We start from the raw sequence: 57,671 nt of genomic DNA on the forward strand, positions 1-57,671 counted from the left end.
CGGTGCCCGGCGCCACCCTCGTCATCGCCCCCACCACGGTTTACGGCGGCGCGGAACTGACCGAGCTGCTCCGACGCGAGCGGGTCAGCCACGTGGTCATGACGCCGTCCGCGTTGGCGTCGGTGGACCCGGCCGAGCTTCCCGAGGTGCGGATGGTCGGCGTCGGTGGTGAGGCGTGCCCGCCGGAGCTGATGGCCCGCTGGGCAGACCAGCGCACGTTCATCAACGGATACGGGCCCACCGAGGCGACGATTCTCGCGACCAGCAGTCGGCCGCTGGTGCCGGGCCGTCCGATCACCGCGGGCCCGCCGGTGCGCGGGATGCGGGTGGTGGTGTTGGACAGCACGCTGCGACTTGTGCCGGACGGGGTGGTCGGCGAGCTCTACCTCGCCGGGCCGGGTCTGGCTCGCGGCTACCGCGGCCGCCCCGACCTGACCGCGGACCGGTTCGTTGCCGATCCGTACGGTGCCGCCGGCGAGCGGATGTACCGCACCGGTGACCTGGTCCGTTGGGTCGGTGGCGAGATCGAGTATGTGGGCCGTGCCGATTTCCAGGTGAAGGTCCGGGGGTTCCGGATCGAGCTCGGCGAGATCGACGCGGTGCTCGGCTCCCATCCGAGTGTCGAGTTCGTGACGACGCAGGGGCATGCGGGTCCGGCCGGGGCGACCGTGCTGGTGGCGTATGTGCTGCCGGTCGACGGGGTTGCCGTCGACAATGAGGTGCTCAGGGAGTATGCCGCGCTGTCGCTTCCGGCGCACATGGTGCCGTCGGCGATCATGGTGTTGGACGAGATTCCGCGGACGCCGGTCGGCAAGCTGGATCGGAAGGCGTTGCCGGCGCCGGTGTTCGAGGCTCGGGTGTACCGGGCGCCGTCGACGCCGGTGGAGGAGATCGTGGCGTCGGTGTTCGGTGAGGTGCTCGGGGCCCCGCGGGTCGGTGCCGATGACGACTTCTTCGAGTTGGGTGGCAACTCGCTGCTCGCGACGCAGGTTGCCGCGCGTCTCGGTGCGGCGCTCGACACCCGGGTGGCTGTGCGGGACCTGTTTGACGCGGCGACCGTCGAATCGCTGGCTGGCCGCGTCGCGTCGGTGGCGGGCAGCGGTGCGCGCCCGGAACTGACCGCGCAGGCTCGGCCCGAGCGGCTGCCGCTGTCGTTGGCGCAGCAGCGGATGTGGTTCCTCAACCGGTTCGACCCGGAGTCCGCTGCCTACAACATTCCGGTCGCGATCCGGCTGTCCGGGCACCTCGACGTCGGGTCGCTGCGGGCGGCCGTCGCGGACGTCCTGTCCCGGCACGAGGTCCTGCGGACCGTCTACCCGGAGACCGCGGACGGGCCCGTCCAGGTGATCCTCCCCGCCGACGGCGCGGTGCCGGACCTCACGGTGGTGCCGACCACCGAGGCCCAGGTGACCCGGGTGGTCACCGACTTCGTGCAGGCCGGTTTCGACGTGACCGCGCAGGTCCCGGTGCGAACCCTGCTGCTTCGCATCGACCGTGACGGCCTCGACGAGACCGCCAGCGACGAGCACGTCCTCGCCATGGTCGTTCACCACATTTCCGCGGACGGCTTTTCGATGGCGCCGTTCACCCGCGACGTGATGATCGCGTACGCGGCACGCACCGCGGGACAGCTGCCGGGCTGGGCATCCCTGCCGGTGCAGTACGCCGACTACGCGCTGTGGCAGCGGGAGGTCCTCGGTTCGGAGAACGATCCGGACTCCCTGATCGCCGGGCAGATCGGCTACTGGATCACCGCGCTGGGTGGGCTGCCGGACCAGCTTGAGCTCCCGACGGACCGGCCGCGACCTGCGGTGCAGTCGTACCACGGCGGAAGGATCGAGTTCGCGGTCAGCGAGGACCTGCATCGCGGTCTCGTCGATGTCGCGCGCGGCAACAACGCGACGCTGTTCATGGCGGTGCACGCCGCGTTCGCGGCGCTGCTTGCCCGGTCGTCCGGGACCGAGGACATCGCGGTCGGCACCCCGTTCGCCGGCCGCGGCGAGGCCGCCCTCGACGACCTGGTCGGCATGTTCGTCAACACCCTCGTCTTCCGCACCCAGGTCGCCGCGGACGCCACCTTCACCGAACTGCTCGCGGCGGTCCGCGAGACCGACCTGGGAGCATTCGGCAACGCGGACGTGCCGTTCGAGCGACTGGTGGAGGTGCTGAATCCGACCCGATCGACGGCGCGGCATCCGCTGTGCCAGGTGGGATTCTCGTTCCAGAACCTGTCCGGCGGACAGTTCGAGCTGCCCGGGTTGTCCGTCGCGGCGGTCGATTTCGAGTCCGAGATCACCCAGTACGACCTGCACCTGATCGTCGCCGACCGCTACGACGGCGACGGGGACCCGGCCGGCATGTCGGCTGCGATCACCTACTCGACGGCACTGTTCGACGCGGGCACCGTGCAGGCGTTCGCGGACCGGTTCGTCCGGATCCTCGAGGCCGTCGTCGCGGACCCGGCCGCGATCGTCGGCGACGTCGACCTGCTCGGAACTGCCGAGCGGGACCGCATCCTCGACGGCTGGAACGCGACCGACCGGCCCGTCCGCGAGGCGACGCTCGTCGACCTCGTCGACCGCCAGGTGGCACGCACCCCGGACTCGACCGCGCTGGTCTTCGAGGGCGAGACGCTGAGCTACGGGCAGTTCGATGTCCGGGTGAACCGACTCGCGCGCAGGCTGATCGCCGAGGGCGTCGGCCCGGAAACGCTGGTCGGACTGGCGATCCGGCGGTCAATCGACCTGCTCGTCGGCATGTACGCGATCGTCAAGGCGGGCGGCGCGTACGTGCCGCTCGACCCCGACCATCCCATCGAACGCATTGCGCTGGTGCTCGAGTCCGCGGCTCCGGCCCTGGTCCTCACCCGCACCCAGGACGGCCTGGATCTCGGAGCCGGGGTGCGGACCCTGACGGTTGACGCCGCGGACCTGGAGTCGCTCGACGGATCGCCGATCGCGGACGCGGAGCGGGTCGCCCCGCTGCGCCCGTCCCACCCGGCGTACGTGATCTTCACGTCGGGATCGACGGGACGACCGAAGGGTGTGGCGGTCTCGCACGCCGCGGTCGTGAACCAGATGGCGTGGAAGCAATCCGAGTACCCGCTCGATGCGCGAGATGCGGTGCTGCTCAAGACCGCGGCGACGTTCGACCTGTCCGTGTGGGAGTTCTGGTGGGCGCTGCAAACCGGTGCCCAGCTGGTGATCGCCCGGCCGGACGGTCATCAGGATCCGGGCTACCTGCTCGACCTAATGGACCGGGAGGCGGTGACCACCCTGCACGTGGTGCCGTCGATGCTGTCGATGCTGCTGACCGAGGCCGATTCCGGGTTCCCTGGCACGGTGACCCGAGTGCTGGCGATCGGTGAGGCACTGCCCGCCGCCACCGCGGCGCGGCTGCGCCGCGTCAGCTCCGCGCGGCTGGACAACCTCTACGGCCCGACCGAGGCCGCGGTCTCGGTGACCTCGTACCGGACGTCCGAGGCGGACACCGTCACGGTGCCGATCGGCTCACCCGAGTGGAACACCCAGGTCTACGTGCTCGATTCACGGCTGCACCCGGTGCCCGCCGGAGTCGCGGGTGAGCTCTACCTGGCAGGTGCCCAACTGGCCCGCGGCTACTACCGCCGCGCCGACCTCACCGCGGACCGCTTCGTCGCGAACCCGTTCGACACCGCAGGCGCGCGGATGTACCGCACCGGCGACGTGGTGCGCTGGCGTGCGGACCTCGCACCGGAGCACGGGACGCTCGAGTACCTTGAGCGCGCAGACTTCCAGGTGAAGGTGCGGGGCTTCCGGATCGAACTCGGTGAGATCGAATCCGCCCTCCGGGCGCGGCCCGGGGTGATCGAGGCCATCGTCGTGGCTCGTGAGGACACGCACCTCGGCATCCAGCTGGTCGGCTACGTCGTCGGCGGCGATGGCGACCGGCCGCTCGATGGCTCGACCGTGCGGGAAGGTCTTGAGGGATCGGTACCGTCGTACATGGTCCCCGCCGTCGTGATGGTCCTCGACCGGTTGCCGCTCAACGTGAACGGCAAGGTGGATCGGAAGTTGTTGCCGGAGCCGGTGTTCGAGGCGCGGGTGTTCCGGGCCCCGTCGACGCCGGTCGAGGAGATCATCGCGGCGACCTTTGCGGATCTGCTGGGTGTGGAGCGGGTCGGGTTGGATGATGACTTCTTCGAGTTGGGTGGCAACTCGCTGATCGCGACGCAGGTGGTGGCGCGGTTGGGTGCGGCGCTGGAGGTGCCGGTGCCTGTGCGGGTGCTGTTCGAGGCGTCGACCGTGTCGGATTTGGCGGCGCGGGTGGAGTCGCAGGCGGGTGTTGGTGGCCGGATCGCGTTGGTTGCGGGCCCGCGCCCGGAACGGGTTCCGCTGTCGCTGGCGCAGCAGCGGTTGTGGTTCCTGAATCGCTTCGATCCGGAGTCGGCTGCTTACAACATTCCGATGGCCATTCGGCTGACCGGGCGACTGGACATCGATGCGTTGCAGGCGGCTGTGGTCGACGTGCTGGAGCGGCACGAGTCGCTGCGCACCATCTATCCGGAGTCGGATGGTTCTGCGTATCAGCTGATTGTCCCTGTTGCACAGTCTGTTCCAGATCTGGCACCGATCGAGGTGACATCCGAGACCATCGCGGCCACCGTCGCGGGGGTGATGGCCAGGAGCTTCGACCTCACCTCCGAGGTGCCGGTGCGGGGCGGGATCTATCGCCTCGGCGACGCCGAGCATGTCCTGGTGTTGGTGGTTCACCACATCAGCGCGGACGGCTGGTCGATGGGCCCGTTGACCCGGGACGTGATGCTCGCGTACGCGGCGCGGACCGCGGGCACGGAGCCGACCTGGGCTGCGTTGCCGGTGCAGTACGCCGACTTCTCGTTGTGGCAGCGGGAGGTGCTCGGCTCGGAGGACGATCCGGAGTCGGTGATCTCGCGGCAGCTCGGGTACTGGACGGAGGCGTTGGCGGGTCTTCCCAGCGTGTTGGAGCTTCCGACCGATCGGCCGCGTCCGGCGGTGATGTCCGGGCGTGGGGTCACGCACGAGTTCGAGATCGATGCCGAGCTGTACGGCGCGTTGGAGGCCGTGGCCCGCGAGCATCGTGTGACGGTGTTCATGGTTGTGCATGCGGCGCTGGCGGTGTTGCTTGCCCGGCTCAGTGGCTCGTCCGACGTTGCGATCGGGACGCCGGTCGCTGGCCGTGGCGACGAGGCGCTCGACGACCTGGTCGGCATGTTCGTTAACACGCTGGTGTTGCGGACCGCGGTCGAGGGTGGCGAGTCGTTCGCGGATCTTCTCGGGCGGGTGCGGGAGACGGATCTGGCGGCGTTCGCGCACGCCGATCTTCCGTTCGAGCGGCTGGTGGATGCCGTGAATCCGGTTCGTTCCCAGTCGTACACGCCGCTGTTCCAGGTCTCGCTTGCCTTCCAGAACCACGCATCGACGGCTCTGGAGCTTGATGGACTGCACGTCTCGGCGGTCGACAGCGACGTGGTTGTCGCGCGGTTCGACCTTGAGGTCATCGTCGTCGACCGACTCGTCGACGGTGCCCCGGTCGGCGCAGCCGTGGCGTTGACCTATGCGACGGATCTGTTCGATGGGGCCACCGCGGCCCGGTTCGGTGCGGCGTTCCTGCATATTCTTCGTCGGGTCGGTGCCGGCACCGTCGGGGAACTCGGCGACCTCGAGCTGATCTCCGCGCCGGACCGCGAGGTGATGCTTGGGGAGTGGAACGCGACCGCGGTGGAGGTTCCGGCCGGAACCCTGGTCGATCTGATCGACCGGTCCGCCCGCGAGAATGGCACCGCACCCGCCGTGACCTTCGAGGGCGAGACGCTCTCCTTCGCCGAGTTCGATTCCCGGGTCAACCGGCTTGCCCGTCACCTCATCGGGATCGGTGTTGGACCGGAGGATCGGGTTGTGGTTGCCGCCCGCCGGTCGGTGGAGATGCTCGTCGGCATGTACGCGGTGATGAAGGCCGGTGGCGCGTATGTGCCGGTCGATCCGGATCAGCCCGTCGAGCGGTTGGCGGCGGTCCTCGCGATCGCCGAGCCGGTGTGTGTGCTGACGACCGAACGCGATCGGGTCGAGGTGCCGGCCGGTGTGGTGGTCGTCGAACTGGACCGTGTCGATCTGGTGGGTCTCAGTGATGGTCCGGTTTCGGACGGCGATCGGATGCGCCCGCTGCGTCCCGGCAACCCCGCGTATGTCATCTTCACGTCCGGTTCGACCGGGGTGCCGAAGGGTGTCGCGGTCACGCACGAGGCGATCGTGAACCAGCTCAGTTGGTTCATTGGCGAGTACGCGGTGACGCCGTCGGATGTGGTGTTGCAGAAGACACCGATTGTGTTCGATCCGTCGGTGTGGGAGTTGTTCGTGCCGTTCCTCGCTGGCGCACACCTGGTCATTGCCCGCCCGGACGGGCACCGCGATCCGGACTACCTGGTGTCGATGTCTCGGGAGTGGGGGGTGACCCTCCTTGGCTTCGTGCCGTCGATGCTGGCCACCCTGGCGTCGGGCGCGGTGTCGGCGTTGCCGCCGTCGGTGCGGGCTCTGCAGTTGGCGGGTGAGGCGCTCAGTCCCGAGCTCGCGGCGCGGGTCATGGGCGCATCGCCGGTGCGCATCAACAATGCGTACGGTCCTGCCGAGACGACGCTGACGTCGGTGCACTACTGGTGCGACGGGACCGAGTCGGATTCGATGCCGATCGGTCGGCCGGTGTGGAACACGCAGGCATACGTGTTGGATTCGCGGTTGCATCCGGTGTTGCCGGGTGTCGCGGGAGAGGTGTATCTCGCGGGCAGGCAGGTCTCGCGCGGTTACCACGGTCATCCGGGCCGGACGGCGGAACGGTTTGTTCCGAACCCGTTCGGGGGACCGGGCTCTGTCATGTATCGCACGGGCGACCTCGCCCGCTGGCGTGCGGATGGCCAGTTGGAGTACCTGGGGCGCACCGACTTCCAGGTGAAGCTGCGCGGCCAGCGCATCGAGCTGGGGGAGATCGAGTCGGCTCTCGAGCGTGTCGGTGGTGTGTCGCAGGCGGTGGTGGTGCTGCGCTCGGATCCGGCGGTTGGTGATCGACTGGTCGGGTATGCGGTGCCGGATCCGGGCGTGGCGCTGACCTCGAGCGCGCTGCGGGAGCGGGTGGCGGAGTCGTTGCCGGGGTACATGGTGCCGTCCACGGTGATGGTGCTCGAGGCGTTCCCGCTCAACACCAGCGGCAAGCTGGATCGGAAGTTGCTGCCGGAGCCGGTGTTCGAGGTGCGGGTGTTCCGTGCGCCGTCCACGCCCGTCGAGCGGGTCGTTTCAGCGGTGTTCGGTGAGGTGCTCGCGGTCGAGGAGGTCGGACTCGATGACGACTTCTTCGCGTTGGGCGGCAACTCGCTGATCGCGACGCAGGTGGTGGCGCGGTTGGGTGCCGCGTTGGACACGCAGGTGCCGGTGCGGATGCTGTTCGAGGCGTCGACGGTGGGGGAACTGGCGGGCCTGGTCGAGGCCCATGCCGGCGCTGGCGGCCGGGTCGCGTTGCGCGCCGGCGAGCGCCCGGACCGGATTCCGTTGTCGCTCGCACAGGCTCGGCTGTGGTTCCTGAACCGGTTCGCCCCGGAGTCGACCGCGTACAACATTCCACTGGCGGTTCGGTTGACGGGCGTGCTCGAGGTGGCCGCGTTGCAGGCGGCGGTCGGTGATGTGCTTGAGCGGCACGAATCGCTGCGCACGAGGTACCCGGAGTCGGACGAGGGTCCGCGGCAGGTGATCGTTCCGTCCGCTGAGGTGACCCTCGACCTTGAGCCGAGGAGCATCGCCGACGTCGACATGCTCGCCGCGGCTGCGGAGTTCCTGTCCGAGGGGTTCGACGTGCGGGTTGCACCGCCGGTGCGTGCGCGACTGTTCGAGGTGTCCGATACCGATCGGGTCCTGGTGATGGTGGTGCACCACATCAGTGCGGACGGTCTGTCGATGGCGCCGCTGGCCCGTGACGTGATGGTGGCCTACGCTGCCCGTGCGGAAGGGGCGGCGCCGGCGTGGTCGCCGCTGCCGGTGCAGTACGCGGACTACACGGTGTGGCAGCACCGGATGCTCGGTTCGCTCGATGACGAGAACAGTCTGGCTGCACAGCAACTCAAGTTCTGGAGGGGCGAGCTCGCGGCGTTGCCCGACGCCCTGGATCTCCCCGTCGACCGGCCGCGCCCGGCCGAGCAGTCGATGCGGGGTGCGCGGTACGACTTTGCCCTCGACGAGGGCACCACAGCGGCGATCCGCGAGTGCGCCGCCGCGCACGGCGCAACTCCGTTCATGGTGCTGCATACCGCGCTGGCCGTGCTGCTGGCCAGGCTCTCCGGGACGTCGGACATTGTTATCGGCACCCCGGTCGCCGGACGTGGCGAGGCCGCGTTGGATGACCTGGTCGGCATGTTCGTCAACACCTTGGTGTTGCGCACCGAGGTGGACGCGTCGGCGTCGTTCGCGGACCTGTTGGGCATTGTTCGTTCGACGGACGTCCGGGCCTTCGGGCACATGGACGTGCCGTTTGAGCAACTTGTCGACGCACTGAACCCGGCGCGGTCGAAGGCGCACAATCCACTGTTCCAGGTATCGCTGTCGTTGCAGAACCAGGAGCAGGCGGTTCTGGAACTGCCCGGCCTGACGGTCGGCGCGCTCGACACCGATGTCGAGGTCACCCAGTTCGACCTGTCACTCACCCTCGGTGACCAGGTGGACGCGCACGGCGCAGCCGATGGCATGTACGCGTGCTTCGTGTATGCGACGGATCTGTTCGACGAGTCGACGATCGCGGCGTTCGCGTCGCAGTTCGTCCGCATCGTTGAGGCCGTGGTCGCGGATGCGGCCGCGGTCGTCGGCGACATCCGCATGGTCAACCGGCAGGAGGCGCAGACGTGGCTCGCCCGCGCAACGGGCGAGACCGTCCCCGGCAATGGTGGCCTTCTACTCGACGACTTCGAGGCGCAGGTCGCACGCACGCCGGACGCGATCGCACTCGCCGACGACACCCGCCGGATGACGTATCGGGAGTTCGACGCTCGGGCCAACCGCATCGCGCGTGTTCTCATTGCGCGTGGGGTCCGACCCGAAGCAACGGTTGCGATCGCGATGCGCCGGTCGCTCGACCTGTTCGTCGCGATCTACGCGGTCCTCAAGGCGGGCGGGGCCTATCTCCCGGTGGACCCGGATCAGTCGGGGACCCGCAACGAGTTCGTTCTGGAGGCGGCCACTCCGCTACTGGTCCTGACCAGCGCGGCGGACCGCGCGGACCTTCCTCCGACCGAGGCGGAGGTCGTCGAGATCGATTGCCTCGATACCGCCGGCGTTCGCGGCGAGCAGATCGATCCGTCGGAGCGGATCGGGGTGCTGCGTCCGGGCAATGCCGCGTACGTGTTTTTCACCTCGGGGTCGACCGGACGGCCGAAGGGTGTCGTGGTGTCCCACGACGCGATCACCGGTCATCTGCGGTGGATGCGGGACCGGGCGAGTATGACGAATGCGGACGTCGTGCTGCACAAGGCGGTCGAGACGTTCGACATCGCGGTCTGGGAATGCTTCGGTGGCCTGCAGTCCGGCGGTCGGGTCGTGGTGGCCCGCGCCGATGGGCATCGCGATGCGCGGTACCTTGCGGATCTGATGGCGCGTGAGCGGGTGACGGTTGCGCACTTCGTGCCGTCGATGCTCGATCTCTTCCTCGGGTCGGACGGTGTCGCCCTACCGGACTCGCTTCGTTTCGTCTTTGTCGGTGGCGAGGCGATCTCGATCGACCTGGCGCGGTCGGCCGCCACGCGCGGGCTGTCGGTCCACAACAGTTACGGACCGACCGAGGTGACGGTCACTGCCACCTGGTTCGACCACGCTGGTCGTGCGCGGGGCGCCGTGGTGCCGATGGGTGGTCCGGCGTGGAATACCCGGGCGTATGTGCTCGATTCGCGGTTGCACCCGGTTCCGATCGGGGTCGCCGGTGAGTTGTATCTGGCCGGCGAGCAGGTTGCGCGGGGCTATCTCGGCAGGCCGGACTTGACGGCTGATCGGTTCGTTGCCGATCCGTTCGGGACCGTTGGTGATCGCATGTATCGGACCGGTGACCGCGTGCGGTGGAACGGCGAGGGCGACCTCGAGTTCCTCGGCCGCACGGACTTCCAGATCAAGCTGCGGGGCCAGCGGATCGAGCCGGGAGAGATCGAAGCGGTTCTCCGTCGACATCCGGCGGTGGCGCAGGCGGTCGTCGTCGCGCACGCCGACGAGCGGACAGGCATGCAACTCGTCGGGTATGCCGTTGCGTCCGATGGGATGGAGGTCGGGTCGGCGGAGCTGAGGGCGTACCTCGATACCCGTCTTCCCCGGTTCATGGTGCCCTCGGCGATCGTGGGCATCGATCAGATGCCGCTCAATGCTGCCGGGAAGTTGGACCGCAGAGCACTACCTGCGCCACGATTCGAGACGTCCACGGACGCCTACGTCGCTCCCCGCACCCCGGTCGAGGCGTTCGTTGCCGATGCCTTCGCCGCCGTCGTCGGCATTGAGCAGGTCGGTGCCACCGACAGCTTCTTCGAGCTCGGCGGCCACTCGCTGCTCGCGGTCCGGGTCGTGGCTCGGCTGAACGCCCGATTCGGGGTCGATCTCGGGGTCCGGGTGATCTTCGACGCCCCGACCGTTGCGGCACTGGCGGAGGTTGTCGAACGGTCCGGCTTGGCGTCGGACCGTCCCGCGCTGACCGCACGCCCGCGTCCCGACCTGATTCCGCTGTCCCTTGCACAGCAACGCATGTGGTTCCTCAACCAGTTCGACACCGAATCGGCGCTGTACAACATTCCGGCAGCGGTGCGACTGTCCGGCCAGCTGGATGTCGGGGCACTGCGGGCAGCAGTCGGCGACGTGCTGGCCCGGCACGAGGTGCTGCGCACGCGGTACCCGTCCGTCGACGGAACGGGCAGCCAGCAGGTCCTGCCGGTCGGCGCGTTCACCCTCGACCTGACGCCGGAGACGATCCCGGCAGCGGACACGATCACCCGGGTCACCGAGGTGGTCACCGCCGGCTTCGACGTGACCACCCAGGTCCCGGTGCGGGCCCGGCTGTTCGCCGTCGCCGACACCGACGACCACGTCCTCGTGCTGGTGGTGCATCACATCGCGGGCGACGGGGTCTCGATGGGGCCGCTGACCCGCGACGTGATGCTCGCCTACGCCGCCCGCGGCGCGGGCAGCGCGCCGGACTGGGCGCCGCTCACCGTCCAGTACGCGGACTACAGCCTGTGGCAGCACGAGGTTCTCGGCTCCGAGCACGACCCGGCTTCGCTGATCTCCCGGCAGCTGTCGCACTGGACGACGGCCCTAGACGGGCTGCCGGACCAGCTGGAGCTGCCGACGGACCGACCGCGTCCCGCCGTGGCGACCAACAGCGGAGCGGTGGTGTCGTTCACGCTGGACGCGAGCCTCCATCGAGGCCTCGGCGACCTTGCCCGGACCCACAATTCGACGATGTTCATGGTGCTGCACACGGCGCTGGCCGTGCTGCTCGCCAGGCTCTCCGGGACCTCGGACATCGCGATCGGCACTCCGATCGCGGGACGTGGCGACGCGGCACTCGACGAGCTGGTCGGCATGTTCGTCAACACGCTGGTCCTGCGGACGCCCGCCGAGCCGTCCACCACCTTCGCGGATCTGCTTGAGCAGGCTCGGGAGACGGACCTGTCGGCGTTCGCGAACGCGGACGTGCCGTTCGAACGGCTGGTGGAGGTGCTGAGCCCGACCCGCTCGCAGTCGCGGAACCCGCTGTTCCAGGTGGCCATCGCCATGCAGAACACCGGGCCGGTCGAGTTCGAACTGCCCGGGCTGAGCCTGAGCGGCGTCGACTTCGACGGGCACGTCGCCAAGTTCGACCTGCAGCTGGCGATCATGGAGTCGTTCACCGAGGACGGCGTCGCCGACGGCATTGCGGCCGAATTCCTGTACGCGACAGATCTGTTCAACGAGCAGACCGTCGTCCGCTTCGCGGAGCGACTGGTGTCCATCGCCCACGCGGCGGTTGCGGCCCCCTCGACCGCGATCGGCGACATCGACCTCCTCACCCCTGCGGAACTGGTCGAGCTGAGCAGTCGGCGCGGCGCGGACGCCGGCCCGGTGCGCACGCTGCCGGAGGTGCTCGCCGCCGCGGCGAGGATGCACCCGTCGGCGCCCGCCGTCACACTCGAGGGTCGCACCCTGACCTACCGGGAGATCGACGAGTGGTCGTCCCGGGTGGCGCGGGTGTTGATCGCGGAGGGGGTGGGCCCGGAGTCGTTCATTGCGCTGGGGATCACCCGGTCGATCGAGTCGGTGCTGGCGGTGTGGTCGGTGGCAAAGACCGGCGCCGCGTTCGTTCCGGTCGACCCGAACTACCCCGCCGACCGGGTCGCGCACATGGCGTCGGACTCGGGTGCCCGGATCGGCCTGACCGTGTCCGCGTCCGTGGACCGGCTCCCGGGCAGCGTCCGCTGGCTGGTCCTCGACGACCTCGACTTCGCCGCCCGCTGCCGGGTGCAGCCCGCGGGCGAGGTCGACGCGTCCGAACGCCGCGGTGCCCTCCGGGTCGAGAACACCGCCTACGTCATCTACACGTCGGGGTCGACGGGCAAACCGAAGGGCGTCGCCGTCACCCACGGCGGACTGTCCAACCTGGCGGACGAACAGCGGGACCGGTTCGGGATCGATGCCGACTCGCGGACACTGCATTTCGCGTCCCCGAGCTTCGATGCCTCGATGCTGGAATTGCTGCTCGCGGTCGGAGCTGGCGCGACGATGGTGATCGTGCCGACCACGATCTACGGCGGTGCGGAACTGGGTGAGCTGATCCGGGACGAGCGGGTGAGCCACGTCTTCATCACCCCGGCCGCGCTGGCCTCGATCGACCCTGCCCAGGTCCCGGAGCTGCGGTCGGTGATGGTCGGCGGCGAGGCATACTCGCCGGACCTGGTCGCCCGCTGGGCGGCCGACCGCGCCTTCTTCAACGTCTACGGGCCCACCGAGACGACGATCCTCGCCACCAGCAGTGATCCGCTCACCCCGGGCGGGCCGATGCCGATCGGCGAGGGTCTGCGCGGGGTGCGCACCCTCGTCCTCGACGGCAGGCTGCACCCGGTCCCCGTCGGTGTTGCCGGGGAGCTGTACCTGTCTGGCCCCGGTGTCGCGCGCGGCTACCTCGATCGGCCGGGGCTGACCGCCGACCGCTTCGTCGCGAATCCCTTCGCCGCGGACGGTGCCCTCGCGGGCGACCGGATGTACCGGACCGGTGACGTGGTGCGGTGGACGGATGCGGGTGAGCTCGACTACGTCAGCCGCGCCGACTTCCAGGTGAAGGTCCGCGGCTTCCGGATCGAACTCGGCGAGATCGACCTGGCGTTGACCGCTCACGACGACGTCGACTTCGCGACGACGATCGGCCACACCGCCGGGGGCTCGACCTCGCTGGTGTCCTACGTGGTGGCCGTACCGGGTCGGGTGCTCGACCCGAGCGCGCTCAAGGAGTTCGTCGGTCGATCACTGGCCGCCCACATGGTGCCCGCCTCGATCATGGTGCTCGACGAGATCCCGCTGAACCCGGTCGGCAAGCTCGACCGGAAGGCGCTGCCGGAGCCCGTCTTCGAGGCCCGCGAATTCCGCGCCCCGTCGACCCCGGTCGAGCAGATCGTCGCGAACGCCTACGCGGAGGTGCTCGGCGCCACTCGCGTCGGGCTCGATGACGACTTCTTCGAGCTCGGTGGCAACTCGCTGATCGCGACGCAGGTCACCGCCCGTCTCGGCGCCGCGCTCGACGCAACCGTCCCGGTCCGGCTCATGTTCGAGGCCAGCACGGTCGCGGAGCTCGCGGTGCGGGTCGGCCAACTCGCGGGACACGGTGGGCGTCCGGCGCTGCGTCCGGGCGACCGGCCGGAGCAGCTGCCGCTGTCGCTGGCGCAGCAGCGGATGTGGTTCCTCAACCGGTTCGACCCGGAGTCGGTGGCCTACAACATTCCGTCGGCGATCCGGCTGACCGGTCACCTCGATGTGGCGGCCCTGCAGGCCGCGGTCGGGGACGTGATGGCGCGGCACGAGGTGCTGCGCACCGTGTACCCGCAGGCCGAGGACGGCACCGCGACGCAGGTGATCCTGCCGATCGGGGACGTCGTGGTGGACCTCGACCCGGTCGTCGTGCCTGCCGACCGGGTGGTCGCCGAGGTGACGGCGTTCGTGTCCGCCGGATTCGATGTCACCGCGCACGTCCCGATCCGGGCGCTGCTGGTGCGGGTCGACGGCACCGACGCGAACCCCGAACACGTGCTCGCCCTCGTCGTCCACCACATCGCGGCCGACGGGTCCTCGATCGGGCCGTTCACCCGGGACCTGATGGTGGCGTACGCGTCTCGTGCCGCCGACACCGTCCCGCCGCAGCAGCCGCTGCCGGTGCAGTACGCGGACTACGCGTTGTGGCAGCGGGAGGTCCTCGGCAGCGAGGACGATCCGGCGTCCCTGATCTCCGCGCAGCTCGACTACTGGAGGACCGCGCTCGCAGGCCTTCCCGACCAGCTCGATCTGCCGACCAACCGGCCGCGCCCGGCGGTGCAGTCGTATCACGGCGGAACGATCGAGTTCGCGGTCAGCGCCGAGCTGCACCGGGGTCTGGCCGCCATCGCGCGCGGCAACAACGCCACCCTGTTCATGGTCGTGCACGCCGCGTTCGCGACGCTGCTCGCGCGGCTGTCGGGGACACGGGACATCGCGGTCGGCACCCCGTTCGCCGGCCGCGGCGACGCCGCGCTCGACGACCTGATCGGGATGTTCGTCAACACCCTGGTCTTCCGGACCGATGTCGCGCCGGACGCGAGCTTCACCGAGCTGCTTGCGCTGGTCCGGGAGGCGGACCTCGGGGCGTTCGGGAACGCGGACGTGCCGTTCGAGCGGCTCGTCGAGGTGCTCAACCCGACCCGCTCGACCGCGCGGCACCCGCTGTGCCAGGTCGGCTTCTCGTTCCAGAACCTCGCCGAGGCCACCTTCGAACTCGACGGCCTGGAGATCGCGCCCGCCGAGCTGGCGTCCGAGGTCTCCCAGTTCGACCTGCACCTGATCATCGGTGACCGCTACGACGAACAGGGGACGCCGATCGGGTTGGGCGCCAACCTGACCTACGCGACGGCCCTCTTCGATCGGGGCACCGCGCAGGCGTTCGCGGATCGCTTCCTCGGGATCCTGGAACGGGTCGTCGCCGACCCGGACGGGACCGTGGGGGACCTGCCGATGGTCACCGCGGCCGAGTCCGAGCAGATCCTCGGCGACTGGAACGCCACCGACGAGTCGGTGCCCGACGCGACCCTCGTCGACCTCTTCGCGGCGCAGGCCACCCGGACCCCGGACGAGGTTGCGCTGGTGTTCGAGGAGCAGACGCTGACCTACCGAGAGTTCGCGTCCCGGGTGAACCGGTTGGCGCGCAGGCTGATCGAGGAGGGGGTCGGCCCCGAGGCCCCGGTGGGTCTGGCGATGCGGCGGTCCGTCGAGCTGATGGTCGGCATGTACGCGATCGTCACGGCGGGCGGCGCCTACGTGCCGATCGACCCGGACCATCCGGGGGATCGGATCGCCCTGATCCTGGAGTCGGCGGCCCCGGCGCTGGTGCTGACCCGGACCGCCGACGCGGTCGCGCTGCCCGACGACGTCCGGTCGCTGGCGGTGGACACCCTCGACCTGTCCGGCATCCCGGACGCACCGGTCGACGACCGGGACCGGCTGGCGCCGCTGCGCACCGGGAACCCGGCGTACGTGATCTTCACGTCGGGTTCGACCGGCAGGCCGAAGGGCGTCGCCGTCTCCCACGCGGCCGTCGTCAACCAGATGGTGTGGAAGCAGGAGGAATACGGGCTCGGCGGCACCGACGCGGTGCTGCTCAAGACCGCGGCCACCTTCGACCTGTCGGTGTGGGAATTCTGGTGGGCGCTGCAGACCGGTGCGCGGCTGGTCATCGCCCGCTCCGACGGGCATCGGGATCCGGCGTACCTCCTTGACCTGATGACGCGCGAGTCGGTGACGACCCTGCACGTGGTGCCGTCGATGCTGTCGATGCTGCTGGCGGACCAGCAGCACCGCTTCCCGGAGTCGGTGACCAGAGTCCTGGCCATCGGCGAGGCACTGCCCGCGGACACCGCGGCGCGGTTGCGGGCCGTCAGCGGTGCCCGGCTCGACAACCTGTACGGACCGACCGAGGCGGCGGTCTCGGTGACCTCATACCGGACGTCGGAGGCGGACGCGGCGACGGTGCCGATCGGCAGGCCCGAGTGGAACACCCAGGTGTTCGTCCTCGACGGACGCCTGCACCCGGTGCCGGTCGGGGTGCCCGGCGAGCTGTACCTCGCAGGCACCCAGCTGGCCCGCGGCTACCACGGGCGGGCCGACCTGACCGCGGATCGGTTCGTAGCCAACCCCTTCGGTGACGGCACCCGCCTCTACCGCACCGGCGACGTGGTGCGGTGGCGCGCCGACGGCAACCTCGACTACCTCGAGCGCGCCGACTTCCAGGTCAAGGTCCGCGGTTACCGGATCGAACTCGGCGAGATCGAATCCGCGCTGCGGTCCCTGACCGGGGTGAACGACGCGGTCGTGGTCGCACGGGGCGACGCGCTGGGCGGCACCCGGCTCGTCGGCTACGTCGTCGGGTCCGGCCTCGACGGGGCGCACGTTCGTGGCGCGCTGTCCGGCGCGGTGCCGTCGTACATGGTGCCCGCGGCCGTGCTGGTCCTCGATGCGCTGCCGCTGAACGTGAACGGCAAGGTGGACCGGGCGGCACTGCCCGATCCGGAGTTCGCGCCGCGCGAGTTCCGGGCACCGGCGACCGACACCCAGCGCGCGGTGGCTGCGGTCTTCGCCGAGGTGCTCGGGCTCGAGCGGGTCGGGTTGGACGACGACTTCTTCGAACTGGGCGGCAACTCGCTGGTGGCCACCCGGCTCACCGCGCTCCTCGGCGCCGAGCTCGGTGTCGAGGTTCCGGTGCTGTGGGTGTTCTCGGGTCCCACGGTGGAGTCGATCGCGTCCCGTGCGGATGCCGTCCTCGCGGGTGTCGAGGACGTCGACGCGGACGCCGCGTTCGGCATCCTGCTTCCGCTGCGGGAGCAGGGGACCAAGCCGCCGCTGTTCTGCATCCACCCGGTCATCGGCCTGTCGTGGGCGTTCGGCGGGCTGTCCGCCCACGTCGACCGCGAGCGCGCCATCTACGGTCTGCAGTCGCCCGCGATCTCCGGTGCGGAACCGTTGCCCGCGACCATCGAGGACTGGGCGGCGCGCTACCTGCGGGAGATTCGGACCGTGCAGCCCGAGGGGCCGTACCACCTGATCGGCTGGTCGCTTGGCGGCGTCATCGCCCACGCGATGGCGGCGCAGCTGCAGGCGGACGGCGAGGAGGTGGCCCTGCTCGCGATGATGGACAGCTACGCGGACAACGACATCGAACGCCCGGCGGCCGCGCGCGGCATGACCGCCCGGGACCTGGTCGGCGGTCTGCTCCCGTCGCTCGCGTCGGGGGGCGAACGGGTCGACGAGGATCTCACCATCGACCTCGTGCACGAGCTCGTCGCGGATCTTCCCGCGCCGTTCGGATCGTTCGGGGCCGACCGGATCGCTGCCGCGCTCGCTGCCGCGGGCGCGTCGATCGAGATGATCGGGGAGTACGACCCGCGGCCCTACAAGGGTGACCTGCTGTACTTCGCGGCGTGCGGCGACGACCCGACCGGCGAGATCGGCGCGTCGACGTGGCGCGCCGCCGTCGACGGCCGGATCGCCACCCACCGCATCGAGGCCACGCACTGGGAGATGGCGTCCCCGGAGTCGCTCGCCCGGATTGGTGCGGCGCTCGAGGAATGGTGGTCCGCCGACGGCGAACGCTGACCGACCGAACATGCCTGCAGGACAAGAATCTTCACGGAAAGGAAAGAGATGAGCAATCCGTTCGACGACGAGGAGGGCACGTTCTTCGTGCTGGTGAACGACGAGGGGCAGCATTCGCTGTGGCCGACGTTCGCCGACGTCCCGGCCGGCTGGACGACCGTGCACGGTGCGGCGTCGCGCCAGTCGTGCGTCGAGTACGTCGAGACCAACTGGACCGACATGCGCCCGAACAGCCTGATCGCCGCGATGGCGGCGGAGGCGGAGAAGGCCACGCTCGGCGGCTGACCGCGCGGAAACGGGGAGGGGCTCCGAGCCGAATGGCTCGGTGCCCCTCCCCGTTCTCGCTGATGCGGTCGGCTAGCCGGCGAGGGCCCGGTCGTGCACCCCGCGGACGGCGCGGCCGGACGGGTCCGCCATCGCCGCGAACTCCGGATCCCATTCCAGCGCCGCGGGTGTCGAGCAGGCGATCGACTTGCCGCCGGGTACCGTCGCCGCGCACGCCTCGCCGGGGAAGTGCTGCTCGAAGATCCGCCGGTAGAGGAACGACTCCTTGGTGGCGGGGGTGTTGTGGGGGAAACGCTCGGCGGCGATGGCGAACTCGACATCGGTGACGACGATCTCGGCGTGATCCTTGAGTCCGTCGATCCAGCCGTAGCCCACCCCGTCGCTGAACTGTTCCTTCTGGCGCCACAGGATCTGCTCGGGCAGCGCGCCGTCGAAGGCCTCGCGGATCACCGCCTTCTCGATCCGTCCCCCGCCCGCCATCTTGTACCGGGCATCGATACCCATTGCGGTGTCAAGGAACTCGAGGTCGAGGAACGGGACGCGGGCCTCGACTCCCCACGCCATCATCGACTTGTTCGCCCGGAGGCAGTCGTAGTTGTGCAGCGCGTCGATCTTGCGGACCGTCTCGTCGTGGAACGCCGCCGCGGACGGCGCCTTGTGGAAGTACAGGTAGCCGCCGAAGATCTCGTCCGCCCCCTCGCCGGACAGCACCATCTTCACGCCCATCGCCTTGATCCGGCGGGCGAGCAGGAACATCGGTGTGGACGCGCGGATCGTGGTGACGTCGTAGGTCTCGATGTGCCGGATCACCTCCGGCAGCGCGTCGAGGCCCTCCTCGACGGTGTACACGAATCCGTGGTGCTCGGTGCCGAGCATGTCGGCGGCCAGCTGCGCGGCGGCCAGGTCGGGGGAGCCGTCGAGGCCGATCGCGAACGAGTGCAGGTGCGGCCACCACGCCTCGCTGCGGTCGTCGTCCTCGACGCGGTCGCGGGCGAACTTGGCGGCACACGCCGCAACGAGGGAGGAGTCGAGGCCGCCGGACAGCAGCACCCCGTAGGGAACGTCGGTCATCAGCTGCCGCCGCACGGCCTGTTCGAAGGCCGCACGCAGGGCCGCCGGCGCGACCTCGGTGCCCGCGGTGGCCGCGTACTCGCGCCATGGCCTCAGGTAGTAGCGCCGCAGTTCTCCGGTGACGCTGTCGAAGATGTGTCCGGGGGGGAACTGGGCCACGTCGTCGCAGAGGTCGGCGAGGGACTTCATCTCCGACGAGATCAGCAGGTGACCGTCGCTGTCGTGCCCCCAGTACAGCGGGCAGACGCCGATCGGGTCGCGCGCGATCAGGTACCGACGTCGGTCGGCGTCCCAGAGCGCGAACGCGAAGATCCCGTTGATCCGGCTGACGAAGTCGTCGTCGCCGGTGCGGTAGAGCGCGTTGATGACCTCACTGTCCGAGGCTGTCGTGAAGTCGTAGTCGAGGCCGGCGCGCAGGTCGCGATGGTTGTAGATCTCGCCGTTCACGGCCAGCGCCAGGTAGCCGTCCCGCGAGCGCAGCGGTTGCGCGCCGCTGGCCGGATCGACGATCGCCAGCCGCTCGTGGACGAGGATCACGCCGTCGTCGACGAACACGCCACTCCAGTCGGGCCCGCGGTGGCGTTGCCGCCGGGACGCCTCGACCGCCCTGGCGCGCAACGCCGCCCGGTCGTCGTTGGGGCGCAGGCCGAACATGCCGAGAATTGAACACACAGCGATTGGCTCCTTCGTCACGGGTCTGCCGTCGCGGTGGCTGTGCGACGGTCCGACGGGTGCGCGTGTGGGCCGTCACGCGCTGCTCGGTCGGTGACAGTACTACCGAGTACGGACCCGTCGGCCCGGTTTCGGGAACATCGACTGGACGTGTGTCCAGTCGCGGTGGCGTCCGCGGACAGGTGAAGGTAAACCTTGCTTTACAGGGCTCTATCGGCCCTGGTCGAATACAGGCATGACCGCAGCCATCGACATCTTCCTGATCCTGCACTTCATCGGACTCGCCGCCATCATCGGCAGCTACATGACCGTGCTCAAGGCACCGCGCGTGATCCCGGGCATGCTGCACGGCGCGATCCTGCAGGTCGTCTCCGGGCTGGCACTGGTCGGCCTGAACGAGGCGAACGACGCGGACATGAACCACATGAAGGTGGGCATCAAGCTCGTCGTCGCGATCGTGATCCTCGTCCTCGCCGTCCTCGGACTGCGCGCGGCGAAGGCGGAGCCCGCGGCCCCGACCGGTGGGGCGGCCGTCGCCACCGCGAACTCCACCGCGACCCTCGCGCACGCGATCGGGATCCTCGCCGTCGTCAACGTGATCATCGCGGTCGTCTGGTAGTCACGTCTTCACGCAGGGCACGCAGGGGCCGCATCCGGAAATCCGGGTGCGGCCCCTGTCGTTGGGCGGCAGCGGGTTTCAGTCCCAGATGCCCGCCTGCTCCAGGTGCGTCAGCAGGCGTTGCGCTCCATCGGCGAAATGCGCGCGGGTCACCGCGCCCGCCTCCTCCGCATCGCCCGCCGCCAGTGCGGCGATCAACCGGCCGTGGCTGGCGACCGCGGCCGCGCCCCACTGCGGGTCCGCGGAATACAGGTGCGCGGGGGTGTAGCGCAGCGCGTTCAGCAGGAACCACGACAGCTTGTGCGCCCCGGCCAGCCGGTTGAGGATCCGGTGGAAGGAGAACTCCAGGTCCTCGATCCGGTCGGTGTCCCCGGCAGCGACGGCCCGGGCCAACAGGTCCCTCGCCTCCCGCATCTCGGCCAGGACCGCGGGCGTCACCTGGGGTGCCGCGCGGATCGTGAGCCGTTCCGCGACCTGACCCTGTAGCCAGAACAGGTCGTGCACGTCGGCCCGGGTCAGCGGGGCCACCACGTACCCGCGGTGCGGCACCAGCTCGACGAGCCCCTCCCCGCGCAGCGTCAGCAGCGCCTCCCGCACCGGCGTGACGCTAACGCCGAGTTCGGCCGCGGTCTCGTCGAGCCGGATGAAGTCCCCGGGCCGCACCCCGCCCGACATGATGACGCCGCGCACGTGCGCCGCGACGTCGTCGGACAGTTGGGGCCTGCGGCGCAGCGCGCGGCCGTCGGCCTTGCGGGTGGTGGTCATGTGCTGCTCCTCGTCACGGCAGTTCAGCATAGGGGCAGCGGTGCGCGCCGCCTCCGAACGCTCAGAGCCCGTATGTCTTGCCGATGATGTCGCGCTGAATCTCGCTGGTGCCGCCGAAGATCGTCGAGACGAGGGTCGCGCGGACGTGCTTCTCCATGTCGAACTCGGTGGCGTAGCCGTAGCCGCCCATCATCTGCATGCCCTCGAGCGCGACCCGCTTCGCGGTCTCGGTGGCCTTCAGTTTGGCCATCGACGCCTCCCGCGCCAGCATCTTGTCCGGATGGGCGTCGGCGGCGCGGGCGACGCTGTAGACGAGCAGCTTGGTGCACTCGATCTCGGTGGCCAGGTCCGCGATCCGGTGCCGCAACGCCTGGAAGGTGCCGATCGGCCGACCGAACTGGGTGCGCTGCGTGACGAATGCGAGGGTGTCCTCGAAGGCGCGCTCCGCGGTGCCGAGGATCATCGCGGACAGGATCAGCCGCTCGAAGTTCAACCCGGTCATCAGCTGCCGCCAGCCGTTGCCGACCTCGCCGACGACGGCGTCCTCCGGGAGCACGCAGTCGGTGAAGTAGAGGTCGTTGGTCTCCTTGTGGCCGCCCATCAGTTCGATGCCGCTGATCTTCAGGCCGGGGGTCGTCACCGGCACGTGGAACATCGTCATCCCCTCGTGCTTGCTCTCGCCACGGGAGGTGCGGGCAACGAGCAGGATGTTCTCGGAGATGTGCGCGTTCGAACACCACGTCTTCTGGCCGTTGATCACCCACCCGTCGGAGGTCTTCTCCGCCTTGGTGCTCAGGTTGCCGACATCGGATCCGGCCTCCGGCTCGGACATCGAGATCGACTGCGACACACCGCGAACGATGCCGCGCAGCACGGTCTCCTTCTGCTCGGGGGTGCCGAACTTCGCGTAGGCGCCGCCGGTGATGAGGGTCGGTCCGATCGCACCGATCGGGGCCATTCCGCGCGCGGTCTCCTCCAGCAGGATGCACATGTCGACCATCGTCGCGTCGGATCCGCCGTACTCCTCCGGGACGGTGAGGCCCAGCCAGCCGAGGTCGGCCATCTTCCCGTAGATCTCGGGGCTGTGACTCGCCCTGCCGTGGTCGGTGAGGCGGTCCCGCTTCTCCCTGGTGCCCGCCTCCCGCTTGCAGAAGTCGGCGACGGTCTGGGCGAACGCCCGCTGCTCGGTGCTGAAATCGACGCTCATCGGTGATGCTCCGATCGGAAGTGGCGGATCGCGGCGGGAGCATTGCCCGCCGCGGGGGTACGGCCTACTGTGATGCCGACAACAGTACGACAAATCAAATATATGTGATGTGATCTTGGTTCGGAAGGGTCCGGGTAGGCAAGGATCGAATCAGGACCCACCCCGAACGACGCCATGCGACCGATCTGCCGCGCCAACCGACGGAGGAACGCCCCATGTCCCAGCGCACCGACCACACGCCGAGCGACGCGCAGGCGCCCACCACGTCCGGCACCTTCGCCTCGCTCGACCCGCGCACCGGCGCCGTGCTGGCCGAATACCCGGTGCACGACGCCGAGCACGTCGCCGCCGCGGTCGCCCGCGCCCGCGATGCCGCGATCTGGTGGGCCGACCTCGGCTTCGACGGGCGCAAAAAGTGGCTGCAGAAGTGGAAGTCCGCGATCGCCTCGGACGCCCGCTCGCTGGCCGCGGTGATCTCCGCCGAGACCGGCAAGCCGATCGACGACGCGATCCTCGAGATCATGCTGGCCGTCGAGCATCTGGACTGGGCATCGAAGAACGCGGGGAAGGTCCTCAAGCGTCGCAAGGTGCCGTCCGGGATGGTCAGCGCCAACCAGGAATCCACCCTGGGGTACGAACCGTACGGCGTGGTCGGCGTGATCGGCCCGTGGAACTACCCGATCTACACGCCCATGGGGTCGATCTCCTACGCACTCGCGGCGGGCAACGCGATCGTGTTCAAGCCGAGCGAACTCACCCCCGGCGTCGCCGTGTGGCTGGCCGACAAGTGGAACTCGCTCGTACCGAATCAGCCGGTGCTGCAGGTGGTCACCGGCCTCGGCGCGACCGGGGGCGCGCTCGTCGCGGCCGGCGTCGACAAGGTGGCGTTCACCGGCTCCGGCCCCACCGCGCGCAAGGTGATGGAGGCGTGCGCGAAGACGCTCACCCCGCTCGTCGCGGAGTGCGGCGGCAAGGACGCGATGCTCGTCGCGGCGGACGCCGACCTCGACGCCGCCGTGGACTTCGCGGTCTTCGGCGGGATGGGCAACGCGGGCCAGACCTGCGCCGGGGTGGAACGGATCTTCGTTGCCGACGAGGTGTACGACCCGTTCGTTCGGAAGCTGACCGAGCAGGCATCGCGGCTGCGCACGGGTGGTGGTTCCGGCGACTCCTACGGGCCGATGACCCTGGACCGGCAGAACGAGGTGGTGCGCGGGCAGGTCGAGGACGCACTCGACAGGGGAGCGCGGGCCGTGCTCGGCGGCCGGGAGTCGGTGCGCCACCCCTACATCGAGCCGGTGATCCTCGGCGACGTCCCCGAGGACAGCACCGCGATGACCGAGGAGACGTTCGGGCCGATCGTCGCGGTGAACCGGATGCGCGACCTTGAGGACGGCGTCGACAAGGCGAACCGGTCGAGCTATGGGCTGGGGGCGTCGATCTTCAGTAAGGACCGGGCGAAGGCCCTCGCCGCCGCGGAGCGGTTGCGGACCGGGATGGTGTCGATCAACTCGGTGCTCGGGTTCGCGGGCGTCCCGTCACTGCCATTCGGCGGTGTCGGCGAGTCCGGGTTCGGGCGGATCCACGGCGCGGACGGGCTGCGCGAGTTCTCCCGCCCCAAGGCGGTGACCCGGCAGAAGTTCCGGGCCCCGCTCAACCTGCTGACGATGGAGCGTAAGGGCCGCGACATGAAGATCGCGGAGTGGCTGCTGCGCACCATGCACGGACGGGGCTGACGCCATGCTCCTCATCGACGGAGGCAAGGCGCCGCGCGGTCGCCACGGCTGGCTGCGCCGCATCGAGACCCTCGACCCGGTCCGCGACCATCAGCAAATCCACCGGATCACCGCGGGCTTCGAGTTCCCCTGGGACTACACCCGGGCGCTCGAGTTCGCGCTGTTCCGCACCTACTGCGTGCCGTCCATCTCCGAACTGCTCAAGCGCACAGGCGAGTTCGAGACCCGGCCGCAGAAGCGGTACGACGACACCTCGCTGCTGATGGCGGAGCTGCTCGAGCACGGCTACGACTCGCCGCGCGGCAAGGAGTCGTTGCGGGTGGTCAACCGGATGCACGGCAAGTACGAGATCTCGAACGACGACATGCGGTATGTGCTGTCCACCTTCGTCTACGAGCCGCTGGACTGGATCGAACGGTACGGCTGGCGGCCGCTGCATCCGCACGAACGGCTCGCCGCGTTCCACTTCTACCGGGAGGTGGGGGTGAGGATGGGGATTCGGGACATCCCCGACGACTTCCAGGAATTCCACCGGTTCAAGGCGGCGTACGAGCGGCTGCACTTCCGGAACACGCCCGAGGTTCACGCCGTCGGGGTGTACACCCGGGACCTGTTCTGCTCGTGGTTCCCGGCCGCGGTGCGGCCCGCGGTCGCCGTCGGGGTCACCGCGATGCTCGACCCGATGATGCTCTCGGCGTTCGGTTTCCGGGCCGCGCCGTCGTGGATGCGGCCGGTGGCAGATCGGGCGCTCGGCGTCCGCGCCCACGCCTTGCGGTACTTCCCGCGCCGCGCTGAGTCGGCGAGCGCGCGGGACCCCCGCAACCGCACCTACCCCGGCTATCCGGAGGGGTACCGGCCGAGCGAACTCGGCGCGGAGCCGCTGACCCGCCCGTGAGTCCTTTTGGCCCCGTTGCGGACCAAAAGGACTCACGGGCGGCGGAGCCGCGTGGTCAGCTGTACAGCACCGCCAGCATCAGCGCCTGCATTCGGCCGCGGGCGAGCGGGCCGGTGTCGAACCGCATCAGCCTGCCGATGTCGAGGGTCTGGCCGAGCGCGGCATGGACGAGGAACCGCGCCTCGGCCGCAGGCAGGTCGGGGCGGGCCGCGGCGAGCAGGGTCACCCACTCCTCGATGTGCAGGCGCTGGACGTTGCGGAGGTCGGTGCGCTCGGCGGCGGGCAGGTTCCCGATCTCCGCGAAGTACACGGTCAGCACCTCGGGGCGGGCGAACGCGAGGTCGATGTACGCCGCGACCAGGCGCCGCACCGCAGCGGCCGGCTCGGCGGATTCGGCCAGCGCGGCCCGGGTGGCCGTCGCGAGGCGGTCCGCGGCCCGGTAGAACGCGGCGGCGAGCAGGTCGGCCTTGCTGGGGAAGTGCCGGTACACGCTGGACGCGGTGATCCCGGCCGCGGCGCCGATTTCCTCGATGCTCGACTCCGGATAGCCGCGGAGGTTGAAGATCCGCATCGCCTCGGTCAGCAGCAGTTCGCGGGTCGAGGTGACGGGCAATCCGCGGGCGGACGGGTCGTCGAGCGTCGTCGCGGCCGGGGTCGCGCGCGTCAGGTCGGCGCGCAGCACGGCCCACGCGGCGGCGCGCAGCAGCTTCTCGATCCGGCGGGTGGCCAGCGCCGCCCGGTGCGCGGTGATGCTGCCGATCACGCTGAGCGCGGACGCCGCGAGGACCGCGGCGTCCGTCGGGGCGAGCTCGGGGCGCAGGTCCCGCAGCGGCCGGTTGACCTGCTCGTTGAGGGCCGCGAAGTCGTCGCGCATCGCGGCGCGGTCGTCGGGTTGCAGGTAGCGGCCCTCCCAGCGGTACAGGCCGCCGGTGCGCCGGTTCCGGGTGGTGGTGGTCACCAGCGCCCGCACGATCGCATCGAGTCGGTGCTCGGCGTCCGCGTCCGCGGTGGCGGTCACCGCCTCCTCCGCCGCCGCGCGCAGTGACCCGACGGTGCTCTGCGCGGCCTGCACGAGCAGGGCGTACTTGTTGGGGAAGTGACGGTACAGCGCCGGTCCGGAGATGCCGAGCGCCGCGGCGATGTCGTCGACCCCGACGGCGTGATAGCCCCGGTCGCTGAAGGCTTCCGCGGCGACAAGGGCGATCTGGGCCTTGCGGTTCTTCGGTCGCTTGCGGGGTGCCGGCGGCTCCGGAACCGACCGACGGCGGGTCGACTGGGTCATCGGGCCTCCTGAACTGTTCGACGGAAATGGTATCCGAGCGCTGGCCCCGAACCGGAACCCGCGAGGTGGTCCGGTGCCCGGGGTGGCGGCAGCGAGGGGGCGGGCGAAAATTCTGCTCCGATAGTGGATTTGGTCTTGACAGTACGCGAACCGTGCATGAAAGTTAACGCAAATTCGCCACCGCGCCGGTCCGGAGGGGTGGCGAGGATTCGGGTCTTGTCGAAGGCGGGGAGCCGATGACGCACATGATCAGTCGTGCCAACACAATCACGGAACAGGCTGTCGCCTTGCTGGATTCGCAGATCTCGGCGGTCCGGCGATGACCGACGTCGAAGCGGAGCGGGTCGAGGGACTGCTGGTCGACCTCGCGGACGGGATCCTGCGCGTCACGATCGCGCGTCCCGACCGGATGAACGCCCTCGACATCGACTCGATGCGCGCCCTCGGCGACCTGCTGGAGGGCCGCGCGCGCGAGCGTGACGTGCGGGTGGTGGTGCTGGCGGGCGAGGGCGGCGCGTTCTGCACCGGCGCCGACCTGATCGCCGCCTCGTCCGGGCCCGGCACCGACCCGCGGGTGGTGATGGACACCGCGAACCGGGTGATCCGGGCGATCCTCACGCTGCCGTCGCCGGTGCTCGCGCGGGTCGACGGCGCGGCGGCCGGGGTCGGGGCCTCCCTCGCGTTGGCCGCCGACCTGACCTACGCCGCGCCGTCCGCCTACTTTCTGCTCGCGTTCGTCAACGTCGGCCTGATGCCGGACGGTGGATCCAGCCTGCTGGTGCCCGCCGCGGTCGGACGCGCACGGGCGGCGGAGATGGCGCTGCTCGGCGAGCGACTCGGCGCGGTCGACGCGCACGCCGCCGGGCTGATCACCCGGGTGCTGCCGCCCGACGACCTTGCCGCGCACGTCGATGCGGTCGCGGCGACGCTGGCCGCCGGTCCCCGCAGGGCGATCGAGCTGACCAAGCGGTCGCTGACCGCGGCCACCCTCGACCGAGTCGAGGAGGCCCTCGAGCGCGAGACCGAGGGGCAGGTCGAGCTGCTCGGATCCGCGGACTTCCGGGAGGGGGCCGCCGCGATGCTGGCCCGCCGACGCCCCCGGTTCGGTTCGTGAGTCGCGCGGCGTGTCGCGGTGGACACCCTGTCCGATTCTGCGAATAGTAGTTAACAAAATGGCCCACATGGGGCCGCTGGCTTGCCATAATCAACCGCAACCGGAGAGGCGCGTACACCGTGCCACACAGTCTCCGTGACAGGGAAGGGCTTGTCGAACGATGTCACCCGATCTCCTCACTCAGCCCCTGCGGTCCCGCAGGAACCACTGGAACAACCAGGTCGCCACGCACGCGATGATGCGGCCCGACGCGGTGGCGCTGCGCTTTCAGGGCGCCGACACCACCTGGGCGGGTCTGCACCGCCGATCCGAGTCGTTCGCGGATGCGCTGGCCCGCCGCGGCGTCGGGTTCGGCGACCGGGTGCTGATCGTCATGCTCAACCGCCCCGAATTTCTTGAGGTGGTGCTCGCGGTCAACGCGCTCGGTGCGATCGCGGTTCCGGTCAACTTTCGGCTCACCCCGCCGGAGATGGCGTACCTCGTCACCGACAGCGGCGCCACCGTCGTCGTCACCGACACCCCGCTCGCCCCACTGGTTTCCGCGGTCCGGCAACAGGTTCCGGAGCTGGCCACCTGCGTCGTCGTCGGGGAGGAGGCACCCGACGCGGCGGAGGGATACGAGCGGCTCGTCGCCGAGGACGGCGCCCCGCACCCGGCGGTCGACCTGCCGGAGGACATTCCGGCGCTGATCATGTACACCTCCGGCACGACCGGCAGCCCAAAGGGTGCGGTCCTGTCCCACACCAACATGCAGGCCCAGGCGCAGACCTGCATCCGCGCGCTGCGCATGCACGGCGCGGGCGACGTCGGGTTCTGTGCGTCGCCGATGTTCCACATCGCCGCGCTCGGCAGCATGGCGCCGAGCCTGCAGCTCGGCATCCCGACCGTCATCCATCCGCTCGGCGCCTTCAACCCGACCGAGCTGCTCGACGTGTGGGAGGCGGAGCGGGTCACCACCGCGTTCCTGGTTCCGGTGCAGTGGCAGGCGGTGTGCGCGGAACCGACCGTGCGGCAACGTGATCTGGCGCTACGAGTGATCAGCTGGGGTGCCGCGCCGGCGTCGGACGTGGTGCTGCGGGCGATGTCCGAGACCTTCCCGGACGCGCTCAACGTCGCGGTGTTCGGGCAGACCGAGATGTCCCCGATCACCTGCGTCCTCGACGGCGAGGATGCGCTGCGCAAGCTCGGCTCGGTGGGCACCGTGATCCCGACCATTCAGGCCAGGATCGTCGACGACGAGATGAACGACGTGCCCGTCGGTGCGGTCGGCGAGATCGTCTACCGCGGACCGACGATGATGAGCGGCTACTGGAACAAGCAGGCGGAGACCGCCGACGCCTTCGCGGGCGGGTGGTTCCACTCCGGGGACCTGGTGCGCCAGGACGAGGAGGGATTCGTCTACGTCGTCGACCGCAAGAAGGACATGATCATTTCCGGCGGCGAGAACATCTACTGCGCCGAGGTGGAGAACGCCCTCTTCGGACACCCGAAGGTATTGGAGGCGGCGGTGATCGGTCGCTCCGATGCCCGGTGGGGGGAGGTGCCGGTCGCGGTGGTCGCGCTCAAGGATCCCGCGGCGGCCGAGCTCACCCTCGACGAACTCGCCGGCTACCTCGACGACGTGCTCGCCAGGTACAAGCATCCCAAGGAACTCGTGATCGTGGAGGCGTTGCCGCGCAATGCGAGCGGGAAGGTCGTCAAGGGCGAGCTCCGCAAGGAACACGGCTCGCTGACCGTGCGCGCCGGCTGAGCCGGGCGCACGGATCGGTGCCGCGGTGATCAGGGGCCGCGGCACCGACGGGGGTCTCGATCAGGCGGGTGACGGGAGAACAGGCATGGGGGGAGTGCTCGGGTGACATACGAGTTGCCGACGGCCAAGGGCCCGGTGCGCGACGTCGCCAGCCAGGGCGGCTACCTGATCGGATTCGCGGTCCTCTCGATCGTCGCGCTGTTCCGGGCGATCCTGGCCCGCAGGCTGTCCCTGCAGGAGACGGTCACCCAGACGCTGTTCATCGGCCGGGTCAGCACCGGGCCGTCGCTGCTGCTGATGATCCCGATCGGGGTGTTCATCGCGGTGTCCGTCGGGGAACTGGCGGGCCGGATTGGCGCGGGCGGCTACTCCGGCGCGGTCGTCGCGTTCATCATCGTCGGGCAGGCCGCCGCCCTCGTGTGCGCGCTGATGATGGCGGGCGTCGCCGGGTCCGCGATCTGCACCGACCTCGGGTCGCGGAAGATCCGGGAGGAAATCGACGCGCTGGAGGTCATGGGCATCGACGCGGTCGAGCGACTCGTCGCCCCGCGTCTGGTCGCCGCGGTCGTCGTCTCGCTTGCCCTGTGCGCGATGGTCACCTTCGGCGGCGTCCTCGCCTGCTACCTGTATCACATTTACGTGCAACACCTTCCGGCCGGAACGTTCATGTCGACGTTCAGCCAGTACGGCCGGATGTCGGACTTCGTGATGGCCCTCGTCAAGGCCGCCGTCTTCGGTCTCACCTCCACCCTGGTCGCCACCTTCAAAGGCCTGCACACCAAGGGCGGACCGCGGGGCGTCGCGGACGCCGTCAACGAGGCCGTCGTCATCGCGTTCGCCCTGGTGTTCATCGTCAACACCGCGATGTCCGCGCTGTACACCGTGATCGTGCCCGCGGTCGGGGCGTACTGATGGTCGGCATTGACGTCCGGCACCGCATCTCCAGGGCCGGGGCGCCCGCCCGCGCCGTGTACGGCGGCCTCGCCGACGTCGGACGACACGTCACCTTCTACGGCCGGGCGCTCGCGTCGATGCCGTTCGCGCTGATCCGCTACCGCAAACACGTGCTCGCCCAGATCAGCGAGGTCAGCTTCGGCACCAACTCGCTGCTGTCCGGCGGCGGCACCATCGGCATCGTGTTCGCGATGTCGCTGGCCGCGGCGATGATGCTCGGCGTCGAAACCCAGCGCGGCCTCGAACTCGTCGGCATGACCACGATGTCGGGGATGCTGTCGGCGATCGCGAACACCCGCGAACTCGCGCCGGTCGTCGTCGCGATCGCGCTCGCCGCGAAGGTCGGGACCGGCTTCACCGCCCAGATCGGCGCGATGCGGATCTCCGACGAGATCGACGCGCTCGACGCGATGGCGATCCGGTCCATCCCGTTCCTCGCGGGCACCCGGGTGCTCGCCGCGATGGTGTGCGTGCTCCCGATCTTCATGATCGGCCTGCTCGCCAGCTACCTGTCGACCCGGCTGGTGATCGTGTTCTTCGGCGGTGCGTCGGCGGGCACCTACGACTACTTCTTCCACCTCGCGCTGTCCCCGCAGGACCTGCTCTACGCGGCGCTGAAGGCGATCGTGTTCGCTGCGGTGGTCTCCCTGGTGCACTGCGCATACGGCTACTACGCCGCGGGCGGGCCCGCCGGGGTCGGGCAGGCCGCCGGCCGGGCCCTGCGCACCGCGATCCTCGCGATCGGCGTCCTCGACGTGCTGCTCACGTTCGCCCTGTGGGGTCTGGTCCCCGAGATCCCCGGGCTGGGGATCTGAGATGGACCAGTACACCGGACGCTCCCGGGCCAGGCTCGCGCTGCGCGGGCTGATCGCTGTCCTCGTCGGGGTCGCCGTCGCGGTCCTGATGGTGATGCGCGGATCCGGTGGCCTGCAGCGCAACCCGGAGGTGACCGTCGCGATCCCGGCATCCGCCGGGCTGATCACCGGCGAGGCACCGGTCCGCTACAGCGGCGTGAACGTCGGCCGCATCTCCGGCATCGACTCCGGCACCGAGTCGTCGGTGGTGAGCCTGCAGATCGACGCGACCGCGATCGACCAGATTCCGGCCACCGTTGCGGTCCGGGTGGTGCCGCGCACCTTCTTCGGGGACATCTTCATCGACCTCGTCGACCCCCCGGTCGCCGCGGCAGCGCCGCCGCTCGCGGACGGTGCCCGGCTGACCATCGACCAGGGTCCCGACGCGGTCGCGCTGTACGGGGTGTACACCAAGATGGTGGCCGTCCTCGACCACATGCAGCCGCAGAAGCTGCAGACCGCGCTCACCGCGCTCGGCCACGCGCTCGACGGCCGGGGCGAGCAGATCGGCGGGATCGTGGACCGCCTCGCCGCGGTGTCCCCGACCCTCACCCCGGCGGCGCAGCAGTTCCTCGACGCGACACCGGAGTTCCGGACGGTGGTCGGGGCCCTCGATGCGGCGACCCCGGACGTGCTCGCCACGCTGACGGCCGCGACCGCGGTGTCCCGGACCCTGGTCGACCACGCCCCCGCGGTGGGGTCGATGTTCGGTGCGGCAGCGGGCTTCGCCGCCGTCGCCGCGGGCTTCCTCGGCGGGCAGCAGCAGGCGATCACGACGGTGGTGGACTCGGCGGGCACCATCCTCGCGACGACCGCCGCGCGGTCCGACGGCCTGCGCGAGACGCTCGCCCGCGCCAACACCTTCGGTGCGGCCGGTGCCCGGGTGTTCGCGTCCGGCAAATTCGACATCACCGCGGTCCCCACCTTCGTCGGCCCGATGCCGTACACCGGCGCCGACTGCCCGACCTACGGCGACATGAGCGGGGCGTACTGCAGCGGTGCCCCCGCACCGCAGGCCCCGGTCGCGGCGGCCTCGCCCGCCGTGCCGAACCCCACCGCGGCTGGTGTCGCGGGCACCGCCAGGGAGAACCCGGTGCTGGGCCTGCTCGAATCCGAACTCCGTGAGGCGCGGCCCGGTGGCCTCCCCGGAATGCCTGGCGCCCAGCCGAACCCGGCGACCGTGATGATGCTGGGCCCGCTGGTACGGGGGAACGAGGTGAGTGTCCGATGAGGCTCGGCTGGGTCCCGGTCGTGAAGGTGACCGGCTTCTGCGCCACCGGAATCGCGTGCGGGCTGCTCGTCGCGAACACCCTGCAGGTGCCGGTCCGCGGCGACTCCGAGCGCTACACCGTCGAGTTCACCGACGTCGAGGGCCTCACCCCGGGCAATCCGGTCACGATGGCCGGGGTGCGCATCGGGCGGGTCGAGGACATCGCGTTCGCCGACGCGGGCGGGGGCACCAGCAAGGCGGTGGTGCGGATCGAGGTGCAGGCCGACCATCCGCTGACCACTGACGTCACCGCCGCCGTCCGCTACGGCGACATGCTCGGCGCCCGCTATGTGGCGCTGTCGAACCCGAGGGGCCCCGCGCAGGTCGCCGCGTCGGGGTCCGGGACGCGGACCCTCGACCCGGGGTCGACGATTCCGGTGCAGCGGACCACCCCGCCGATCGACCTCACCGCGATGATGAACGGGTTCCGCCCGCTGTTCGACGCGTTGGCACCGGACCAGGTCAACGAGCTCACCCGCGGCTTCGTCGAGACGTTCGGCGGTCAGGGACGGACGGTGGCGACGCTGCTCACCCAGATCGGCGACCTGAGCACCGGCCTCGCGGACCGGCGGGACGTGATGGAACAGTTGGCGCACAACATGACCGCCCTGCTCGGTGCCGTCGACGCCCGCGCACCCCAGCTCGAGCAGCTGGTCACCGGCCTCGACGCCCTCAGTGGCGCCGTCGTCGGCAACAACGACCAGCTGGTCACCCTGCTCGGGGACGGCAACCGTGCGGTCGCCCAGCTGGCGGAGGCGATGGCCCGGTCGAACGGGGCGTTCGGCAGGTCGGTGATGGACCTGAAGACGTTGACGGACACCTGGATCGGGTCCACCGCCGAGTTCGACGCGTTCGTCGCGAAGATGCCGGAGTTCGCGGACACGGTGAACCGGATCGGGAGCTACGGCGGCTTCGTCAATCTGTATCTGTGCAACTTCACGTTGGAGGCGGGGGACGTGGACGCCAACATTTTCGGGACCGCACACTCGGAAGTCTGCCAATGATGTTCCTGGTCAAGGTGATCGACACCGTCGTCGGTGTGGCACTGTTCCTGTTCAAGGGCGATCGCCGCAACAGCGCGACCCCGATGGCGCTCGGCGTCCTCGGCATCGTCGTGCTCGTCGCCGGACTGTTCGTCGCGGTCGGCGCCCCACGGGTGTGGTACCAGCACCGGACCCAGCCGTACGTCGCCGAACTCGCCAACGCGAGCGGACTGTCCGGCGGGGACCCGGTGTACGTGGCCGGGGTGCCCGCGGGCCGGGTCGAGGCCATCGAGCTGGCCGACGATCACGTGCGGGTCGACTTTCGGCTCGACAGCGGGCAGCCGGTCGGCAACCAGTCCACCGCGACCGTGCGGCTCAAGACCGTCCTCGGCAAGCGGTACCTGGAGGTGGTGCCCGCCGGCGTCGACGACGGCCGGAACCTCATCCCGCTGGCCCGGACGACGGTGCCGTACAGCCTCGACGACGTCAGCCGGGACGCCACCGCCGCGGCCGACGGGCTGGACCTCGACGCGATGCGGGCGATGCTGACCACCCTGTCGCAGGTGCTGCCCGAGGACTCCGACCAGGTCGGCCGGGCGTTGACCGGGATCAGCGCCGCCTCCGCCGCGTTCGCCGACAATGGCGAGCAGATCGACCAGCTGCTGACGATGTCGCGGTCCCTGTCGGATCTGCTGGTGCGGCAGAGTGATTCGGTCGCAAACACCGCCGCGAACGCACAGACGATTGCGTCGATCCTCGCCGTGCGCAAGCAGGCGCTGACCGACCTGGTCGACAACCTCGGCGCGATCCTCGCGACCCTGTCCGCGACGATGACCGAGCACGAGGACGAGTTCGGCCCGATGGTCGCGAACCTCGTCGCGGTCACCGACACGCTGAAGGCCAACGCGGCCAACATCGACCAGATGCTGGTGAAGCTGCCGGCCGCGCTGCGCGGCGCCACCGACGCGACCGGCAACGGTGCCTGGACGGACGTCAACGCCCCGGCAGCGGTGCTCCCGGACAACCTGCTGTGCGCGATCGGCGTCATGCAGGGGTGCCGATGAGCGGCCCGCCGACCACCCGACCGCGCCGCGGGCGGTGGGCGAGCGCCGCGACCGCGCTGGTCCTTGTCGTCGCGGTGTCCGTCGCCGGCTGGTTCGTCTTCGCGGGCACCGACCGGTCGATGACGGTGACCGCCCACTTCGCGTACGCGGGCGGCATCTACCCGGGCAGCACGGTGACCGTGCTCGGCGTCCCGGTCGGCACGGTCACCGAGGTGACCCCCGACGGGGCGACGGTGCGGGTGACGATGACGATGCCCGACGACGTCGTCCTGCCCGCCGACGCGGGCGCCTACGTGCTCAACCCGTCGGTGATCAGCGACCGGCACATCGAACTCGGCCCCACCTACCGGGGCGGCCCGACCCTCGCGGACGGGGCCGACATTCCGCCCGAACGCAGCCACGCCCCGATCGACTTCGACGGGCTGATGGGCAGCCTGAGCACGCTGACCGAGGCGCTCGCCGCGGACGGGACCACCGGCGACCTGCTCACCCGGGCCGCCGACGGCTGGCGCGGCCGCGGCGAGCAGTTCAACGCGGCGATCCGCAACCTGAGCTCCGCGACCGGGGTGGTCGGCGCCAGCGCCGAGGACGTCACCGCGCTGGTGTCGAACCTGAACGCGCTGATCGGTGCGCTCGACGCCAGGCAGGTGAGCATCGACACGCTGGTGTCCGATCTCGGTGCGGTCGGCGACGAGTGGGCCGCGCACGGGATCGACCTGACCGGGCCGCTGCAGGACCTGCGGGTGGTGCTCGACCAGGTGAACACCTTCATGACCGAGCACGGCGACGACGTCGGCACGGTCGCCGAGAACGTCCGCGTCCTCGGCGACGCCCTGGCCACGAACACCGCCGGCCTCGCCGAGTTCATGGACCTGGTTCCGCTGCTGATGCAGAACCTGTCGCGGGGCGTCGACGAGAACAACCGCGGCCGGATCCGGTTGAACGTCTCCACCTCCCTCACCCAGTTCGCGGTCGCGAAACCCCTGTGCGAGGCCTACCCGCTGCCGCTGTGCACGGGTGCCGGGTTCACCAACCCGATCTCGTTCCCGATCAGCGCCTCCGACCCGCTCGGCATCGTGTCCGCGGTCACCGGTGGCGCCCAGCCGAAGGGGAACTGATGCGCGGCACCACGATTCGACTTGCCCTGCTGTCCCCTGCGGCCGCGCTCACCGTGACTGGGTGCGCGGTCGGGATGCAGGATCTGCCGCTCGGCCGCACCGCCGACGGACCCGACTACGCGGTGACGCTGCAGCTGGCCACCGCGGAGGGATTGCTGCCCGGCGCCGACGTGCGGACCGGGCAGCGGGTGATCGGGCGGGTACAGCGGCTCGCCACCGACAGCGTCGGGGCCACCGCGCGGCTCAGCCTCGAACAGCGGACCGCACTGCCCGACAACGTGCTCGCGGCGGTGGAACTGCCGTCGGCGCTCGGCAGCCCGTTCATCCGGCTGACCCCGCCGCCCGACCCGTCGCCGCGGCAGCTGCAGGGCGGCGACGTGATCGCCGAATCCGCAACGACGATAGGACCGCAGGTGGAGAGCGCGCTCGCCACGCTCGGCACGATCGTGACGGGCAGCGGCCTCGGCCAGCTGCAGACCGTCGTCGACGAACTGAACACCGCGTTCGCCGGACGGTCCGGCGAGGTGCGCGGGCTGATGGACACGATGACCACGCTGATGGCCACCGCCACCGCCAACCGCGACGACTTCGACACCGCGATCGACACGGCGGCGCGGATCTCCCGGCAGCTGGCCGGGCAGCAGGCCACCGTCGACGGCTTCCTCGACACGATGCCCGAGGCGGTCCGCGTCCTGACCGCGCAACGCGACAGCATCGCCTCGCTGATGGAGTCGACGACCCGGCTGGCGACGACCGCGGGCACCGTCAGCTCCGGCGCCGACCTCGGCGGCATGCTCGCCGACGCGTCAACGGTGATCGCGACGCTCACCTCGTTCAACGCCGAGATCGGGCAGACCCTCGGCAACATGAACGCCTTCCTCGACAACTTCACCCGGTCGGTGCACGGCGACTACCTCAACTTCGACGGCGCCCTGCTGATCCCGGAGGGCATCGAGACGCTGCTGACCGGCGGCACGCCGCCCGGCGCTGCGACGGCGCCGCCGGTCGACCTGGCCACGCTGTTGGGCGGGGGTGCCCGATGAGACGGCTGGTCCTGGTGCAGCTGATCCTGTTCGCGGTGGTGTCCGCGATCGTGATCCCGTTCGGCATCAACTACGTGATCGGGCCGCAGGCGTTCGGCACCCCGGTCCGGGTGTACTCCGAGATGACCGATGCGCGGGGGCTGACCGCCGGGACCGCGGTCACCTACCGCGGCGTCGCGGTCGGCCGGGTGTCCGGGGTGCGGCTGGACCCCGACGTCCGCGGCGCCCGCGTCGACTTCGAACTCGACCCGGGCACCCGGATCCCGGTCGACAGCGTCGCCCGGGTCGGGATGGGCACCGCGGCGGGCATCCAGAACGTCGACATCTTCCCGTCCACCGCGGACGGCCCGTACCTGCGCGACGGTGACCGGCTGGCGGCGCCCGAGGACGAGCAGCCGGTGCAGATGGGGGAGCTGATGACCCAGGCCTCCCACCTGCTCGCCGGCATCGACCCGCAAGCCGTCAGTGACATCGGGACCGAGCTCGGCGCCTCGTTCGACGGGTTGGGGCCCGCGATGGCGAGCCTGATCGACACCGGCGACACCCTGACCGCCGCGCTGCACGAGCAGGCGCCGATGCTGACCTCGCTGCTGACCCGGACCACGGAGCTGGTGACGACGATGGCGGAGCGGCCCGACTCGTTCGTGCGGGGGATGGGCGCCGCCCGCACCTTCACCGAGCAACTCGACAGCAACGCGCCGGTGCTGGTGTATCTCGCGGACACCTCCCCGGCCGCGCTCACCCGCGCGCGGGAGCTGTTCGACCGATACCACGACACGTTCGGTGCGGTCCTGGCGAATCTGGTGACGGTCGCGCCGGTGATCTCCGACCGGGACGCCGCCCTCGCGGCAGGCCTGACCGACATCCCGCGGGGGCTGGGCAAGCTTGAGTCGATCGTCGTCGGCGACCGCGCCAACTTCGCGTTGGTCGGCACGCAGGGGCAGGTGTGCAACTACGACACGGTGCGGCGGGCGGTCGGGGACGTCGCCCCGACCCAGCCGAACCTGACGTACTACTGCCCGCCCGGGCAGAACATCGCGCAGCGCGGATCCCGCAACGCGCCGCGCCCGAACGACCTCGGCCTGCAGAATGCGACGACGCCGGGAACACCGATCGGGCCGCCCGTTGTCGCGGACCCGATCCTGATCCCGACCGGAACGCAGGCACTCGACTACTGGACAGCACTGTTGGAGGATCTCGGCGATGGCGAACGATGACAGCTCGGTTCTGACCGTGGACGGCGCCGACACCGAGACGCAGCCCGCCCCGCCGCGGCCGGAGCGGGCCGCGCGGTGGCGCAGGCCCGGGGTCGCGGTTGCCGCGCTGCTCGTCGCCGCGCTGCTCGCCGTCGCCACGACCCTGCTGATCCAGGTGCTCCGGGACCGCAACCTGGACGTGTTGCGCACCGAGGCCATCGACACCGCCCGCGACTACTCCGTCGCGCTGTCGTCGTTCGACTTCGAGAACCTCGACGCTAACCGGGACGCGATCACCGCGCAGTCGACGCAGGCGTTCGCGGACAAGTACGCGGACATGGTCGACGCGTTGCGGCAGATCGTCACCGACGGCAAGGGCAAGGCGACCGCCACCGCCGCCCACGTCGGCGTCGAGTCGCTGGACGCGGACCGCGCGGTGGTCCTGGTGTTCGTCGACCAGCACGCAACCAACGTCGTCGCCCCGGACGGCAACACCCAGCAGTACCGGATGGTGGTGACCCTGGTCCGGGACGGCGACCGCTGGATCGTCGACAACGTCGACACCAACTGACCCGGCTTCCTGGCCGTCGTTCGGACGATCGAACCGGCCCGGGAATCGGCGACACGGGTCTCTCGGTGTTTGCGGCCCCGTCGAGCGGTCTGATACCAATGCACGTCCGGCACCTGCCGGGTGTCCCGGGTTGGGGTGGGTACCGTCGGCGGTGAACATTTCCCCAGGACACGGGCGTGTCGGTGGGCATTGTATCGGACGTGTCGGACCCCGGACCCAAAGTAACGGGCGCACATCCGCAAGAGATAATGGAATGGACCCCTGCTGTTTCGTCGTGCCGATTCGACGCGGCGGACGCGGGGGCGCGAGAGTTTGATTCGCGAGGGACCTGCGGAGTCGGGGGACATTGGGGTCCTCGGTTCCCATGTTCGGGTCCTTCACGAACGAGGCCGCGGCGACGGCAACGAGGAGGACACGAGTGGACGAGGCGACGACGAACGTGGGAGCACGGGCGGGGGAGACGGTGGGTGTCCCCGCCGGCGCGTTCCCCCTCTCGGCCGCCCAGTTCGGACTGTGGCTCTCGCAGCAGCTGAATCCCGACGTGCCGATCAACATGGCGCAGTACGTCGAGCTTCGCGGTGCACTCGACGTCGACCTGCTCGAGCGCGCCCTCGTCGTCGTCGGCAAGGAACTCGGATCCGGCTACCTCCGCATCCTCGACGTCGACGGACGCCCCTACCAGATGGTCGACCGCACGATCGACCAGTCGCTGATTCGCCTGGACTTCTCCGCCGAGGCCGACCCGGTCGCCGCCGCGCAGGCCTGGATGCGGTTCGAGTACACCGCGCCGCTGGACCTGCTCGCCGACCCGCTGATCCGCTGCGCCCTGATCACCGTCGGCCCCGATCACCACTACTGGTATGCCCGCTGCCACCACGTCGCCCTCGACGGCCTCGGCGCGATCACCCTGATGACCAGGACGGCCGAGCTGTACACCGAGGCGCTCGCCGGCGCCGAGCTGCCCGCCGAACGCAACGACGGGCTGTTCGAGCTGTACCAGGCCGAGGACAAGTACCGGCAGTCGACGCGCTTCGACACCGACCGCACCTACTGGGGCGAGATCGCGCGGGGCCTGCCCGAGCCGGTCACCTTCGCGCCGCGGCAGGCGCCGCCGCAGGCGCTGAGCCGGGTCGCCAGCGCACCGCTCGCCGCAGGCACCGTCGACCGGATGACCGAGGGCGGCCCGTCGCTGGCCCCCGCCACGATCGCCGCGTTCGCCGCCTACTTCGGCCGGATGACCGGCACCGAGGACGTCCTGCTGTCGCTGCCGGTGTCCGCCCGCACCACCGCGGCGATGCGCCGCGCGGGCGGCATGGTGTCGAACGTGGTGCCGTTGCGCGTCACCGTCGCCGCCGACACCTCGATCGCGAGCCTCGTCGAGTCCGTGCAGGTGCAGATCGTCGGTGCCCTGCGGCACCAGCGGTACCGCGCCGAGGACATCCGCCGCGACCTGGGCGTTCATGGCGCGGAGCGGGCCTACTTCGGTCCCGTCGTCAACATCATGATGGGCCTCGGCGACCTGCGCCTCGGCGAGATGACCTCGCACCTGCACGTGCTGTCGTCCGGCCCGGTCGACGACCTGATGCTGAACCTGTACGAGACCGGCACCGGCAGCACCCACATCGACTTCATCGGCAACCCGGCCCGCTACACCGGCGAGGAGATCGAGCGGCACCACGAGCGGTTCTTCGACTTCCTCGCCCGGTTCGTCGCCGCCGACCCGGACGCGACCGTCGCCGACCTCGAGTACGTCGGGGAAGCGGAGGTCGTCTGGCTCTCCGATCGCCGCGGCGAGGCGGCCACCGAGCCGCGGGTCCTCGCCGACATCCTCACCGAGACCGCGCGGCAGCACGCCGACCGGGTCGCGGTCACCCTCGACGGCACCGAGTGGACGTACCGGGAGCTCGACGACCGCGCGAACCGGCTGGCCCGCGTCCTCGTCGACCGCGGCGTCGGGCCGGAGAGCTTCGTCGCGCTCGCCGCGCCCCGGTCCCTCGAATCGGTGCTCGCGGTGTGGGCCATCGCCAAGGCGGGCGGCGCGTACCTGCCGATCGACCCGAACTACCCGGCCGACCGCATCGCGCACATGGTCACCGACTCGCAGATCGTCGAGGGCGTGACCCTCGCCGCGCACCGCGCCGACCTGCCCGACTCGGTGGACTGGCTGGTCCTGGATTCCGACGACCTGCACGCGCTGTGCGCGGCGCAGTCCGGCGACGGCGTCACCGACGCCGACCGGCTGGCCCCGATCCGGCCCGCGAACCCCGCCTACGTCATCTACACGTCCGGCTCCACCGGCAGGCCGAAGGGCGTCGTCGTCCCGCACCTCGGCCTGTCCACACTGGCCGCGGACCTGCGGGTCACCTACTCGGTCACCCCCGACGCCCGCGTCGCGCACTTCGCGTCGCCGAGCTTCGACGCCGCGTTCGGCGAGATGCTCGCCGCGTTCGCGCACGGCGCGACCCTCGTCGTCACCCCGCCGACGGTGCTCGGCGGCGACGACCTCGCCGCGGTGCTCGCCGCCGAGCACGTCACCACCCTGGTCTCGACCCCGCCCGCGGTGCAGACGCTGAACCCGGAGGGCCTCGACGAACTGGTCCGCGTCGTCACCGGCGGCGACGTGCTTCCGCCGGAGCTGGCGGCCCGCTGGGACGGCAGGCTGCGCAACGCCTACGGCCCCACCGAGACCACCGTCATCGTCACGATCACCGACCCGCTGACCCCGGACATGCCGGTCACGATCGGCGCCCCGATGCGGGGCGTGCACGCCCTCGTTCTCGACGCGCAGCTGCGCCCGACCCCGATCGGGGTGGCGGGCGAGCTGTACATCGCCAACCCCGGCCTGGCCCGCGGCTACCACGGCCGCGCCGCGCTGAGCTCGGAGCGGTTCGTTGCGAACCCGTACGGCGCGGCCGGGCAGCGGATGTACCGCACCGGCGACGTGGTCCGGTGGACCGCCGACGGCGACCTCGACTACGTCGGCCGCTCCGACTTCCAGGTGAAGGTCCGCGGCTTCCGCATCGAGCTCGGCGAGATCGACGACGTCCTCGCGGGTCACCCGTCGGTGGACTTCGCGACCACGCAGGTCCGCACCGGGGCGGCCGGGCAGAGCCTGCTCGTCGCCTACGTGCTGCCGGTGGAGGGCGAGCACATCGACACCGCAGCGCTGCTCGCGCACGCGGGCGGGCAGCTGCCCGAGTACATGGTGCCGAGCACCGTCGTCGTCCTCGACGAGATCCCGCTGACCGTGAACGGCAAGCTCGACCGGGCCGCGCTGCCGGAACCGCAGCTGGTCACCGCGACGGCCGAGCACCGGGACCCGAGCACCCCCCTCGAGCACCGGATCGCCGCGATCTTCGCGCAGGTCCTCGGCCTGGACCGGGTCAGCGTCGACGCCAGCTTCTTCGAACTCGGCGGCGACAGCATCGTGTCGATGCAGCTCGTCTCCCGGGCGAAGGCCGCTGGCCTGTCGTTCACCGCGCGGGACGTGTTCGAACGCCGCACCGTCGCGGGGCTGGCCGAGGTCGCGCGGATCGCCGACGACGGTGCCGACGCCCCGGCCCGGCTGGAGGAGCTGCCCGGCGGCGGCGTCGGCGACCTGCCACTGACCCCGGTCGTCCGGTCGATGCTGGACCTGGGCAACTACGCCGGCTTCGCGCAGGCGCTGGTCCTGGTGCTGCCGGAGGACGCCGCCCAGGATCGGGTCGTCGCGACCGTGCAGGCGGTGCTGGACCGGCACGACCTGCTGCGCGCGCAGCTGACCGGCGCCGGGCAAGACGCCGCGTTCGTTGCCCGGCCGGTCGGCAGCGTGTCGGCCGCCGACCTGATTGCCGAGGTCGCCGCGGTCGCCTCTCCCGGCACCGCCGACTTCACCGCCCAGGTCGGGGCGGAGACCGCGGCAGCGGCGGGCCTGCTGGACCCGGCCGCCGGGGTGATGGCCCGGTTCGTCCGGCTGACCGGCGCGCCCGGTGCCGCCGGCGGCGACCGACTGCTCGCGGTGATTCACCACCTCGCCGTCGACGGGGTGTCCTGGCGTGCGCTGGTGCCGGACTTCGCGATGGCGTGGCTGCAGATCGCGTCCGGCGCGGCCCCCGTGCTGCCCGAGGTCGGGACGTCGATGCGCCGCTGGGCGCACGGCCTGATCGAGGCGGCGCAGGCCCCGGACCGGATCGCCGAACTCGACAGCTGGCGGGGCATCGTCGACGGACCGGACCCGCTGCTCGGCGCCCGGGCCCTCGACCCGGCCGTCGACGTCGCGGGCACCGAGCAGCGGGTTGAGGTGGAGCTGTCCGCCGCAACCACCGAGGCGCTGCTGACGACGCTGCCCGCCCAGTTCCGCGGCGGCGTCAACGACGCCCTGCTCGCCGGTCTCGCGATCGCGGTCGCCGCGTGGCGTCGCGACCGCGGCCAGGACGCCGCGTCCACGCTGATCGACCTCGAGGGGCACGGCCGCGAGGAGGCCGTCGTCCCCGGCGCCGACCTGTCCCGGACGGTCGGCTGGTTCACCAGCGTCTTCCCGATGCGGCTCGATCTCGGCGACGTCGACGTCGACGACGCCCTCACCGGCGGCCCCGCCGCCGCGGCCGCGATCAAGCGGGTCAAGGAGCAGTTGCGCTCGGTGCCGGACCACGGCATCGGGTACGGCCTGCTGCGCTACCTGAACGAGGACACCGCCGGGCAGATGCGCGGCTGGGCACGCCCGCAGATCGCGTTCAACTACCTGGGCAGGCTGTCCGCGGGCGACATCCCCGCCGAACTGCGCAGCGTCGGCTGGATGCCGGACGGCGATTCGCTCGGCACCGGCGCGCACCGGGACGCGGACATGCCGCTGTCCGCGGCGCTGGCGATCGACGCGATCGCCGCCGACGCCGCCGACGGGGTCCGGCTCACCGCGACGTTCGCGTACGCGGCCGGGCTGCTCGACGAGCGGTCGGTCGCCGAACTGGCCGGGCTGTGGCAGCGGGCCCTCGACGGCCTCGCCGCCCTCGCCGCGTCCGACCACACCGGCGGGCGCACCCCGTCGGACCTGCCGCTGGTGTCGGTGACGCAGGAGCAGATCGACGGCTGGGAGCTGCGCTACCCGTCGCTGTCCGACGTCTGGTCGCTGTCACCGCTGCAGTCCGGTCTGCTGTTCCACGCGACGCTGACCGACCAGTCCGTCGACGTGTACACCGCGCAGATCGTCCTCGACCTCGGCGGCGTCGTCGACGCCGACCGGATGCGGGTCGCCGGGCAGGCGCTGGTCGACCAGCATCCGAGCCTGCGGGCCGCGTTCGTCTACGACGACTCCGGCGTCCCGGCGCAGGTCGTCGTCGACGACGCGACGGTGCCGTTCACGCTCGTCGACCTGGCCGGGCACCCCGACGCCGACGCGGAGGCCGCCAGGCTGATCGACGCGGACCGGGTGGCCCGGTTCGACGTCGCCGCGCCGCCGCTGGTGCGGATGCTGCTGGTGCGCACCGCATCAGACCGCTACCGGCTGGCGATCACGAACCATCACCTGCTGCTCGACGGCTGGTCGCTGCCGCTGATCCTGCAGGACCTGCTCGCGCTGTACGCGGTGGCCGGGGACCGGTCGGTGCTGACCCGCGGTCGGTCCTACCGGGAGTTCCTGGAGTGGCTGGACCGGCAGGACCCGCAGGTGTCGCGGGACGCGTGGGCGCGGGCCCTGTCCGGGCTGGAGGAGCCGACGCTGCTCGCGTCCGGGCATCCGGTCGCGGCGCTGCCGGTGCCGGAGGAGGTCGAGGTCACCCTCGACGCCGCCGTGGAGGCCGGGGTCGTCGCGTTGGCGCGGGACCTCGGGGTCACCGCGAACACGATCGTGCAGGCCGCCTGGGGCGTGCTGCTGGCGCGGCTGACCGGGCGCACCGACGTGGTGTTCGGTGCCACCGTGTCCGGGCGTCCCCCGCAGCTGCCCGGCATCGAGACGATGGTCGGCCTGTTCATCAACACGCTGCCGGTGCGGGTGCACCTGGACGAGGCCGAGCCGATCACCGAACTGGTGCGGCGGCTGCAGGTCGAGCAGGCGGACCTGCTCGACCACCATCACATGGGCCTGACGGACATCCAGCGGACCGCCGGTCTCGGCGCCCTGTTCGACACCCTCGCCGTGTTCGAGTCGTACCCGGTGGACCGGGACGCGCTGTCCGCGGCCACCGACATCGCGGGCATGCGGGTGCGGGACATCGGCGTCAACGACGCCACCCACTACCCGCTGACGCTGGTGGCGCTGCAGGACCCGGCGCTGCGCTTCACCGTCAAGTTCCTGCCGACCGTCTTCGGTCGCGACGAGGTGCTGCGGATGATGGCGCGGTTCACTCGGATCCTCGCCGCCGTGGTCGCGGACCCGTCGGCGCCGGTCGGCGGCATCGAGATCCTCGACGGCGCGGAGCGGGCGCGGCTCGCGCCGGTCCGCGGGCTGCCCGCGACGCCGGTGCACCGCGGCTTCGAACTGTTCGGGCAGGCGTGTGCCGACAACGCCGAGGGGACAGCTGTCTCCTTCGCCGGGCAGGAACTGACCTACCGGGAGCTCGACGAGCGGTCCAACCGGATGGCCCGGATCCTCGTGGACCGCGGCGTCGGGCCGGAAACCTTTGTTGCACTGGGGATGACCCGGTCGCTGCAGTCGATCGTCGCGATGTGGGCGGTGCTCAAGTCCGGTGGCGCGTTCGTCCCGGTCGACCCGAACTATCCGCTCGACCGGATCGAGCACATGCTCACCGACTCCGGCGCCCGGATCGGTCTCACCGTCGCCGCCGAACGGGCGCTGCTGCCCGGCGGTGGCACCGAGTGGCTGGTCGTCGACACCGACGAGTTCGCGACGGAGGCCGCGGCCCGGTCCGCCGCGCCGCTGACCGACGCGGACCGGCTCGGGGCCGGGCGCCTCGAGCAGCCCGCGTACATGATCTACACGTCGGGGTCGACGGGCCTGCCGAAGGGTGTCGTCGTCACCCGCACCGGCCTGGCGAACTTCGCCGTCGAGCAGCGGGAACGCTACGGCGTCACCGCCGCGTCCCGGGTGCTGCACGTCGCGTCCCCGAGCTTCGACGCGTCGGTGCTCGAGTACACGATGGCGTTCGGTTCCGGTGCCACCCTGGTGGTGTCCCCGCCGACCGTGTTCGGTGGCGCCGAACTGCACGACCTGATCGTCGCCGAGCAGGTCACCCACGCCTTCATCACCCCGTCCGCGCTGGCGTCGGTGGACCCGGCCGGGCTCGACAGCCTGCAGCACCTGGTCGCGGGCGGCGAGGCGGTGCCCGCCGAGATCGTCGCCCGGTGGGCGCCGGGCAGGCGGCTGTACAACGGCTACGGCCCGACCGAGACCACGATCATGGCCGCGATCAGCGACCCGATGGCGCCGGGGCAGACGATCACGATCGGCGGCCCGATCCGCGGTGCCCAGCTGCTGGTGCTCGACGAGCGGCTGCGGGTGGTTCCGGTCGGCGCGACCGGTGAGCTGTACATCGCCGGTGTCGGCCTGGCCCGCGGCTACCATGCCCGGCCCGCGCTGAACGCCGAACGGTTCGTCGCGAACCCGGCGGCGCCGGGCGAGCGCATGTACCGCACCGGCGACCTGGTGCGCTGGATCCCGGCGGCGCCGGGGGATGAGACGGCTCTCACGGTCGAGTACCTCGGCCGCTCCGACTTCCAGGTGAAGGTCCGCGGTTTCCGGATCGAGCTCGGCGAGATCGACGCCGCGCTGACCGCGCACCCGGCGGTGGACTTCGCGGCCACCCTCGGCGTCGACAACGAGCACGGGCAGACGCAGCTCGTCGCCTATGTGCGCCCGGCGCCCGGGGCGACGATCGACACCGCCGAGCTCACCGAGTTCGTCGGCCGGTCCCTGACCGCCTACATGGTGCCGTCGGCGATCGTGGTCCTCGACGTGGTGCCGCTGACCCCGGTCGGCAAGCTCGACCGCCGCGCGCTGCCCGCGCCGGTATTCGCCTCGACGACAACGGAGTACGTCGCGCCCACCTCCCCGGTGGAGGAGCTCGTCGCCGATGTGTTCGCGGAGGTCCTCGGGGTCGCGCGCGCGGGCCTGACCGACGACTTCTTCGACCTCGGCGGCAACTCGCTGATCGCCACCAAGGTCACCGCACGGGTGAACGCCGCCCTCGGCACCACGATCGGTGTCCGGGACCTGTTCGAGGCGCCGACCGTCGGCGCGCTCGCGCTGCGCGCCGAGCACGCCGCGACCGGAACCGCGGACCGGCTGCCGCTGGTCGCGGCGGATCGCCCGGCCCGGATCCCGCTGTCGCTGGCGCAGCAGCGGATGTGGTTCCTCAACCGCCTCGACCCGGCGGCGGGCACCTACAACGTGCCGCTCGCGATCCGGTTGTCCGGGCATCTCGACACCGCCGCGATGGCGGAGGCGCTGCGGGATGTGCTCGGCCGCCACGAGGCGCTGCGCACCGTGTTCCCGGAGACCGTGGACGGGCCCGAGCAGGTGGTGCTTCCGCTGTCGCAGGTGCATCTCGACCTCACCCCGATCGCGGTCACCGAGGCCGAACTGCATTCCCGTGCACTCGAACTCGGCTCCGCCGGCTTCGACGTGACCCGCGAGATCCCGGTCCGCGGTTTCCTGTTCGAGCTCGATGCCGATCAGCACGTGCTGACCCTGGTGATGCACCACATCGCCACCGACGGCTGGTCGCTGGCGCCGCTGGCGCGGGACCTGGTGCTGGCCTACACCTCCCGCACCCAGTCGGTGCCGCCGGTGTGGGCGCCGCTGCCGGTGCAGTACCCGGACTTCGCGATCTGGCAGCGCGAGCTGCTCGGCGACGAGCGGGACCCGGAGTCGCTGGCCGCGCGGCAGATCGGCTTCTGGACCGGCGAGCTTGCCGGGCTGCCCGATGTTCTCGACCTGCCCTCGGACCGCCCGCGCCCGGCGGAGCAGTCCGGAATCGGTGCTCGCGTGCAGTTCCCGCTGGACGCGCAGACCCGCCGCGCGATCGACGACCTCGCGCACGCGCATCGCTCGACGCCGTTCATGGTGCTGCAGTCGGTGCTCGCGGTGCTGCTCGCCCGGATCTCCGGCGAGTCCGACATCGCCCTCGGCACCCCCGTCGCCGGCCGCGGCGAGAAGGCGCTCGACGAGCTCGTCGGCATGTTCGTCAACACCCTGGTGCTGCGGACCACGGTCGACGGCGCGGCGTCGTTCACGGATCTGCTCGCGCAGGTCCGCGGCCGCGACCTGGCCGCGTTCGAGCACACCGACGTGCCGTTCGAGCGGCTCGTCGAGGTGCTCAACCCGGTGCGCTCGACGGCGCATTCGCCGCTGTTCCAGGTGCAGTTCGCGCTCGAGAACTTCACCGACCCCAGCATCGACCTGCCCGGCCTGACCGTCGCGGCGGAGGGCATCAAGACCGCGGTGTCGAAGTTCGACCTCGAGGTCACCGTCGGCGAGCAGGCGGGCGGCGGCTACGACGTCACGTTCCTGTACGCGACGGACCTGTTCGACGAGTCGACGGTCCAGCGGTTCGCCCGCTGGTACACGACCCTGCTCGCAGGCGTACTTGCCGATCCCACTTCCGCGATCGGCGATGTCGCGCTGCTGGACGAGGCCGCAGCACAGCGGGTGTTGGCCTGGTCCCGCGGGCCGGCGGCGGAGCAGGCAGCGGAGTCGTTGTCGGCGAGTATCGCGGGACAGGTCCGGGCTTACCCCGACGCCGCAGCGGTGGTCGTCGGCGACGCGAGCTGCACCTACGGCGAGCTCGACGCCAGCGCGGAGTCGCTGGCGGCCCGCCTCGTCGCCCAGGGCGTCGGCCCGGACACGGTGGTTGCGCTGGTGCTGCCGCGCTCCCTGGACTGGGTCGTCGGCATGGTCGCGGCGTGGAAGGCCGGTGCGGCCTACGTACCCGTCGACCCGAGTTGGCCGCTGGACCGTGTCGAGTCGCTGCTGACCGACATCGGCGCCCGCGCACTCGTCGCGCGGGGCGACTGGGCCGCCCAGCACGACGTCGGCGTGCCGGTCGTGGTCATCGATCAGCTCGGTGCCACCGGCACCGCGGCTCTGCCCGACCGCTGGCGGGAACCCGCAGCGGGTGCGCGGGCCGGGTACGTCATTTCGACCTCCGGGTCGACCGGTCGGCCGAAGCCGACGATCGTCGCGATGGCCGGTATCGAGAACACCGTCCGTTGGTACGCCGGTGAGCTGAGCCTCGCGGTCGGCGACGGGGTGCTCATCGCGTCGTCGCCGAGCTTCGACCTGACCCAGAAGAACGTGTGGGCCACGCTGGCGTCCGGCGGCACCGTGCATCTGGCAACCGAGCAGTTCGATCCGCGGGAGATCCTGGCCGCGGTGACCGCCGGTGTCCGGGTGGCGAACATGTCGCCGAGCGCCTTCGAGGCCGTAGTCGACGCGGACACAGCGGATGTCCTCGCATCGCTCGACGTGGTGTTCCTCGGTGGCGAGGCGCTGCGTCCGGCGGCGTTCTCCGAGCTGACCGCGGCGGGCGTGCGGATCGTCAATAGCTACGGACCGACCGAGGCATCCGACGTCGTGTCCTTCCAGGCCGTGTCGGCCACGGACGGTGCCACCACGCCGATCGGCCGGCCGGTCCCGGGCATCGACCTGTTTGTGCTCGATGAGCGGCTGCGACCGGCACCCGCGGGGATCACGGGTGAGCTTTACGTCGCGGGCATCGGCGTGGGCCGCGGCTACGGTGCGATGGTCGACCAGACCGCCGCACGGTTCGTCGCGAACCCGTTCGGAGACAACGGCTCCCGGATGTACCGCACCGGCGACCTCGTCCGCTGGAACAGCGTCGGTGAGCTCGTGTACGTGGGCCGCTCCGACTTCCAGGTCAAGCTCCGCGGCCAGCGGATCGAGCTCGGCGAGATCGAGTCCGCGCTCCTGGCCCTTGACGGCGTCGACCAGTGCGTCGTCGCGTTGCACAGTGATGCCCACGCAGGCGACCAGCTGGTCGCCTACCTCGTCGGCACCGGGCTCGACACGGCCGACGTCAAGCGGGAGCTCGGCCGACGTCTGCCCACCTACATGGTCCCGGCGGCGTTCGTCGCGCTCGATGCCTTGCCGCTCAATGCGAGCGGCAAGGTCGATCGTCGCGCGCTCCCCGCCCCGGACCTGGACCTGCTGCACTCGGACCAGTACGTGGCGCCGAGCACTCCGGTCGAGGAGATCGTCGCCGGGATCGTCGCCGAGGTGCTCGGTATTGAGCGGGTCGGCGCCACCGCGAGCTTCTTCGACATCGGCGGCAACTCGCTCGCCGGAATCCGGGTGATCTCCCGGATCAACGAGGCATTCGGCGTGCAGCTCGCCGTCGCCGCGCTGTTCGAGGCCCAGACCGTCGCCGAACTCGCCGGTCGTGTCGAACACGCCGAGCGTCGCACGGATCGTCCGGCGCTGACCGCCCGCGTCCACGACGCCGAGGTGCCGCTGTCGCTGGCGCAGCAGCGGATGTGGTTCCTGAACCGGTTCGACGCCGAATCGGCCGCCTACAACATGCCGTTCGCGATCCGGCTCACCGGCGACCTGGACGTGCCGTCGCTGCGCGCGGCGATGCGCGACGTCCTGGACCGGCACGAGACCCTGCGCACCGTGTACCCGGACGCGGACACCGGTCCGCTGCAGGTGGTGCTGCCCGCCGAGCAGGTGGCGGCGGCCGCGGACCTCGAGGTCACCGTGGTCGCCGAGCAGGACCTCGAACGGGAAGTGGTCGCGTTGGCGACCGCCCCGTTCGACGTGACCGCCGCGCCGCCGCTGCGGGTCCGCCTGCTGCAGACCGGCAGTGCGCACACGGACGGCGTCGACACCCACGTCCTGGTCTTCGTCCTGCACCACATCGCCTTCGACGGCTGGTCGTCGGCGCCGCTGGCCCGCGACCTGATGGTCGCCTACACCGCCCGCACCGCCGGGGAGGCGCCGGCGTGGGCGCCGCTGCCCGTGCAGTACGGCGACTTCGCGATCTGGCAGCGCGAGCTGCTCGGCGACGAGACCGATCCGCAGTCCCTCGCGGCCCGGCAGCTGGAATTCTGGCGCGGCGCGCTCGCGGACCTGCCCGACCTGCTGGAGCTGCCCACCGACCGGCCGCGCCCGGCGCAGCAGTCGTACCGCGGCGGCGACGTCGCGTTCACCCTCGACGCCGACCTGCACGCCCGCCTGCTCGGCGTTGCGCGGGCGACGAACTCGACGCTGTTCATGGTCGTGCACGCGGCCCTGTCGGTGCTGCTGGCCCGGCTGTCCGGCAGCGAGGACATCGCCGTCGGCACCCCGATCGCCGGCCGCGGCGAGGCCGCCCTCGACGACATCGTCGGCATGTTCGTCGGCACCCTGGTGCTGCGCACCGAGGTCGACGAGAACGCGTCCTTCGCGGACCTGCTCGGCCGGGTACGTGAACGCGACCTCGCCGCGTTCACGCACACCGACGTGCCGTTCGAGCGGCTCGTCGAGGCGCTGAACCCGACCCGATCCGCGGCGTACCACCCGCTGTTCCAGGTGTCGCTGTGGTTCCAGAACGTCACCCGCGCCGCACTGGAACTGCCCGGACTGACGGTGGCGCCCGCCGAGTTCGAGACCGGGCTGTCCCGGTTCGACCTGCAGCTCACCGTCACCGACACCACCGACGCGCAGGGTGCTCCCGGCGACATCGACGTCGTCCTCACCTACGCGAGCGACCTGTTCGACCGGTCCACCGCGGAGGCGTTCGCGGCCCGGCTGACCGCCGTTCTCGCCGCCGTCGCCGCCGACCCGGCGGTCGCGGTCGGCGACATTGCGCTCGTGTCCGCCGACGAGCGCGCCCTGGTGCTCGACACCTGGAACGACACCGCGCACGTGGTGCCGGAGGTGGCGGCGGGCGAGGACACCCTCGCCGCGCTGTTCGACGCGCAGGTGGCCCGCACCCCGGACGCGGTCGCCCTCGCCTTCGAGGGCGAGGAGCTGACGTACGCGGAGTTCGACGCCCGCGCCAACCGGCTCGCCCGGCACCTCATCGGTCTGGGTGTCGGCCCGGAATCGTTGGTGGGCCTGTCGATTCGCCGGTCCATCGACCTGCTCGTCGGCATGTACGCGATCCTCAAGGCGGGCGGCGCGTACGTGCCGCTGGACCCGGATCACCCGGCCGAACGCAACGGCTACGTGCTCGACTCCGCGGCACCGGTCTGCGTGCTGACCACCTCCCGGGACGCCGACGCCCTGCCCGCCGACGCGCCCGCGCTGCGGATCGACGAGATCGACACCGCAGGCTACGCCGACACCCCGGTCACCGACGCGGACCGGATCGCCCCGCTGCGCCCGCAGCATCCGGCGAACCTGATCTACACCTCCGGCTCCACCGGCAGGCCGAAGGGCATCTCGGTGCCGCACGCCGGCCTGGTCAACCAGCTGCGCTGGATGCAGGACGAGTACGCGTTGACCACCGACGACGCGGTGATGCTCAAGACCCCGATGACGTTCGACGTGTCGGTGTGGGAGTTCTTCTGGACCCTGCAGACCGGCGCCCGGCTGGTCATCGCCCGCGCCGACGGGCACCGCGACCCCGAGTACCTGTCGCAGTTGATGGTCGACCAGCGCGTCACCGTCGTGCAGTTCGTGCCGTCGATGCTCGCGATGTTCGTGTCCAATTCGTCTGCGCGCATTCCGGATTCGGTGCGTGCCGTGATCGCGATTGGTGAGGCACTGCCGATCGAGACGGCGGAACGGTTCCGGGCCCTGTCGTCCGCGCCGCTGGACAACCTGTACGGCCCGGCCGAGGCGTCCCTCGCCGTCACCTACTGGCGGCACACCGCCGCCGACCAGGGCGTCGTCCCGATCGGTGTGCCGATGTGGAACACCCGCCTCTACGTGCTCGATTCGCGCCTGCAGCCGGTCCCGGTGGGCGTCGCGGGTGAGCTCTATCTGTCGGGCGTCCAGCTGGCGCGCGGCTATCAGGGCCGCGTCGACCTCACCTCGGACCGCTTCGTCGCCGACCCCTACGGCGCGGCCGGGGAGCGGATGTACCGCACCGGTGACCTCGTGCGTCACCGGCCCGATGGTGTCCTGGAGTACATCGGCCGCACCGATTTCCAGGTCAAGGTGCGCGGCAACCGGATCGAGCTCGGCGAGATCGAGGCCGCGCTGCTGTCCGCGCCGGGGGTCAGCCAGTCGGTTGTTGTGGTCCGCAGCGACGCGCACACCGGCGATCAGCTGGTCGGCTACGTGGTGCCCACCGGGGACGTCACCCTGGTCGGCGACGAGGTGGCCGCGCACGCCGCGCAGGCGCTGCCGTCGTACATGGTGCCCGCCGCGGTGATGGTGCTGGACGAGTTCCCGCTCAACGGCAGCGGCAAGCTGGACCGGAAGGCGCTGCCGGAGCCGGTGTTCGACCTCGCGGCCGCCGAATACGTCGCGCCGCGCGACCCGGTCGAGGAGGTCGTCGCGGGCGTGTTCGCCGACGTGCTCGGCGTGCCGCGGATCAGCGCGCTGGAGAGCTTCTTCGACGCGGGCGGCAACTCGCTGATCGCGACCCGGGTCGTCTCCCAGGTGAGCGCGGCGCTCGGTGTCCGCGTCGGCGTGCGGGACCTGTTCGAGGCGCCGACCGTCGCGCAGCTCGCCGCGCGGCTGGAGCTGTCCGACCGCAGGGACCGTCCGGCCCTGACCCGTCAGGACCGCGGCGCGACGGTGCCGCTGTCGCTGGCGCAGCAGCGGATGTGGTTCCTCAACCGCTACGACCCGACCTCACCGGCCTACAACCTGCCGCTGCCGGTCCGCCTCGTCGGCGACCTCGACGTCGCGGCGATGACGGCCGCGGTCGCCGACGTCATCGAGCGGCACGAGTCGCTGCGCACGATGTTCCCGGATTCGGAGTCCGGCCCGCACCAGGTGATCGTGCCCGCGGCGGGCGTGGTTCCCGACCTCACCGCGGTGGACGTGGACACGGCGGGCCTGCCCGCCGCCGTCGCCGAGGCCGCGACCCGCGGCTTCGACGTGACCGTCGAGGTGCCGCTGCATGCGCGGCTGCTTCGCGTCACCGATGGGGACGCCCGCGGCGAGCACGTGCTCGTCCTTGTCCTGCACCACATCTCGGGTGATGCGCTGTCGATGGGCCCGCTGGCCCGGGACGTGATGATTGCCTACGGCGCCCGCACCGCCGGCGAGGCGCCCGGGTGGGCGCCGCTCGACGTGCAGTACGCGGACTACGCCCTCTGGCAGCGCACCGTGCTCGGCGACGCCGCCGACACCCGGTCCGTCGCTGCCGCCCAGATCGGGTACTGGCGGCAGACCCTGGCGGGGCTGCCGGACCGCCTCGACCTGCCCACCGACCGCCCCCGCCCGCACGCCCAGTCCACCCGCGGCGCCGACCTCCGGGTCGCGCTCGGGGCGGAGCTGTATGCACAGGTCACCGGCTACGCGCGCCGCACCGGCGCGACACCGTTCATGGTGCTGCACGCCGCGTACACGACGCTGCTCGCGCAGCTGTCCGGCACCGACGACATCGCCGTCGGCACCCCGGTCGGCGGCCGCGGCGAGCGTGCCCTCGACGATCTGGTCGGCATGTTCGTCAACACCCTCGTGCTGCGCACCGTGGTGGACCGCGGCGAGAGCTTCGACGCGCTCGTCGCCCGAACCCGGACCGCGGATCTCGCGGCCTTCGAGCACGCCGAGATCCCGTTCGAGCAGCTCGTCGAGGTCCTCGACGTGCCCCGGTCGACGGCGTACTCGCCGCTGTTCCAGGTGGCGTTGGCGTTCGCGCCCGCCGCGCCGGCCCGGTTCGAGCTCGCCGGACTCGACGTCGACGCGCTGGACGTGCCGACCGGCTCGGCGAAGTACGACCTGATGCTCACCGTCGTCGAGACCGGCGAGTCGGGCGCCGACGCGGTGTTCACCTACGCCACCGACCTGTTCGACGAGTCCAGCGTCGCCCGGATCGGGGAGCAGTTGCGTCGCCTGCTCGCCGAGGCCCTCGCCGCGCCGACCACCCCGGTCGGCGACCTCGCGGTGCTGGACGCGGCGGGGACGGCCGCGCTCGTCGACCGCCGCGGCCCCGCCGCCGAGGCGCCCACGACGCTCGCCGCGATCCTCGCGGACAGCGCGGTCAGGAACGCCGACCGGACCGCGATCGAAGCCGACGGTGAGCACGTCACCTACGCGGAGCTGGCCGCGCGCGCGAATCGGCTGGCGCGGCACCTGATCCGCCTCGGCGTCGGACCGGACACCGTGGTTGCGCTGGCGCTGCCGCGGTCGATCGACGCGATGGTCGCGATCTGGGCGGTCGCCGCTGCCGGCGGCGGGTACGTCCCGATCGACCCGAAGCTGCCTGCCGACCGGATCGCCCACATGGTGACCGATTCCGGTGCGGTCGTCGGATTGACCACCGCGGCAGCGGGTTCCGAGCTGCCGGCGGACGCCCGCCCGGACGCGGGCTGGCTGGCGCTCGACTCGGAGGAGCTGGCGACCGCGGTCGCCGCCGAGTCGGCGGCGCCGCTGACCGACGCCGACCGGGCCGCCGCGCTGTCGGTGGACCACCTCGCCTACCTGATCTACACCTCCGGCACCACCGGTCTGCCCAAGGGTGTCGCGGTGCCGCACCGCGGCCTCGCATCGTTGACCGCCGACCTCGTCGAGTTCTACGGGACCACGTCCGCGTCGCGGGTGCTGCAGTTCGCGGCGATCAGCTTCGACGCGGCGGTCGGTGAGCTGCTCTCCACGTTCGGGGCGGGCGCCACGATGGTCATCGCCCCCACCGACCTGTACGGCGGCACCGAGCTGGCCGCGTTCATCCGGGACCAGCGGATCACCCTGTTCGTCGGCGCGCCGACGGCCGTGCAGACGATCGACGCCACCGGTCTCGATCTGATCGAGCGGATCGTCGTCGGTGGCGACGTCTGCCCGCCGGAGCTCGCCGCCCGCTGGGGTGGCCGACTGCGGAACGCGTACGGCCCCACCGAGGCCACGGTGATCGTCACGATCACCGACCCGCTCGGCGCGGGCGCACCGATCACGATCGGCGCGCCGATGCGCGGCGTGCACGCGCTGGTGCTCGACGCCCGGATGCGTCCGGTGCCGGTCGGCACCCCCGGCGAGCTGTACATCACCAACGCCGGCCTGGCCCGCGGCTACCACGCGCGCCGCGGCCTGACCGCGGAGCGGTTCGTCGCGAACCCGTACGGCGGGCCGGGGGAGCGGATGTACCGCACCGGTGACGTGGTGCGCTGGGATGCCGGGGCGAGCGAAGCGACGGGGAATGTCACTGTCGGCGACCTGGTGTACGTCGGCCGCTCCGACTTCCAGCTGCAGGTCCGCGGATTCCGGGTCGAGCTCGGGGAGATCGACGCCGCCCTGTCCGCGCACGAATCGGTCGCGTTCGCCGTCACCGTCGGCAGACCCGGCCCCGCAGGGGACCTGGCGCTGGTCGGCTATGTGCAGCCGGTCGCCGGGGCCCGCCTGGACGTCGACGCGCTCACCGCGTCGGTCGCGGCGACGCTGCCGCCGTACATGGTGCCGTCGGTGATCATGGTCCTCGACGAGGTGCCGCTCACCGCGCTCGGCAAGGTGGACCGGGCGGCGCTGCCCGCCCCCGAGTTCGCCGGTGCGGCCGTGTACGTCGCGCCCGCCGGGGACGTCGAGGTCGGTGTCGCCGAGGTGTTCGCGCGGATCCTGGACGCGGAGCGAGTCGGTGCGACCGACGACTTCTTCGACCTCGGCGGTAACTCGCTGATCGCGACCCGCGTTGTCGCCCAGATCAATCAGGCCCTCGGAACCGGGATCGGGGTCCGGGACCTGTTCGAGGCGCGGACCGTTGCCGAGCTCGCGGCCCGGGTGGTCCGCGGCGGCGACAGCAGCAGGCCCGCGCTGGTGCCGCAGCAGCGAAACGGTCAGCTGCCGCTCTCGCTCGCGCAGCAGCGGATGTGGTTCCTCAACCGGCTCGATCCCGCGTCCGCCGCCTACAACATCCCGCTGGCGGTGCGGTTGTCCGGCGACCTGGACGTGGCGGCACTGCACGCCGCGCTGCGCGACGTGGTCGGCAGGCAGCAGACGCTGCGCACCTCGTACCCGGACAGCGGCGACGGTGGGCACCAGCTGGTGCACGCCCTCGACGCCGTCGACCTCGACCTCGCCGTCGAGTCGGTGTCAGCCGACCGGGTGGTCGAGCGGATCACGGCCCTCGCCACCGACGGCTTCGACGTCACCACCGCGGTGCCGGTGCGGGCCGCCTTGCTCGAACTCTCGTCCGCGGAGCACGTTTTCGTGCTCGTCCTGCATCACATCGCCGCCGACGGCGTCTCCCTGACGCCGCTGGTGACCGACCTGATGACCGCGTACGCGGCCCGCATCGGCGGGCAGGAGCCGCAGTGGACGCCGCTGCCGGTGCAGTACGCGGACTACGCGATCTGGCAGCGGGAGCTGCTCGGCGACCCCGAGGATCCCCGGTCCAGGGCGGCCGCGCAGCTCGGCTACTGGACGTCGGCCCTTGCCGGGCTGCCGGATCAGCTGGACCTGCCGACCGATCGGCCGCGGCCCGCCCGCGCGTCGATGCGCGGCGGCCGCGTCGAGTTCACGATCGACGCCGAGGTGCACCGCGCGGTCGCCGAGATCGCCCGCGCGCAGGGCGCGACCGTGTTCATGGTCATGCACGCCACCCTCGCGGTGCTGCTGGCTCGGCTGAGCACCAGCACCGACATCGCGATCGGCACCGCCATCGCCGGCCGCGGCGAGCCGGAGCTGGACGGGCTCGTCGGCATGTTCGTCAACACCCTGGTGCTGCGCACCCGGGTCGAGCCGGAAACCGACTTCGCGACCCTGCTCGAGCACACCCGCACCGCCGACCTCGGGGCGTTCGCGCACACCGAGCTGCCTTTCGAACGGCTCGTCGATGCAATCAGCCCGTCCCGGTCCCAGTCGCACCACCCGCTGTTCCAGGTGGCGATCGACTTCCAGGATGCGGGAGAGGCGCGGCTGGAGCTGCCCGGTCTGACGATCACCCCGGAGCCGATCACCGCCGGTGTCGCCAAGTTCGACCTGCAGCTGTCCCTTGCGGAGCAGGTGGACGCCGACGGCCGCCCGGACGGCATGCGCGCCGGCTTCGACTACGCCACCGATCTGTTCGACGCCGCGACGGTCCGCACCTTCGCGGACCGGTTGGTGCGGATCCTGTCCACCGTCGTCGTCGACCCGACCATCCCGGTCGGGGACGTGCCGATCCTCGACCCCAGTGAGGAGGACCGCCTCGCCGGGGTCGCGGGGCCTGCGGGGCTGCCGCACCGCACCCTGCCGCAGATCCTCGCCGACGCCGTCGCCGCCGACCCGGCCCTGGTCGCCGTCGACGCGGGCGCGCTCCGGATCGACTACCGTGAGCTCGACGCCCGCTCCAACCGTCTCGCCCGCGTCCTGATGGACC

21 protein-coding genes (1 of these 21 running past the window's edge) are annotated in these 57,671 nt (G+C 71.1%); 17 read left to right on the forward strand and 4 right to left on the reverse strand.

The genetic code is table 11. The features are described from left to right. On the forward strand, positions 1-17,885 hold a 17,885-nt coding region (locus ACWF62_RS14525; RefSeq protein WP_452630453.1), incomplete at its 5' end, for a non-ribosomal peptide synthase/polyketide synthase. 48 nt (positions 17,886-17,933) lie between these two features. Next, positions 17,934-18,170: an MbtH family protein gene (locus ACWF62_RS14530; protein ID WP_452630455.1), complete on the forward strand. Its 237-nt coding sequence runs from the start codon at positions 17,934-17,936 to the stop codon at positions 18,168-18,170. Between the two features lie 72 nt (positions 18,171-18,242). On the opposite strand, the gene asnB is transcribed toward ACWF62_RS14530, so the two are convergent. Beyond that, a complete protein-coding gene (gene asnB, locus ACWF62_RS14535) occupies positions 18,243-19,913 on the reverse strand; it encodes an asparagine synthase B (protein WP_452630457.1) in 1,671 nt (556 codons plus the stop codon). Positions 19,914-20,148: 235 nt separating this feature from the next. On the opposite strand from asnB, the gene ACWF62_RS14540 reads away from it, so the two are divergent. Further along, a complete protein-coding gene (locus ACWF62_RS14540) occupies positions 20,149-20,532 on the forward strand; it encodes a hypothetical protein (RefSeq protein WP_378508016.1) in 384 nt (127 codons plus the stop codon). A 78-nt stretch (positions 20,533-20,610) separates the two neighbouring features. On the opposite strand, the gene ACWF62_RS14545 is transcribed toward ACWF62_RS14540, so the two are convergent. Both ACWF62_RS14545 and ACWF62_RS14550 read right to left on the reverse strand, forming a co-directional pair. Beyond that, positions 20,611-21,297, reverse strand: coding sequence for a GntR family transcriptional regulator (locus ACWF62_RS14545; RefSeq protein ID WP_378508015.1), 687 nt, complete (start codon positions 21,295-21,297; stop codon positions 20,611-20,613). A 61-nt stretch (positions 21,298-21,358) separates the two neighbouring features. Further along, positions 21,359-22,504 carry an acyl-CoA dehydrogenase family protein gene (locus ACWF62_RS14550; RefSeq protein WP_452630458.1) on the reverse strand — a complete coding sequence of 382 codons (1,146 nt, stop codon included), beginning with the start codon at positions 22,502-22,504 and terminating at the stop codon, positions 21,359-21,361. Positions 22,505-22,719: 215 nt separating this feature from the next. On the opposite strand from ACWF62_RS14550, the gene ACWF62_RS14555 reads away from it, so the two are divergent. Beyond that, complete coding sequence (locus tag ACWF62_RS14555; RefSeq protein WP_378508013.1) at positions 22,720-24,240, forward strand: aldehyde dehydrogenase family protein; 1,521 nt, start codon at positions 22,720-22,722, stop codon at positions 24,238-24,240. Positions 24,241-24,244: 4 nt separating this feature from the next. After that, positions 24,245-25,135 (forward strand): oxygenase MpaB family protein, encoded by an 891-nt coding sequence (locus tag ACWF62_RS14560; RefSeq protein ID WP_452630459.1) that lies wholly within the window; start codon positions 24,245-24,247, stop codon positions 25,133-25,135. Between the two features lie 55 nt (positions 25,136-25,190). On the opposite strand, the gene ACWF62_RS14565 is transcribed toward ACWF62_RS14560, so the two are convergent. Next, a complete protein-coding gene (locus ACWF62_RS14565; protein ID WP_452630461.1) occupies positions 25,191-26,417 on the reverse strand; it encodes a TetR/AcrR family transcriptional regulator in 1,227 nt (408 codons plus the stop codon). Positions 26,418-26,736: 319 nt separating this feature from the next. Here ACWF62_RS14565 and ACWF62_RS14570 point away from each other — a divergent pair, with 319 nt between their 5' ends. The 12 genes from ACWF62_RS14570 to ACWF62_RS14625 form a co-directional block, all read left to right on the forward strand. Next, positions 26,737-27,531 carry an enoyl-CoA hydratase gene (locus tag ACWF62_RS14570; RefSeq protein ID WP_452630463.1) on the forward strand — a complete coding sequence of 265 codons (795 nt, stop codon included), beginning with the start codon at positions 26,737-26,739 and terminating at the stop codon, positions 27,529-27,531. A gap of 160 nt (positions 27,532-27,691) precedes the next feature. Then, on the forward strand, positions 27,692-29,281 hold the full coding sequence (gene fadD5, locus ACWF62_RS14575) for a fatty-acid--CoA ligase FadD5 (RefSeq protein WP_378570582.1): 1,590 nt from the start codon (positions 27,692-27,694) through the stop codon (positions 29,279-29,281). Positions 29,282-29,383: 102 nt separating this feature from the next. Continuing rightward, on the forward strand, positions 29,384-30,193 hold the full coding sequence (locus ACWF62_RS14580) for an MlaE family ABC transporter permease (protein WP_452630464.1): 810 nt from the start codon (positions 29,384-29,386) through the stop codon (positions 30,191-30,193). Then, positions 30,193-31,050, forward strand: coding sequence for an MlaE family ABC transporter permease (locus ACWF62_RS14585; RefSeq protein WP_378508007.1), 858 nt, complete (start codon positions 30,193-30,195; stop codon positions 31,048-31,050). The genes ACWF62_RS14580 and ACWF62_RS14585 overlap by 1 nt, the downstream gene beginning before the upstream one ends. 1 nt (position 31,051) lies before the next feature. Continuing rightward, a complete protein-coding gene (locus ACWF62_RS14590) occupies positions 31,052-32,320 on the forward strand; it encodes an MCE family protein (protein ID WP_452630465.1) in 1,269 nt (422 codons plus the stop codon). Next, positions 32,317-33,363, forward strand: a complete 1,047-nt coding sequence (locus tag ACWF62_RS14595; protein WP_378508005.1) for an MCE family protein — start codon at positions 32,317-32,319, stop codon at positions 33,361-33,363. Before ACWF62_RS14590 ends, ACWF62_RS14595 begins: the two co-directional genes overlap by 4 nt. Then, on the forward strand, positions 33,363-34,406 hold the full coding sequence (locus tag ACWF62_RS14600) for an MCE family protein (protein ID WP_452630478.1): 1,044 nt from the start codon (positions 33,363-33,365) through the stop codon (positions 34,404-34,406). Before ACWF62_RS14595 ends, ACWF62_RS14600 begins: the two co-directional genes overlap by 1 nt. After that, positions 34,403-35,524, forward strand: coding sequence for an MCE family protein (locus ACWF62_RS14605; protein ID WP_378570588.1), 1,122 nt, complete (start codon positions 34,403-34,405; stop codon positions 35,522-35,524). The genes ACWF62_RS14600 and ACWF62_RS14605 overlap by 4 nt, the downstream gene beginning before the upstream one ends. Continuing rightward, the gene (locus ACWF62_RS14610; RefSeq protein WP_452630466.1) at positions 35,524-36,567 is read left to right on the forward strand and encodes an MCE family protein; all 1,044 of its coding nucleotides are present in this window, start codon (positions 35,524-35,526) and stop codon (positions 36,565-36,567) included. Before ACWF62_RS14605 ends, ACWF62_RS14610 begins: the two co-directional genes overlap by 1 nt. Beyond that, a complete protein-coding gene (locus ACWF62_RS14615) occupies positions 36,564-37,784 on the forward strand; it encodes an MlaD family protein (RefSeq protein ID WP_452630467.1) in 1,221 nt (406 codons plus the stop codon). Before ACWF62_RS14610 ends, ACWF62_RS14615 begins: the two co-directional genes overlap by 4 nt. Further along, positions 37,771-38,334 carry a mce associated protein mas1a gene (locus tag ACWF62_RS14620; RefSeq protein WP_452630468.1) on the forward strand — a complete coding sequence of 188 codons (564 nt, stop codon included), beginning with the start codon at positions 37,771-37,773 and terminating at the stop codon, positions 38,332-38,334. Before ACWF62_RS14615 ends, ACWF62_RS14620 begins: the two co-directional genes overlap by 14 nt. 418 nt (positions 38,335-38,752) lie before the next feature. Continuing rightward, positions 38,753-57,671 carry the start of a non-ribosomal peptide synthase/polyketide synthase gene (locus ACWF62_RS14625; protein WP_452630469.1) on the forward strand. Its footprint extends 24,503 nt past the window's final position, so the window shows 18,919 of its 43,422 coding nt (coding positions 1-18,919); its start codon is at positions 38,753-38,755; its stop codon lies off the right edge, out of view.

This window comes from Rhodococcus sp. NPDC054953 (assembly GCF_053609225.1).

Excerpts from the sequence above, each read along its gene's own strand:
- ACWF62_RS14530 (WP_452630455.1), top strand. The coding sequence starts at position 17,934 with ATGAGCAATCCGTTCGACGACGAGGAGGGCACGTTCTTCGTGCTGGTG.
- ACWF62_RS14540 (WP_378508016.1), top strand. The coding sequence starts at position 20,149 with ATGACCGCAGCCATCGACATCTTCCTGATCCTGCACTTCATCGGACTC.
- ACWF62_RS14545 (WP_378508015.1), bottom strand. The coding sequence starts at position 21,297 with ATGACCACCACCCGCAAGGCCGACGGCCGCGCGCTGCGCCGCAGGCCC.
- ACWF62_RS14550 (WP_452630458.1), bottom strand. The coding sequence starts at position 22,504 with ATGAGCGTCGATTTCAGCACCGAGCAGCGGGCGTTCGCCCAGACCGTC.
- ACWF62_RS14555 (WP_378508013.1), top strand. The coding sequence starts at position 22,720 with ATGTCCCAGCGCACCGACCACACGCCGAGCGACGCGCAGGCGCCCACC.
- ACWF62_RS14560 (WP_452630459.1), top strand. The coding sequence starts at position 24,245 with ATGCTCCTCATCGACGGAGGCAAGGCGCCGCGCGGTCGCCACGGCTGG.
- ACWF62_RS14565 (WP_452630461.1), bottom strand. The coding sequence starts at position 26,417 with ATGACCCAGTCGACCCGCCGTCGGTCGGTTCCGGAGCCGCCGGCACCC.
- ACWF62_RS14570 (WP_452630463.1), top strand. The coding sequence starts at position 26,737 with ATGACCGACGTCGAAGCGGAGCGGGTCGAGGGACTGCTGGTCGACCTC.
- fadD5 (WP_378570582.1), top strand. The coding sequence starts at position 27,692 with ATGTCACCCGATCTCCTCACTCAGCCCCTGCGGTCCCGCAGGAACCAC.
- ACWF62_RS14585 (WP_378508007.1), top strand. The coding sequence starts at position 30,193 with ATGGTCGGCATTGACGTCCGGCACCGCATCTCCAGGGCCGGGGCGCCC.
- ACWF62_RS14590 (WP_452630465.1), top strand. The coding sequence starts at position 31,052 with ATGGACCAGTACACCGGACGCTCCCGGGCCAGGCTCGCGCTGCGCGGG.
- ACWF62_RS14595 (WP_378508005.1), top strand. The coding sequence starts at position 32,317 with ATGAGGCTCGGCTGGGTCCCGGTCGTGAAGGTGACCGGCTTCTGCGCC.
- ACWF62_RS14600 (WP_452630478.1), top strand. The coding sequence starts at position 33,363 with ATGTTCCTGGTCAAGGTGATCGACACCGTCGTCGGTGTGGCACTGTTC.
- ACWF62_RS14605 (WP_378570588.1), top strand. The coding sequence starts at position 34,403 with ATGAGCGGCCCGCCGACCACCCGACCGCGCCGCGGGCGGTGGGCGAGC.
- ACWF62_RS14610 (WP_452630466.1), top strand. The coding sequence starts at position 35,524 with ATGCGCGGCACCACGATTCGACTTGCCCTGCTGTCCCCTGCGGCCGCG.
- ACWF62_RS14615 (WP_452630467.1), top strand. The coding sequence starts at position 36,564 with ATGAGACGGCTGGTCCTGGTGCAGCTGATCCTGTTCGCGGTGGTGTCC.
- ACWF62_RS14620 (WP_452630468.1), top strand. The coding sequence starts at position 37,771 with ATGGCGAACGATGACAGCTCGGTTCTGACCGTGGACGGCGCCGACACC.